Origin of the sequence: Paractinoplanes rishiriensis, from assembly GCF_016862375.1 — a bacterium.
GTDB classification, from domain to species: Bacteria; Actinomycetota; Actinomycetes; order Mycobacteriales; family Micromonosporaceae; genus Actinoplanes; species Actinoplanes rishiriensis.
In genome coordinates, this window is sequence record NZ_BOMV01000018.1 from 56,974 (window position 1) to 103,946 (window position 46,973).

Genomic DNA, 46,973 nt, shown 5'->3' on the forward strand with positions numbered 1-46,973 from the left:
CCCGGCCCTGGTTGGTCGGCGGTTTGGTGAAGCTGGTCGACGGCGGCGGGATGTGCGGCGGCTGCACCGAGATGCTGTCCACGGTGGCGGCCGGCAGGCTGTTGACCAGCACGTCCGGGGACAGCGCCAGCGCCAGCTGGCCCGCGTACGGCAAAGGTGTCGGGGTTGGCCCCGCGCCCGGAACCACGAGGATGTGCGTGTCGATCCCGGTGACCGGATCGTTCTGGCGTGCGGCCGGCTGCGGCATGGCGACCCGCCCTCCTCAGTTGAGCTTGATGGGTTTGCCGGACGCGGTGATCGGCCCGGACGCGGTGATCTCGATCTGCGCCGCGGAGAGCAGCAGCTTCTGGGTCGCCTTGATCTCGATCTGGGTCGCGGCGACCACCAGCTTCTGGTCGCCGGTCAGGTTGGACTCGGACTTCTCCAGCCGCACGGCGCACGGGGTGCCGCCCAGGGTCAGCTGGATCTCCGGCTTCTCGTCGTCGAAGACCAGCCGGGAGTCTTTGCGGCTGACCAGCATCCGCTGCTTCACCACGCCGCCGGACACCGACTCGGGCGAGGGCGGCACGTCCTGCCGGTTCCACAGCCCGCCCAGCACCACCGGCCGGGTGGTGTCGTCGAGCTCGAAGCCGACCAGCACCTCGTCGTCGACCTCGGGAATCCACTGCAGGCCGCGGGCCTTGCCGCCGCCCGGCGTGGCGATCCGGGCCCAGGCGCTCTCGTCGTCCTGGGACAGGGTGGGGAACTTGACCCGGACCCGGCCGAGGCGCTCGGCGTCGTCGTTGTTGGTGACGATCCCGACCACCAGGCCGCTCCAGCCGCGCTTCTCCAGGGTCGCGGTGCCGCCGGTCAGGTCGGCCAGCGCGCCGGGCTGCTTGCCGCCGCAGACGAATTTGGTCAGGTACGGCTTGGTGGCGCCGTATGTGTGCTCCACCCCGGTGACCCGATAGTCACCGGTCATCCGCGAGCCGATGCCCTCGATGCGCACCTTGGCGCCGGCCGCGATCAGCGGGTCGCCGGCCGCCTCGCCGCGCAGCACCACCTCCTCGCCGGACGCGCGCAGCAGCAGCGAGGCGGCCAGCGCGTCGGCTTCCGCCTGGTCGGTGACCGGGAACTGGCCGGCGTTGCGCTTGACCCGCCCGAACGCGCGCCGGGCGGCGTCGGTGAACTCCTGCGCGGCGGGCGCGTCGGTGCCCGGCTCGGCCTGGTCGGCGCGCCCGGTGATGGCGGTCTTGCCGAGCTGGTCCCAACCGCGGATCTCCACCTCGTCGCCGCGTTCGGCCGCCGAGAACCGGACCGTGAACCGGGACAGGTTCTTGCCGTAGGTGAGCTTCGGTGGCGTGATGGCCGCCTTGGGCGCCTTCTTGAAGAAGAACGTCTTCTCGTTGACCCACACGTCGAAGCCGATCCGGGCGGCCCGGCGGCGCAGGAACGCGTAGTCGGTCTCGCCGGCCTGCAGCACGTAGTCGTGCGCCGACCCGGTGGCGTCCACCTCGGCGTCCAGGCCGTACTCGCCGGCGATCCGGCTGGCGATGTCGGCGTCGGTGACCCGCTGGAAGCTGCGCGACTTGGCCACCCGGGCCATCCGGTGGGTCAGGTCGAAGCCGGCCAGCACCAGCTCGTGCCGTCCCGAGGCGCCCGGTTCGATGCTGATCGCGGTGATCTCGCCGGTGGTGACCACGACCGGGTCGCCCTCGGCCCGGAACGCGATCTCGACCCGGGTCCCGATCGAGAACGTGCCCTTGTCGAACAGCTCGAAGTGCGGGTCGTCGAAGTACAGCGCGAAGTAGTCCGGCAGCTGCACCGACTCCTCCACCCGCACCAGCGCGAGCTGCGGGTACAGCTCCGGCGCGAGCGGACCGCCGTCCACGGTCAGCACCACGCCGTCCAGCCGCCGGGTGTCAGCCACGGCGCCGCACCGGGAGCTCCGGGATGATCAGCATGGTGCCCGGCCGGAGCGCCAGCGGATCCATTATTTTGTTGGCGTCCGCAATCAGGCGCCACCGGGTGGCGTCCGCGTAGTGCCGCGCGGCCAGCCGGTCCAGCGTCTCGCCGGCCACCAGCCGGTGCACGGTCTGCAGCGACGGCGTGTGCGAGGTCGGATTCTGCAGTGGCTTGACCGCGTCGTCCTCGAACTGCTTGAGCGCCAGGTCGGCCTTGGCCCGCAACGGCATCCCGTCGGCCGCGAAATACGTGAACTTGATCTGGAGGCGTTCGACCACCGCTTTGAAGGAATGCAGCGGTCCCCAGTGGAACGTGACCCACGGCGGCCGCGCCTTGTTGCGGCTCTGATCGGCACCCGGCAGCTTGGGATCCACCTTGAGCAGGTCGAGCAGCAGGTCGGTGTGCGCGGTGACCGGCGTGCCCAGGTCGGTGGTGTCCAGTGTGATGCTCATCGTGAGCGTGCCCGGCTGCCCCGCCGAGAACCGCAGCTCCGGCGAGTTGCCGCCCTTCTGCTCGGCGGCGTTCCACGAGGCCGACTTCGTGATGGTCAGCTCCGCCGGGTTGAACAGGAACGGAATGACTTCCTTGTGCTCGGTACGCAGCTCCGCCTTCTCCGGCGCGCCCGGAATGCCCGGCATCAGCAACCACCCGCCCTCATCAGAACACTCCCGCCCATCGCCCGCCGCGCCGCTCGATCTCCCGCAGCAGCCGGCGCTCCACGATCTCCACCACCTGATCCGGGTCGAGCGCGCCCTTGGCCTCCCCCGAAGCCGCGCTCAGCACGTTGCCGGCCGCCTCCGAGATCCCGCCGATCGTGCCGGTCACGCCGCTCACCGCGTCGTTCACACTGTTCATCGCGCTGCCCACGCCGCCGGCCACCTGGCTCATCGCACCGTCGACCGCGCCACCCGGCCCGAAATTTCCGGCAAGTCCGCCGAGGCTGCCCAACCCGCCGCCCGACATAGCCGCACCGAGCGGACTCCCCGCCGCCTCGATGACCGCCTGCCGAGCCGCCCGGGTGGCCACCTCACCGACCGCGCCCATCCCCCCGCCGACCGGCAGCGAGTCCACAATGCCGGCCCCTTGCTGGAACCGGTCCCGTCCCGCCGCGAGCGCCTGCCGCTCATCGTCGTCGAGGAGACCGGACGCACCACTCAACAGGAACCGGGGCCGCCGCACCGGACTGCGCGTATGCGCCAGCTCATGCGCCAGCACCGCCGACACCGCAGGCGCCGACGTGGGCACGGCCGGCAGGTGCACAACCGTCCCGGTGGTGGCCCCCAGCGCCCCCGCGGCGGCCAGCGCCCGCGTGGTGTTCGGCCCCGCCGTGAACAGCGGCGCCCGGGCCCGTCCGGTGATCGCGCTGGCCATCGCATGAAACGCACCCGGCAACGCACGCGGCGCTTCCAGCGGCCGCGAGGCCACCGCGGCCTCCCAGCGTTCCCTCGGGCTTTTTAGAGGTACGGGTAAAGACGGGTCCCCGGAAACACGGCCACGCCGGGTGGGTGCTCCCGCTCCGCGCGCCGCTGCCGGGCTGTTCATGACGGCCCCGCGCGGGTCCGGCTCGCTGCCTGGCGGCAGCGTCACCGCCCCCATCACCCGAAGATCTCCCGCCCCCCGCGGATTACTGACAGTGGGCCCACTGACCGGCCGCCGCAGCAGCACGCGCTCCCCCGGCCCACCGCGCCCGGGGCCGCTACCGCTATCGACACTTAGGGGGGAAATATCCGAAATGCTCCGCGAGTGGGGGCCGGCCCCGCGGCCGCCGACCGACAGTCCATCCAGGACGGAGCCGCCGACCTCGGGCCCACGAGGCGGCACAGCGAAACCACGATCGCCACTGGGCGACCCGCCACCATCTCGCCCCCGGCCGACATGCAGGTGTCCCGCGTGCGCGGCGACGGAGTCGCCCCCAGCGGGACCACGACCCGGCAACCCGCCACCATCCCGCCCCCGGCCGACATGCAGGTGTCCCACGTGCGCGGCGACGGAGTCGGCTATTCCGGAAGTGTTCGGAACGCTCCGAGGGTGAGGACGGCCACCCCGCCCGAGAACCGACAGCCCGTCCAGGACGGAGCCGGCCACCTCCGGCCCACGAGGCGGCGACCCGAACCCGCGAGACACCAGCTCCGGACCGCGAGGCGCCGCCCCAAAACCGCGAGACGCCGACTCTGCACTGCGAGGCACCGCCCCAAAACCGCGAGACACCAGCTCCGAACCACGAGGCGCCGACCCGGAACTGCGAGGCGTCGCCCCGAAGCCGCGGAAAGCCGGCTCTGCACTGCGGCGAGTCCTCGCGGGACCGTGACGACGGTCGTCACCCGGTGCCCCGGCGCCGCTTACCCCGCGGGGTCCCCTCAATCCGGAAATATCGGGAATGCGTGCGGCAGACCCGGCATGATTGTGGGATTCGCTCTGCCCGCGAGGGGCCACGGGGTAGGGCGAATCGGCGGTCCTCCGCGAAAGGGAGCCGCGGCCACCGACCGGCAGTCCGTCCAGGACGGATCCACTCACCTCCGGACCGCGAGGCGCCACCGCGGAACGAGAGGCTGCCAGGGATCCGCGAAGCGCCGCCGTGCCACCAAGCGCCGCCGTGCCACCAAGCGCCGCCGTGGAACCGCCGAGCGCTGCCGAACCGTGAGACGGCGCCACGGAACCGTGAGCCTGCGTCCGGCCGGCGCGCTGCTCTCGGCCGGCATGCGCCTGCCCCGCACGCGACCCGCCGCCCGCCACCCCCAATCCGGAAATGCCGGAAATGTTTGGCGCGAGGGATCCGCTCGGGCCGCCCGGGGAACGGCCGGCCGGATCCGAGTGGCCGGCCGCCGAGAAGATTGTTCGCACGCGCAGGGTGTCGGCCAGGCCGGCGCCGACGGTCGGTGCCGGTTTGCCGGAGCCCGTACGGAGTCCGGGCGGGCCGCCGAGGAGACCCATTCGCAGATCGTGGCCCGGTCGCACGTCCGGTCCCGGCGGCGGCGTGGATGCCAGCGACGACCGCGTCCGACCCAGCGGCGGCCGCTGACCTACCAGCGACGCGTCGCCGATCAGCCGCGTGCCGCCACGCGCGTCGGGTGGCGGGGCGGCTGCGGTGGCCGGCTCGCGCCGGCGGGCTGAGCGGTACCAGCGCAGCAGTGCCCACGGGCGGCGCACCGGCAGGGCGTCCGCCAGGCCGGCCGACGCCGACGGGCCCGGACCTAGGCCCGGGGCCGGATGGGCCAGTGGGGTGCGGGCGGCACCGCCGAGCCCCGGTCGTAGTGACCGGGGCAGCAGGCGGGCTACGAAGCGGCGGAAGCGGCGGCCGCTAGCCGGTGGTGAAGCCACAGTGGCACACCTCCAGTTCCTCCACCGCCAGGTCGCGGGAGGACGCCGCCAGCCGCGGGCCGGTCCACTTCACCGGTTTCACGCCGAGGAGGCTCCAGGTGCGGAACGGCGTCTCGCCCTTCGGGTCCATCACGCTGATCGCGCCCGTCGTACCCTCTGCCTTGTTGCCGTTGGCGTTGAAGCCCTCGCCGGAGAACTGCAGCAGCCAGGTGAACAGGTCGTCCGAGTTGATCAGGCCGCGTTTGAAGACGATGTTCGGCCATTTCATCCGGCCCAGGAGCTTGTGGGTGTACGCGTTCTGCCCGCCTTCGGCCAGCTCCTCCACGTCGATCTGCACGGACAGGCCGCTCACCTCGGTGAACGCGCCGATCTCGAGCTTGCCGACGGTGAACTTGAACTTGCCGACGAACGGCGGGTCGATCGTGTACGCCCTAGCCACCCTGTACTCCTTGCCATGCGCGTTCGTTCAGGCCGCCCACCTCCTGCAGGAGGCGGATCCGGTCGCCGTGTTCCAGGTCGAGCAGCCGATCGAGGTCCCAGTGCAGGTGGTACGCCAGGAAGGCGATCTCCTGCCAGAGCTCGTCGTGCGCGTAGTGCCCTAACCCACCCCCACGGACGTCGGCGGGAAAGGGGCGCCCGGCTCCAGGGCCTCGAGGATGCTCGGATCCTGGAAGTTGACGATCCGGTAGAGGTCCTGCAGGTAGGAGAAGTCGCTCACGAACAGCGACTCGATGGTCTTGGTGGTCACCCGGGAGACCGTGCCGAGCTGGATGACGACCCGGGCCAGCACGATGACCGTGGCGTAGGCCTCGTTCTCCTTGACCCGGCCGTCGCGCAGCGGCTCGATCTCGTCGCGCGCGCAGGCCAGCCGCATGACCCCGGTCTTGTGCAGCGTCCCGTCGTCGTCCACGTACCCCTTCGGCAGCGTGAACGGGAACTCGGTCTGCAGTCCGCTCATGCCCGATGCAGGCCCTCGTGCGTGATGACCACCTTTTCGGTCGCCACCTCGTTGCTGCCGGCGTCGAGTTCGGCGCCGGTCCACTTGGAGACCCAGCCGCGCTCGAAGTTCCAGCGGGCCACCTCGGCCTTCATCGAGTCCTTGATGACGATCGAGCCGTCCCGGCGGGCCGCGTCGATGTCACCGTCCTCGACCTGCTTGCGCCACTCCCAGAGGGCCTTGGACTCGTCGATCCGGCGTTCCAGGGTGATGTCGCTCCACTTCATCGCCCCGGGGACCTTCCGGATGATCATCTTGCCGTCCTTGGTGGCCTCCTTGTACTCGATGGTCTCGGTCTCCGACTCCACCCCGGAGCACTTGCGGAAACTCGCCATCTCCACCCCGCCGATCTCCAGGATGAAGTTGAAACTGGTCATCAAATCGGGCATCGGAGCCCCTCCTCACTCAGGCCGGCCACGACCTATTCGCTTGCGGCTCCGCCGCCCTGCCACTGACTGATCCGGAAGATGACGAACTCGGCCGGCTTCACCGGTGCCAGGCCGACCTCGACGATGAGCTTGCCCTCGTCCACCGAGGACGCCGGGTTGTTGCTCTCGTCGCACATCACGTAGAACGCCTGCTCGGCGGTGGCGCCGACCAGGGCACCCTGGGTCCACAGCCCGCGCAGGAACGAGGTGATGTTGCGCTTGACCCGCTGCCACAGGTCGAAGTCGTTCGGCTCGAACACGGCCCACTGGGTGCCGCGCTGGATCGACTCCTCGACGTAGTTGAACAGCCGCCGGACGTTGATGTAGCGCCAGCTCGGGTCGGTCTTGGCGAGCGTACGGGCACCCCAGATCTTGGTCCCGTAGCTGCCGAACGACCGGATGCAGTTGACCCCCTCGGGGTTGAGCAGGTCCTGCTCGCCGCTGGTCACGTCGGTCTCCAGCCGGACGATGCCGCGCAGCGCCTCGTTGGCGGGCGCCTTCCACACGCCGCGGGCCGCGTCGGTGCGGGCCCAGACGCCGGCCACGTGACCCGAGGTGGGCACGGTCAGGTACAGCTCGCCGTTGGTCGCGCCGGGGCGGGCCAGCGGGTTGTTGACCACCACGTTCGGGTAGTAGAGCGCGCCGAACGCCGAGTCCCGGGCCAGCCGGGCCCGCCACTCCAGCGCGCGGGTCGCGTTCAGGCCGGGCGGCGTGTCCAGGATGGCCATCTTGTTGTGGCTGGACTCGCAGAAGTCGATCAGCTGCTTCTGGGCGCCGAGGAACATCTCCTCGTCGACCGAGCCGTCGTCGCGGCTGGCCACCGAGATCAGGTCCGGGATGGCGACCATGGTCACGCTGTCGGCGATGGCAAGGCCCTGATAGCCGGTACGGTCGGACTCGTTGCCGACCAGATCGGCGGGCGTCACCGACTTGGTGGAGACCGGCGGCGACTGGAGCGTGTAGCGGCCGGGAGCCGGCGTACGCTCGGCCAGCGACGCACCCTGCAACGGCTGCATCTCGATCCGGACGAACTTGGACCGGTCGTTGACGGTCCGCTCCACCGCGCGCGTGCTGCGGCCGCTGAACTGGATGCCGCCCAGTTCCTCGCGCAGCGCGCCGTCCTCGTACACCCGCAGGGTGTATTCGCCGGCACCGTTGTTGCCGGAGTTGCCCTCGCCGCCCTCGCCCTCGGCGGGCGGCTGCGCGGCCGGCGGGACCACCTCGACCTCGAGGTTGGCGCCGGTCCGCACGGCCGACAGCTGCAGGCTCGGCGTGCCCGGGTTGTTGCTGGTGGGCAGGGTCAGCGTGGGCTTGCCGGGCGCGGCGCCGCCGTCACCGTTGTCGGTGGTCGGGATCCGGCAGATGTACGCCTTGCCGCCGCCGTTCTCGAAGTAGCCGCGGACCGCGTGCGGCAGCATGGCGCCCTGCACGAACCCGCCGTAGATCCGCTCGAACTGCGGCCAGCTCGTCACCAGCTGCGGTTTGACGCCGGCCGGGTCGGTCGGGTCGCCGTTCTCGGCTTCGTACCGTTCGGTGAAGCCCACGAACGCGGCGACCGCGGTGCCCACCCCCTCGATCGGAATCGAGCCGCTCGGCTGTTCCTCGATGTAGACACCAGGTGCTCCGTACGACGCGGCCATGAAGTCTTCCCCCTGTCAGGCCTGCACCGCGCTGGTCAACAGCGCGGGGTCAAGGTCGGTTTCGTAGAACTCCCCGTAGTGCAGCGGCGGGTAGATGCGCATCATCGGCTGGCGCGACGAACAGGCCACCACCTTGACCCGCGGGAACCGGTGCACGATCACGTGCACGATGTCGCAGGTCTCGCTCTTGTCCAGGTCGAGGACGATCACGTCGGGCAGGGCCTCCAGCAGCCGGTCCAGCACGTCGGCGCCGCCGGTGTCGACCAGCTCGATGCCGTCGACGCGCAGGATCTGCTCGAGCCCGAGGCGGTGCAGGGCCTCGAAGTCCCCCATGAGGACCCGCGTCATCGCCTCACCCCGTCTCGTCGCAGCCGCATCTGCCGCCGATTCGAGCGTGCCTCGCGTACGCCCGGGCCAGAAGGTGCGGCGGTGCAGCCTTAGGTGCAGCGATCGGGCGACAACCTTGTGACCGGGCCCGCCGGCATCCCATGCTGTGTGCCGCGGGAGGCAGAATGGCGTACGGGCTCGGGGTGGATCTGGGTACGACCTGGACCGCGGCGGCGGTGCGCCGTGGCGACAAAGTGGAGACGCTTCTGCTGGGTGGCCGGCGCCCGGAGATCCCGTCGGTGCTCTACCTGCCCGCCGACGGCCCCGTGCTGGTCGGCGAGCCGGCCGTGCGCCGCGGTGAGCAGCACCCCGACCGGATGGCCCGCGAGTTCAAGCGCCGCCTCGGCGACCCGGTCCCGGTGCTGGTCGGCGGCGTCCCGCATCCGCCGCAGGCCCTGCTGTCCCGGCAGCTGTCGCACGTCCTCGAGGTGGCCGCGACCGCCGAGCAGGGCCCACCCGCCGCGGTGGTGCTGACCTGCCCCGCCAACTGGGGACCGTACAAACGGGAACTGCTCGAACAGGCGGCCCGGACGGCCGGCGCACCCGCGGTGGTCCTGCGCACCGAACCGGAGGCCGCCGCGGTCGAGTACGCGGCCGGCGAACACATGGCGGACGGCGACATCGTGGCGGTGTACGACCTGGGCGGCGGGACGTTCGATGCGGCGGTGCTCAGGCGTACGGCCAAAGGTTTTGATCTGCTCGGAAGCCCGGCGGGCCTGGAACAGCTGGGCGGCGCCGACTTCGACGAGGCGGTCTTCGAGCACGTGGTGGCCCAACTGCCCGCCGGCGCGCTGGACGACGACCACCCCGACCTGGTGACCGGCCTGGCCCGGCTGCGGCGCGACTGCGTGGAGGCGAAGGAGGCGCTGTCCTACGACACCGAGGTGATGATCCCGGTGGCGCTGCCCGGTCTGCACACGAGAGTCCGCCTGACCCGCCGCGAATTCGAGGCGATGATCGCGCCGACGTTGCAGTACACGGTGGCCGCGCTCCGCCGGGCCCTGCGCTCGGCCGGGGTGGTGCCGTCCGGCCTGCGCGCGATCCTGCTGGCCGGCGGGTCGTCCCGGATCCCACTGGTCAGCTCGCTGGTGTCGACGGCCTTCGAGCGGCCGGTCGCGGTGGATCCGCATCCGGAGCACAGTGTGGCGCTGGGCGCGGCCCGCCTGACGGCCGTGACCACCACGCCGACCGTGGTCCTGCCGCCGCACCAGCCCGCCGAACGGGCCGCCGACCCGGCGGCCCTCGCCGCGCGACCGCCAAGCCAGCCCGCCGAACCGGCCTTCAGACCCGAACCGGCGGCCCTCGCCGCGCGACCGCTCCACCCGCCTGCCGAACCGGCCATCGACCCCGAACCGACGAGGCTCGCCGCGCGGCCGGCCGACTGGCCCTCCGTGCCGCCGGGCGGAGGTGCACCGGTGGTGCCCGCTGCCGGGCCCGCCGAGAAACCTGCCACACCGGACCACGGGCGGCGCCGGCCGGTCCTGCTGGCGCTCGTCGCGGTCCTGCTGGTCGCCGTTGCCGTGCCGGTGATGCTGTGGCTGGCGCGGGAGCGCGCCGAACACGCCTCCGGCGACCAGGCGGCGGCGTGCGGTTACACCGACGAGTTCGACGGCGGCGCTCTGGGCGAGAGCTGGGAGCGGACCCGCGCCGACGCCGACGTGGCGATGCTCGACGGCGGCGTGGGCATGGTGGCGCCCGAGGGTGCCGACATCTTCGACGATCACCTGGCCGCGCCGATGCTGCTGCGCCCGGTCACCGGCGATTTCACCGTGGAGACCACGCTGGAGGCGGAACCGTCGATCTTCTATCAGGGCGCGGGGCTGGTGCTGTGGGGCAGCGCGACCAGCTACGTCCGGCTGGAGCGCGGCCACGGCGACAGCGGCGCGATCGTCTACGAATACAAAAACGGCGGCGAGCACCAGCGCGTCCACGGCCCCCGCACCGACCAGAACCCGGTGGTCACCGACGCCACCCACCTCGACCTGCGGCTGACCCGCACCGCCGGCACGGTCCGCGCGGCGTGGCGCCCGTCCGGCGACGGGTCCTACACCGACCTGGGCGAGGTGACCGTCGACCTGCCCCGGACGCTGCGGGTGGGCGTGGCCGTCCTGAACCGGGCCCAGCTGGGCGCCGACCCGGCCGAGTTCCACGCCCGCTTCGACCGGGTCGCCGTGACCTGCTGACGCCCGTCGTTCCGGACCGCACTCCCTGCCGGCGTCCGAAGCATGCGAGCGTGACCGGCCGGCGATCGTCCCACGGACCACCATCCCAGCCCTGGCGGCCCCGCGATGCGGCAGACCATGGTGACATATGCGATAAGTGCCGTTTTAGTCGTACGCCCGTGAGCGGCCGGGGCCAGACCAACCCGGCATCGGGCCGGTCACCGCCGCGATCGATCTCAACGCCGCCATCCACACCATCGCCATCTCCCGACGACGATGCCACCAACCCACCAAGGACTACATCAACCGCCGAAGGCCGCACACCCCGAGAAATCACCCGCAGCCTCAAACACGACATAACATGCCAAATTGATGCCGGGTGGTCAGAGTATGCGGCGTCCGACAGCGGGGTCGTTGTTCAGGTGCGGCCGGAGCGGCGCTGGGCTGCGGAACCGCGGCCGTTGCGGCCCGCCTTTCCGGAGCTTGCCGCCGGTGGGGTGCCGGTGGTGCGGACCGGCTGGACGGCTCCGTCGCCGGCCTTGACCACGACCTGCTGGGTCGGCGGGCCGGCCTTGGCGCGCAGGGCGGCGTCGACCGTCACCGTGACGACCAGATCGAGGCCCGGTTTCAGCTGGCCGCCGAGCGCGGACCAGAAGTCCGAGTTTTCCGAGCCGTCGCCGCTGCGCAGCCGGAGCGTGGGCAGCGGGCGCACCGTCGAGAAGACGCCGCGGAGGTGCTCGGCGTCGATCACCGGGTGCAGGAGCAGGGCGGTCAGGACGTCGCCCAGCAGGGAGTGTTCGTCGTGGACCTCGCTCGTCCACGCGGTCACCAGGTAGCGGCAGTCGACCCGCGGGAGTGGGTCCCGGCGGTAGCGGCGGCCGTCCTCCTCGACGACCACCTCGCCGAAGTCGCGTTCGGACAGGTTGGGGCGGATGTCCCAGAGGTAGAGGTCGACCGTGGGCCGGGTGGACAGGGCGGCCGACCACTCGCCGTCGGGGGCGTCGAAGGCGACGTCCACGTCCCGGGCCGGCAGCGGCACCACCTCGCGGAGGAAGGTCTCCAGCGTCTCATCGAGCAGGTGCAGCATCGGATTCTCTGTTCACTAGGTCGAAGTAGCGGTCGAATTCCTTCTCGGTGCGCAGCCGGCCCAGCTTCTGGAACTCCCGCTTCACGGACAGCACGGCGTGCCGCATGGTGATCGGGCTGTCCTCGGCGGCGGCCAGGAAGGCGGCACCCAGGGCGGCGTTGCTGATCACGCCGCCGGTGATCTTGAACTGCCGGGCCAGGAAGTCGAGGTCGAGGTCGGTCAGCGGGGCGGTAGGCGGGAAGGCGCGGGACCAGATCTGCAGGCGTTCGGGCTCCTCGGGCGGCACGAAGTCGATCGCCACCGAGATCCGCCGCAGGAATGCGGCGTCGATGTTGCGCTGCAGGTTGGTGGCCAGCACCACCAGTCCGTCGTACGTCTCCAGGCGCTGGAGCAGGTACGCCACCTCGATGTTCGCGTAGCGGTCGTGCGCGTCGCTGACCTCGGAGCGCTTGCCGAACAGGGCGTCCGCCTCGTCGAAGAACAGCACCAGGTCACCGGCGGCGGCCGCGCCGAAGATGCGCTCCAGGTTCTTCTCGGTCTCGCCGATGTACTTGCTGACCACCGAGGACAGGTCGACCTTGTAGAGGTCGAGCCCCAGTTCACCGGCGACCACCTCGGCGGCCAGCGTCTTGCCGGTGCCGGACGGCCCGGCGAACAGCGCCACCACCCCGGTCGACGGCAGCGGGCTGAACCGCCACCGGTCGTACACGGTGTCCTTCCAGCGGTGCCGGGCGGCCAGCTCGTGCAGCTGCGCGGCCTCCGGTGGCGGCAGGATGAGGTCGTCCCAGCCGCGCCGCGGCCGGATCCGCACCGCCACCCCGTCGAGGTGACCACCGGCCAGACGGCGTACGGCTGGAGCCACCTGACCACCGGCGGCCGCCGCGGCGGCCGCCACCAGACGCAATTGCTCGCGACTGAGCCGGTAGGCGGGATCGGGCTCCCGGCCGAGCGCGGCCTGCCAGTCGTCGGCGTCCGCGGCACCGTCGATCACGTGCAACTCGCGCCAGGCCCGGTCCGGCACCGTCTCGAGCGGCTGCTCACCCTGCGAGGACAGCACCCAGTCGACGTGCGCGGCCCGCCGGATCGCGTCGCGCCCGGCGGCCGGCAGCGGTTCGGCCAGGTCGAGCACCACGGTCAGATTTCCGACCGTCGCCTCGCGCACCACGGCCTGCCAGCCGGCCTCGTTGTCGGGTGGCGGTCCGTTGAGGAGCCCGCGCCCCGGCCGCCGTTCTTGCACGGCCCGGATGCGGCTTTCCCGGTCACCACCGTGCACCAGCAGAAGCCCACCGTCAGGCTGGTCACCCCGCCCGCCCGGCTCGGGCGGATCGGAGGCGGGCGGCAGGGAAGCGGCGAGGGCGGGGCGGATGGTGGTGCCGGCCGGTAGGGCCGGGTCTGGGGAGTCGTCGCCGCGCAGGTGCCAGGTCAGACGGGCGGCCGGCTCGGCGATCAGCGTGGCCCACGGGCCCTCCCCCGCCAGCCGGGCCAGGCCCGCGCGGAGCAGGCCGCCGTCGCGGGCCAGGGCGCGTTCGGCCGGGTGGTCCTGTTCGGCGAACATCGCGCTCAGGGTGGCCAAGGTCAGGCGGGGCAACTGCACAGAGTCTTGGATGTACGCGACCAGGCGCTGGCGGGCCGGCGAAAGCTCGACGGCCAGCAGCAATGCCAGCACCTCGGCCTCGCCCGGCCCGAGACGCGCCGAGCGGCACACCGCGGCGAACCGCGACGTGCCGGTCAGGAACTCGGCGAACGCGTCCCGGGCCGTGGCCAGCGCGCCGGCCGCACCCGCCCGGACCTCGGCCACCCGCTCGGGGCCCGGACCGTCCAGTCCGGGCAGCCCGAGGAGCAGCCGTGCCACCTCCTCGTCGGACACATACAGACCCGCGAAGTCGCGCGGCGGCCTGCCCTGCGCGAGGCGGCAGACCAGTGCCTCGCGGTGGAGCAGCACGTCGGCCAGGGTGGTCCAGGGTTCGGTTGCGGTCGGCATGGGCTCAGATCACGCCTTCGCGGGTGGCGACCGCGACCGCCTGGGCCCTGGTGCGGCAGTTCAGCTTGGTGAGCACGTCATGCACGACGTTTTTCACCGTGCGCTCGGAAAATCGCAGGTCCTCGGCGATGCCGCGGGTGTCCATCCCGTCGGCGAGCAGCCGGAGCACCGAGCGTTCCCGGGGGTTGAGCCCCTGCGGGCCCAGGTGCGACGTCTGGGTGACGTGCACCAGCAACTTGGCCAGCATGTCGCCGGGCAGGGCGACGTTGCCGGCCACGACCGCGCGCAGGCTGGTGATCAGCGAGTCGGCGGTCAGCGTGAGATGCGGAAGGATCGCACAGACCCCGGCGTCCACCATCTCGCGGACCGACTGCTCGGTCACGTCGCGGACGGTGGCCACCAGGCGGGTACCGCCCCCGGAGGACAGCCGGACGGCGCGGCGCAGGGTCGCGCCGCCGCCGTACTCGAAAACGAGGACGTCCAGGTCAGCCACCACGGGCTCGGGGTTGAGCACGGCGCTCTCGCCTCGCACGACGAAGTCGGCCTGCTGGAGGCAGGCGGCCATGCCGCGCCGGACGATGGCGTGGCTGTCGTCGATCCAGACGGTCGGCGGCCGCTGCCCAATCATGCGTTCCCCCTGGTCAGCGGCCGGTGAACGACAGGCCGCCCAGACATGATGGCCCTGGAAAGTCGATCAATACAATAGCTCGATCGGCTCTGTCGTAGATCCAACTCTGCTCCCCCTTTCGCTGCCCCGTATACAGAGTGGATTATGGTGTCTACCCTCGTGACCATGCCCAGGTTCTCCGCCGAACAGATCTACGGTTTTGCCCGTCAGGCCGGTTTTTCCCCGGACGAGGCGGCGACCATGACCGCGATCGCGTTGGCCGAGTCCAGTGGCAACAGCCGGGCGCGCAACCCGGTCGGCGAGGACTCCCGCGGGCTGTGGCAGATCAACGCGCAGGCGCACCCGGGGCTGGCGTCCCGGCTCAACCTGTTCGACCCGCTCGACAACGCGCGCGCCGCGTTCGAGGTGTCCCGCGAGGGCCGTGACATCTCGCCGTGGACGGTCACACACGGCGGCCTCAGCTCGCGTTACGTTCTGTTCAAAGAGGACGCTCAGGCCGCCGCGGTGGCGTTCGGCGACGGGCCCGGGCGGGGCGTCTTCACCGGCACCCGGGGGTATGGCGACCGGGTCGCGGCCGCCGACGGCGACGATCCGCCGGGCGTGCCGGTGGCCCAGTTCTCGATGATCCAGACGGCCCCGGCCACCGCCACGCCGGTCGCGGCCGCCGCCGACAACGCCGCCCTCGACACATTCCTGCAAGTGGCCAAGGCGCAAATCGGCGACCGTTACGTGTTCGGCGCCGAGGTCAAGCTGAGTGACCGAAATCCGGCAGTTTTCGACTGCTCCGAATTCACTCAATGGGCGGCATTCCAGGCCGGCGCCAAAATCCCCGACGGGGCAACCGCGCAATATCTGCACTTCAAGGAAAAAGGTCTGCTTATTGACCCGGAGAAGGCGAAGTCCACTCCGGGCGCGTTGCTGTTCTCGTTCGACCGCGAGCCCCGGCCCGGCGACGGCCGCACGCCGGGCGCGCATGTGGCGATCAGCCTGGGCGACGGCAAGGTGGTCGAGGCGGCCAACCCCCGGTCCGGCGTCCGCGAGTCCAACGCCGGCGAGCGGTTCGAGTTCGCGGCCATCATCCCGGGCATCTCCGACGGCACCGCCACGCCGATCGCCAACCCGGTGACCACGCCGCTGTCCCAACTCGTGCCGGCGGCCTCGTTCGCCCCGGTGGCCCCGCCGCTGCCCGAGCCGGTGCCGCTCGGCGGTCCGGATTCCGACAACGACGGCCTCAGCGACGCGTTGGAACGGCGTCAGGGCCTCGACCCGCTGCGCGCCGACACCGACGGCGACAATCTCTCCGACGCGCAGGAGATGGTCACGTTCCGCACCGACGCCCGCAAGGCGGACACCGACGGTGACGGGCTCAACGACGCGTTCGAGCTGGCACAGGGCCTCGACCCGCGCTCGCCGGACAGCGACGCCGACGGTCACCTGGACGGCGCCCTCACCCCGATCCAGCAGGTCGACACCGACCGGGACGGCCTCGACGACGCCCTCGAACAGGTGCTCGGCTTCAACGCCCAGCAGGCCGACTCCGATCAGGACGGCTTCAGCGACGCGCTGGAATACCGGGCCGGCTCGAACGCCATGAACCTCCAGGACAACCCGCTGCTGCGCGCCCCGTCGGAAACGGGCACCAACCCGCTGGGCGGCTCGGTGCTGAACACCGCCACCGTCCCGGGCTCCTCCGGCGCCATCGGCGTCGCCCAGGTGCCCGGCGCCAGTCAGCTGTCCGACGCTCCCGATCTTCAGTGATCGGGGCGATGCGACCATCGTGGACGTGGAACTGACCCTGCCGGCCGAGCCCGTGGCGCTCGCCCCCGGCGTGCCGACGCGCGTACCGGTGCAGGTGCGCAACCCGTACGCCCGGCAGCTCGACCTGCGCATCTATCTGGCTCGCGGCCGGGCCGCCGGCTGGGCCACGGTGGAGCCCGAGACGATCCGCCTGGTGCCCGGCCAGACCGCGGAGATCGGCGTCTTTCTCACCACGCCGCCCGAGCAGCCGCCGAGTTCCTCGCTGGTGCCGTTCACCGTGCACGCCGAGGAGGTGGCGACCGGCGAACCGGCCGGATTCGCCACCGCGCTGCTCACCGTCGCGCTGCCGGTCCCGGTCGCCGGTGACATGATCGCCCGTCCCGGCCAGCGTTACGCGTACGACCTCAGGCTTGTCAATGGGACCGGGCAACCGGCGTCGCTGCTGGTCACCGCCGAACTCGACCCGCCGGGCGGCGCGCTGCAGGTGCAACCGGACACGGTGCTGCTGCGGCCGGGCTCGGCGGTGGCGGTCGGGGTCAGAGCCAAACCCAAAAGGCATCTGATCGGTACGCCGCAGAAGTACTCGGTCGTGGTGAAGGTCCGCGACGGGTACGACACCGAGCGTCCCCCGTACCTGACCGAGGTGGCCACCGGCACCCGCAAGCCGCGGGTGTCGTCGCTGTTCGCGGGCATCGTCGCGGTGGTGCTGGCGCTCGGTGCGACCGTCGCGATCGTGTTGCAGGGCACCGGCATCCGGCTGCCGTTCCTCGACCGTGGCAAGGCCACCCCGGTGGCCCAGGTGACGGTCGGCCGCCCGTACGCCCTCATTGATGTCTTTCCGCATCGAGGCGCCGACGGCGGCCGGACCGCAGCGGACGCCGCGCTGGCCAGACTGGTCGGAGCCGGGATGCCGGTGCGCCTGGTCGACAGCCTCAGCTCCGATGTGCTCGCCGACGAGGGTGCCGGCTTCTGGGTGCTGCTCCAGGACGGTTTCGGTACGGCCGAGGCGGCGCAACAGTTCTGCGACCAGTGGCGTCCGGTCGCACCGAAATGCCAGGTCACGTCATAGGCTCGGGAGCGTGTTGATGCAGTACGGGTTGGGTGTGGACCTCGGCACCACCAAGACCGCGGCGGCGGTGCGGGTGGACGACCGGGTCGAGGTCGCGCGCCTGGGCGGCCGCCGGGCCGAGATCCCGTCGCTGGTCTACGTGAAACCCGACGGCGGCCTGCTGATCGGCGAGGCCGCCGAGCGCCGCGGCCAGGGCGAGCCGGCCCGCCTGGCCCGCGAGTTCAAGCGCCGGATGGGCGACCCGGTGCCGATCCTGGTGGGCGGCACCCCGTTCTCGGCGCACGCGCTCACCGGCAAGCTGCTGCGACACGTGCTCGACACGGTGTCCACCATGCAGGGCGGCCCGCCCGCCGCGCTCACCGTGACCTTCCCGGCCAACTGGGGCCCGTACAAGCGCGAACAACTCGACCAGGCCATCCGGCTTGCCGACGCCGGCCCGGTGCAACTGCGCAGCGAACCGGAGGCGGCCGCGCTCCAGCACGCCACCGCCCGCAAGATCGCCCCCGGCGAGACCGTCGCGGTCTACGACCTGGGCGGCGGCACCTTCGACGTGGCCGTGCTGCGCCGCGACGGCGACGGCTTCGTCCTGCTGGGCGAACCCGAGGGCATCGAACAACTGGGCGGCATAGATTTCGACGAGGCGGTCTTCGGCTACGTGCTCGGCGTGCTGGGCAGCAAGGCCGACGGCATGGACCCGGACGACCCCGAGGCGGTCGCCGCCCTGGCCCGCCTGCGCCGCGACTGCGTGGAGGCCAAGGAGGCACTCTCCTTCGACACCGAGACGATGATCCCGGTCGCGCTGCCCGGCCTGCACACCCGGGTCCGCCTCAACCGCTCCGAACTGGAATCGATGATCACCCCGTCGCTGGCCGACACGGTGACCGCGACCCAGCGTGCCCTGCGCGCCGCCGGGGTGACTCCCGACCAGCTCAGCGCGGTGCTGCTGGCCGGCGGCTCGTCCCGCATCCCGCTGGTGGCCCAGTTGCTGTCCACCGAGTTCCAGCGCCCGGTGGTGGCCGACCCGCAGCCCGAGCACAGCATCGCCCTGGGCGCCGCGGTGGCGACGGCGGCGGCGCTGGGCGGCCGGTCGCCGTTCTCGGCGGCGGTCCCGCCGCCCCGGCCGGTGCCGGTCGCGCGCGAGGAGACCCCGGCGGGCCACCTGCAGGAGGCGAACCTCCCCCGCCGCAGCGGTACGCCCGCGGCAGCGGCCGGGCCGGCAGGCGGAGCCGTGCCCGTCACGCCGGGAGCTCCCGGCACCCCCGTCTCCCCCGCGGCCGGCGTCTCGTTCTCGCGCGGCGCCGCCTCGGTGCCCGGCACCGCGCCGGCACCGACGATCCCGGCCGACCCGGCCCCGGTCTCCGGACCGCCCACCTCGAGCCCTCCTATTTCCGGCCCGCCCATCGCAAGTGCGCCTATTTCGGGTGCGGGAGCGGTTTACGGCAGCGGCGGCGGCTCCGGAGGTGTCCCGGCGTATGGCGGCGCGGCCGGTGGACCGGGCGGCGGCGGGCCCGGCGGCAACGGGGTGGCCAACGGCTATCCGGCGGTGCCGGTGTCCGGCGCCCCCGGGCCCTGGATGCCCGAGAAGAGTGACCGGCGCGGGCGGACGGTGTTCATCGTGGCAGCCGCCGCCCTCGCGGTGGCGGTCACGGCCGGCGGCACCACGGCGTACCTCTATCTCAACCGCGAGAAACCCACCGGCAGCGGGCAGACACCCCCGGCCAGCGCCCCGGCGTCGGCGCCGGCCAGTCCGGCGCAGGAGTTCCCGAGCGACCCGATGCTGATCCGCGGCGACACCGGTGGTGAGACGCCGCCGGACCGGGTGTCCAAGGTCTACAGCTTCCGGCCCGGCAGCCCGGAACGGACCCTGCTGTCCGGCACGATCGCCGGTGACGTGCTGCCGAAGTGGTCGCACAAGCGCGATCAGATCGCCCTCACGCACGCCACCGACGATCCCGCGGTCGACGGGCTCTATGTGATGAACAGCGACGGCAGCGGGCGGCGCAAGCTGGTCGCCAACGGTGGCGGGCGGGTGGCCTGGTCCAAGAACGACGACAAGATCGCGTTCATGCGCAAGGTGAACGACGTCGGGCAGATCTTCGTGGTCGAGGTCGCGACCGGCAAGACGCAGCAGCTCACCTGGTCCAAGACGCTCAAGGACGACGCCATGTGGTCGCCGGACGGCAAGACCATCCTCTACTGGCTGAACAAGGACAACATCAAGCAGGTGTACGAGCTTGAGGTGGCCGATCCGCAGGAGCCGGGGCGCCGGATCACCGGGCCGGAGGTGGGGCCGGCCGACGACCCGGTCTACTCGCCGGACGGGTCCAAGGTCCTGTTCACCCGGTGGCTCAACCGGGGCGCCACCGCGGACATCTGGGTGATCGACCGGGACGGTACGAACCCGCGGCGGGTGACCAGGAACCCGGCCCTGGAGATGGACCCGACCTGGTCACCGAACGGTGAGTGGTTCGCCTTCGTGCGCGGCGAGTTCAGCAAGCCGACCATCGTGATCCAGCGGCTGGACGGCACCGGCGAGACCCTTCTCACCGAGCCGGGCAAGCGCGAGGGTCACCCCGCCTGGTACTGAGTCGCCAGGATGCCCTCGCAGCTGCGGGCCGCGGCCCGGGCCGCGGTCTTGAGTTCGCGGGCCGAGAACGGGTGCTCGGCGATGCCCTGCCAGCGGGCCAGCGCCTCGGTCGCCTCCGCGATGATCCGGGCCCGCGGCGCGTCGGCGGGCAGGCCCAGCCGGGCCGGCACGGCCGCGCCGGCGCCGCCCAGCAGGCGGTCCATCTCGGCCAGCTGGCCGTCGGTGCCGGGCAGCCGGCCGGACCGCACCTGGTGCAGCAGCCGCAGCTCGACGAACTCGTGCGCGCTGGCCCGGATCCGTTCCGCCTCGGCGGCCAGCGGCGAACCGGGCCGGATGCACTCGTCCAGCACGGCCAGCGCGGACCGGGCCTTCAGCACCTCGCTGCGGCCCACGAACTGCGCCGTGAACACCTCCCGCAGCCGGTCGATGCCGCTGTGCCCGGTGAGCGAACGGGCCAGGCCGCTCGAGTCGGTCACCTCGCCCTCCCGGATCAGCCGCACCGCCAGCCGTACGCCGAAAAGCCCGAGCCTGGCCAGCACCCGCGCCCGCTGCTCGCCCGAGGCCGCCAACCGGTCGGCGGTCAGCAGCAGCTCCACCAGGTCGGCCATCGGCATCCCGGCGATCTCGGCGAGAATCCGGTATTCCTCCTCGCGCAGCGTCGCCCCGGCCGCACCGAGCAGCCCGGCCACCGGCACCACCACCGGGCAGAGCCGGCGCAGCCGCTCGTCGGATGCGTAGCGGGCCGCGACCCGGGCCGCCGACTCCATCGCGTCCAGCCGGCAGCCGCCGATCTCGTCGGCCCGGGACAGCACGCCCACCGCGTTCACCGGGGTGCCGTTGGACAGGCCGTCGCCGTGGAACGACTCGAGGAAGCGGACGTCCGCGCCGTGCATGTGCCGGAGCAGGTAGATCACCGCGTCGGTCTGCGCGGCCCGCTCCCCCTCGGCCTCCAGGAAGGCCATCGTGCGCAGCGACACGTCGGTGGACAGCGAGGCGATGCCGGGCGTGTCGATCAGGGTGTGCCGGCGCAGGCGGGCGCTGGGTACCCGGACCTCCAGATGGTCGACCTCCTCGGCCGGACGGCCGAGCGAGATCTGCACGGCGCCGTCGCGCCGGGTGAACGGCCGGGCCTCCGCGGTGCCGTCGTTGAGGTACGCGGTGACCGAGTACGTGTGCCCGTCGGCGTACCAGGTGACGATGCGGGTGCACTCGCCCGCGTCGGTCGGCGCCAGTTCCTCGCCGACCAGGGCGTTGAGCAGCGTGGACTTGCCGGCCTTGACCTTGCCGGCGATGGCCACCCGCAGCGGTTCGTCGAGCCGGCGGCGGGCGGCCGCGAGCCGCGGGTCCCGGGTCTCGGCGGCGGCCCGGTCGAGCAGCGGCCGCACGTGGTCCAACAGATTCACGCCGCCAGCCTGTCCAGTCGGCGCTGCTGTTCCGCCAGCGCGTTCGCCCTCTCCTTGCGCTGCTCGGGCGGCAGGTCGGCGATCTCCTGGACGGCCGCGGCGGTCGCGGCGGCGGACCGCTCGACGGCCTGGGCCCGGGTGCTGAACTCGTCGCGCAGGAACCGCTGGGTGCGCCGGATCGCCTCGCGGCAGTCCCGGCCCACGTGGAAGCCGACGTCGTCCACGTACCTGCGCAACTCGCCCTTGGCCTGAAGCCGGCGCTGCTGCACCTGGCGTTCCCGCTCGCTTTTGATCAGCCGGCGGCCGAGCGTCATGCCGGCCAGCAGGCCGAGCGGCGCGGCCAGCGCCACGCTGAACAGCGCGCCCACCGCGCCGAGCATGTAGAACCCGCCGTAGGTGACCCGGGCCGCGGTGAACGAGGCGAGGAACTGCTGCATACCGGATTTCTGGAAGCTCACGTCCAGCTCGTCCACCTTGCGCAGGGCCAGTTCGGGGGCGGGCAGGTCGACGTCGAGGCTGTCGTACTCCAGACCGAACCGCTCGGCCACGTCGTGCGCGAGCTGTTCGGTGCGGGTGACCAGCAGCATCAGGTTGTCGACCGCGGCCGCGGTGGCCTCGCGCGCGGCCCACGCCTGGAAGTCGCGCCAGGTGTCCTTGGGGTCGGACTCCTCGAGCAGGTCCTCGCCGCGGCGCACCATGAGGCGCAGCCGTTCGCGCAGGTCGTGCTCGACGTCGGCGGTGAGGTCCTGGATGCCGTCGCCCAGCACGGTCTGCCAGGAGCCGCCGGCCAGCCAGGCGCTGCGCCGGGACTTCTCGGCGTAGCGGCGGGCCACCTCGGGCGCGGCCGCGGGGGCGGCCGCCACCGCGTGCTCGGCCTCGACCCGTTCGCGCAGCTGGGCCACCACGAAGGACAGCTCCGACCGGGCGGCCGCGAGCCGGTTGCCGGCGGCCTGGCCCAGCACGTCGCGGCGCAGCAGGTCGACCAGGCGCGGGAAGCCGGATTCCTCGTTCAGCTCGGTGGAGTCGCGGGCCTGGGCCCGCATCCGCAGGAACGACGAGACCGCGACGATCGGCACGTCCAGGCCGGCCCGTTCGAGGTGGCCGCGGTTGAGGTCGGCGATCCGGCGCCACTCGCCGTACAGGTCGGTCTTGGTGATCACGCAGAACGCGCGCGGGCAGCGCTCCAGCAGCCGCCGCAGGAAGTCGACCTCGGGCTGGGTGAGCTCCTGCGCCGCGTCGGTGACGAACAGCGCGGCACCGGCCAGCGACAGCGTGGCCAGGGTGAGGTTGCCCTGGGCCGAGTCGAGCCCGCCCACGCCGGGGGTGTCGACGATCGACAGTCCGGCGCCGAGCAGCCGCCGGTCGAGCCGCACCTCGACGCCGCGCGGGGCCGGGTCGGTGCCGCCCTCGGTGATGTAGCGGCGCAACTGGCCGAAGTCGATCGGGGCGGCGACGAGCTCGCCGTCCGGTCCCGGGATCTGCAGGTACGCCGAGGGCGGCCGCCCGAACCGCAGAATGGTCGGCACCGCGGTCACGATGTCGGCGTCCACCGGGCAGATATCGGTCCGCAGCAGGGCGTTGACCAGGGTGCTCTTGCCCTGCTTGAACTCGCCCACCACGGCCACCGTGGCGTCGTCGGAGCGCAGCCGCTGCACCGCCCGGTCGAGCCGCTCGACCAGGTCGGGACGCTGCGCCGCGGCGGCCAGGGCACGGGCGTCGGCCAGTCCCGCGAGGAGGCCATCGGCCGTCACCGTGACCAACCCGTCCCCCTTCCTGGCCGAACCCCGGCGCTCGAAACCCTACGCGTCCTGGTCAACGACGTGCCACCGGCCACCGGTTCAGTGTCGATTCGGAGCGAACGGCCGCCCGGACAGGTCATTTCGCCGATAGGCGGGCCACGGATCGATGTGCGACGTTGTGGCTCATGCACCGTCGTCTCTGGACAGTGGCCCTGCTCATCGTTCCCTTTCTCTACGCCACGCCGGCCGCCGCGGCCGTGACCCCGGTTGCCCGGATCAACTTCCAGCCCGCGTCGTCGACCGTGCCGAGTGGATACACCGCGGACACCGGGGCGGCCTTCACCGCCGCCCGCGGCTCCGGCTGGGTGGTGTCCGGCAGCCAGACCCCGCTCGATCTGACCCGCAACACCCGCGACCGCGCCCGCTCCGGCGTGGACGCCCGGCTCAACACCCTCATCCACCTCCAGTACGGCGACGTCGGCGGCTCGAACGGCGTGCTCACCGCGGGCGCCTGGGAGTACGCGGTGCCGGCCGGGACGTATCAGGTGACGGTGTCGGCCGGTGACCAGGCGCCGTACGACAGCAGCCACACCGTGCGGGTCGAGGGCGCCGCCGCGATCACCGGGTTCGGGTCCGCGGCCGGTGCCGAGTTCCAGCAGGCCACCGTCACCGTTCCGGTCAGCGACGGCCGGCTCACCGTGGACGCCGTGGGCGGCCGCAACACCAAGCTCAACTACCTGACCATCGACCGGATCACCGCCGACCCGCCGCCGTTCGCACTGAAGGTCGACTTCTCCGACGCGGCGAGCGCGCCGGCCTCGGGATACGTCCGCGACTCCGGCGGGGCGTACACGGCCGGGAGCGGCTATGGCTGGGTCGACCTGGGCGAGGGCACGCCGGTCGACCTCACCGGCAACGGCCGCAACCGCAACCCGGCCGCCGGGCAGAGTGACCCGCGGCTGGCCACCTTCGTGCACGCGCAGCTGCCGGCCGGGTCGGCGGGCGTAGCCACGCCGGGTGCCTGGGAGGCGGCGGTCCCCAGCGGAACGTATGCGGTGACCGTCGCGGTCGGTGACGCCGGCACGGCCGTGAACAGCGTGCACTGGGTCAACGTGGAGGACCAGAACGCGATCGCCGAGTTCCGGCCCACGTCGGCGACGAAGTTCGCCACCGCCACGCGGGTGGTCCGGGTGACCGACGGCCGGCTCACGCTCAGCCCGGCCGGGGGCACCAACACCAAGTTCGCGTACGTGGACATCGCCAGCGTCGCGGATGCCGGCGGCCGGCCCGCCGTGCGGCTCAGTTCGCCGGCCAACCTGGCCACCGGGGTCGCCGTCACCACCAGCGTGGTGGAGGACCTGATCCTGCCGAACGGCGGTGTGGCGGCCGCGTCGCTCACCGCGGCGAGCGTGCGCCTGACCCGTCTGGCGGACGGCTCCGCGGTGCCGGCCACCACGATCACCAGCGGCGGCGGTGACGTGGTCAACCTGTCGCCGACCGCGCCGCTGGCCGCGAACACCGCCTACCGGTTCACCCTCACCGAGGCGGTCACCGACGTGACCGGCCGGCCGTTCCTGCCGTACTCAATCGTCTTCACCACCGGCAGCGACGGCGGCACCGGCGGGCCGGGCGGGTTCGACAAGACCGTGGGCGTGGCCACCGGCGCGTCGTTCACCACGGTCGTCGTCGGGCCGGACGGCCGTCTCTACGCCGGCACCCTGGACGGCTGGATCCACCGCTTCCCGATCAACCCGGACGGCACGCTCGGCGCGGCCACGGTGATCGGCACGGTGCGGGCGAACGCGCAGGCCCTCGGGCTGCCCGGCGCGCCGGCCCGCACGATCATCGGGATGGCGTTCGACCCGGCGTCCACCGCGGCCGCGCCGATCCTCTGGGTCACCGACAACTACGAGTACGTGGGGCCGCTGAACGTGCCGGACTGGTCCGGCCGGGTCGGCCGGCTGACCGGCGCCGGGCTGTCCACGTACACCTCGGTGATTGTGGGTCTGCCTCGCTCGGTCAAGGACCACGAGACCAACTCGCTGGCGTTCGGCCCGGACGGCGCCGTCTATCTGAGCCAGGGCGCCAACAACGCGATGGGCGCCGCCGACTCGACCTGGGGCAACCGCCCGGAACGCCTGCTCAGCGCCGCGATCCTGCGGCTCGACCCGGCCCGGCTGCCGGCCACCCTGCCGCTGAACGCGCAGACCGAGGCGGGCGGCGGCTACGACCCGTACGCGACCGGGGCGCCGCTGACCCTGTACGCGACCGGCGTGCGCAACGCGTACGACCTGGTCTGGCACCGCAACGGCCACCTGTACGCGCCGACCAACGGCTCGGCGGCCGGCGGCAACACCCCGGCCACCCCCGCCACGCTGCCCGCGGCGTGCGCCCGGCGCGGCTACACCGGGCCGTCGGTGCCGGCGCTGACCAGCGTGCCGACCGCCGAGACCGACTACGTGTTCGACGTCAAACCCGGCCGGTACTACGGGCACCCGAACCCGCTGCGCTGCGAGTGGGTGCTCGCCGGTGGCAACCCGACCGCCGGAACGGACCCGTTCGAGGTGCCCGCCTACCCGGTGGGCGTCGCGCCCGATCCGCACTACGATCTAGCCGGCACCTACGACGCGGGCCTGCACGCCTCCGCCAACGGCGCCATCGAATACTCCGGCGGCGCACTCGACGGCAAGCTGCTGGTGGTCCGCTACTCCAACGGCCAGGACATCGAGACCTTCGACGTGTCGCCGACCGGCGCACTGTCCAACCGCACCACCGGCCGCACCGGCCTGACCGGATTCAGCCAGCCCCTCGACGTGACCCAGGACCTGACCACCGGCAACCTGTACGTGACCGAACTGGGCGCCGGCCGGATCACGCTCCTGCGACCGCGGCCCTGAGACCCTCCGCACTCAACGGTTCGCGGCCAGCCACCGCACCGCGAAGTCGACCGCGTCGCGCTGCCGCATGAGCCGGGAGGTGGACGCGCCGACCGAGCCGATCGTCACCGCGCCGGTCTCCTCGAACGCGGCGCCCAGTTCCTCGAACCCGTCCGCGTCCGCGACCACCTCGGTCCAGGTGGTCCACTGCCCGCCGCCGCCCGGCCGGCGGACGGTCGAGCCGGTGGTGTGCGTCGGCGGGCTCGGCTGGCGGGACTCGGCGAGGTGCAGCGACGTGTTGCCGTCGTGGCCGCAGCCGAGCAACAGGATCTGCCCGTCCAGCCGGTAGACGGCGCCCAGCGGCGACCGCTCGCCCAGCCCGTCGGTCAGGTCCTGCTCGCCGGTGATCTCGGCGGCCAGTGGGCCCACCGCGGCGAACGACACCTGCGGATGGTTGCTGCGCAGCGCGCCCGGCCAGGTGCGCACGAGTTCGGCGAGGCGGCCCATCCAGCGGCTGGCCGGGGTGCGCGCCGGATCGAAGCCGGGCGAGTCGTGCCGGATCGGCTCCCACCACGACTGCGGCACCGGCGGGTTGGACCAGGCGGCCGGGTCGGAGACCTCCGGCGTGTGGGTCGGCACCACCACGGTGCCGGCCGCCTCGAGCAGGGCCTCGACCACCGCCTGCGGCCCGCCGAGCACGTCACCGAGGCTGCGGTACGACGCGTGCACCAGCAGCACCCCGCCCGGCGCGACGCCGAGCGCGCGCAGCTCGGCCGTCAGCGAGGCGACCGTCGCGTAGGTGCTCATCGGGCGAACGCCAGGCGGGCACCGAGGCCGAGCAGCGCGGCCCCGGTGACCGCGTGCACCGCACGGCGCGCCGCCGGCCGGGCGAACAGCCGGCGCATGGCGGCGATCAGGTTGGCCACCGTGCAGAACCAGAGCAGCGTGATGCCCACCGCGATCGAGGCCAGCACCAGCGTGTCCACCGCCCGCGGGTGCTGCGGCAGGAACTGCGGCAGCAGCGCCACGAAGAAGACGGCCGCCTTCGGGTTGAGCAGGTTGCACCACAGCCCGTCCCGGAACGCCTGCCAGGCCGTGCCGTGCTCGCCGAGGGCCACCTCCGCGGTCTCGTCGCGGTGCCGGGCGGCGAGCAGCGCCCGCACGCCCAGGTAGGCGAGGTACCCGGCGCCCGCGTACCGGATGACCGTGAGCAGACCGGGGACCGCCGTCATCGCGGCCACCAGCCCCACCGCGGCGGCCAGCGCCCACCCGAAGATGCCGGTGGCCACCCCGGCGGCCGCGGCCATGCCGGCCCGCCGGCCGGACACCGCGGCGCGGCGCACCACCACCGCGAAATCCGGGCCCGGCGAGAGCGCCCCGAGCAGCACGATCCCGGCCAGGCCCAGCATCTGCCCCGTTGTCATCGCTTGACACTAGTTGGCGACCATAAGTTACCGCGCGGTAAATTCTCCGGATGAGCAGTACGCACGAGGTCCTCAACCAGGCTCCGCCGCTGGTCGACCACGACGTGGCGGCCGATGCCGCGCTGCTGGCCGGCGCCGTCCGGGAGGGCGCCGGGTGGGCGGTGGGCGATCTGCACCGGCTCGGCAAGCTGGCCGGCACCGCCGAGCCGCAGCGCTGGGCCGACGAGGCCAACCGGTTCGAGCCGCGGCTGGTCACCCACGACCGGTACGGGCATCGGATCGACGAGGTGGAGTTCCACCCGTCCTGGCACCGGCTCATGACGGTGGCGGTGAGCGAGGGGCTGGCCGGGGCGGCGTGGGCCGGCGACCGGCCGGGCGCGCACGTGGCCCGGGCGGCCGGGCTCTACGTCTGGTCGCAGGTCGAAGCCGGTCACTCCTGCCCGATCTCGATGACGTACGCCGTGATCCCGGCCCTGCGCCACCATCCCGGCCTGTCCGCCGCGTACGAGCCGTTGCTCACCAGCCGGGAGTACGACCCGGGGCTGCGCACCCCGGCCACCAAGCGCGGTCTGCTCGCCGGCATGGGCATGACCGAGAAGCAGGGCGGCTCGGACGTCCGCGCCAACACCACCACGGCGACGGACGCCGGCGACGGCACCTGGCGGTTGCGCGGGCACAAGTGGTTCACCAGCGCGCCCATGTGTGACCTGTTCCTGGTGCTCGCCCAGGCGCCCGCGGGGCTGTCGTGCTTCCTGGTGCCACGAGTGCTGCCGGACGGCACCCGCAACCCGTTCCGGATCCAGCGCCTCAAGGACAAGCTGGGCAACCGCAGCAACGCCAGCAGTGAGCCCGAGTTCGACGACACCGTGGGCTGGCTGGTCGGCGGCGAGGGGCAGGGCGTCCGCACGATCATGGAGATGGTCGCGATGACCCGGCTGGACTGTGTGACCGGGTCGGCGTCCGGCATGCGGGCCGCCCTCGTCCAGGCCGTCCACCACTGCCGGCACCGCCGCGCGTTCGGCCGCCTGCTGGCCGACCAGCCGGCCATGCGCAACGTGCTCGCCGATCTGGCCCTGGAGTCCGAGGCGGCCACGGTGCTGGCGCTGCGGCTGGCCGGCGCGGCCGACCGGGGCGAGACAGCGTTCGCCCGGCTGGCCGTGGCGGCCGGCAAGTTCTGGGTGTGCAAGCGGCAGCCGGTCGTGGTCGGCGAGGCGCTCGAGTGCCTCGGCGGCAACGGCTACGTCGAGGAGTCCGGCCTGCCCCGGCTGTACCGGGACGCGCCGCTCAACTCGATCTGGGAGGGCGCCGGCAACGTGCAGGCCCTGGACGTGCTGCGTACCCTGAGCCGCGAGCCGGACAGCCTGGACGCGCTGCTGGCCGAGGCGGCCGCGGCGGCCGGCGCCGACCACCGGCTGGACACCGCGGTGGCCGGGCTCAAGGCCCAGCTCACCGCGACCGCCGACCCCGGGCAGGCCCGCCGGGTGGTGGAGCGGATGGCGCTGGTGGTGCAGGGCGCGCTGCTGGTGCGGCACGCGCCGCCCGAGGTGGCCGACGCGTTCTGCGCCAGCCGGCTGGCCGGCGACCACGGGCACACCTTCGGCACGCTCCCGGCCGGGGCCGACACCGCGGCGATCGTGGAGCGGGCCGCACCCGGTTAGCAACGAAGCGTTCCTCAGGCCGCCCCCACCGCGGACGATTCGCTGGACGTGCGGGCGTGGCTGTGGTGGATGACGGTGGGGACGCTGGTGAGCGTCGCCTACCTGTGCGTCCCCTCGGAGACCGTCGCCTCCACCGTGGTCTACAACGGCCTGGGCCTGGCCTCGTTCGTGGTCATCCTGCTCGCGGTCCGGCACAACCGGCCGGCGAACCCGCGCGCCTGGTACCTCTTCGCGGCCGGTGTGCTCACGTATGTGGCCGCCGACGTGGTCTACGAGGTGGCCGGCCTGGTCCTCGGTCATCACCCGTACCCGTATTGGGACGACGCGCTCTACTTCGCGGCGTACCCCCTGCTCTTTGTGGGTTTGCTCCGAGCCGCACGCGGCACCAAGCCCGCCCGCAGCGACCTGGCCGGCGTCATCGACGCCGCGGTGATCGCGGTCGCGGTCGGGCTGGTCTACTGGGTCTTCGTGATCGAGCCGACGCTCGGCGACGCGGGCACCCCGATGTTCGAGCGCCTGGTCACGATCGGCTACCCGACCTGTGACGTGCTGATGTGCGCGGTGGTCACCCGGATGCTGACGCGCGGCAACGCCGGGAACCCCGGCATGCTGCTGCTGATCGCCGGCACCGGCCTCAACCTGGTGTGCGACATCGTCTGGAGTCTCAGCATGTCGTTCAACAGCTACGGCGGCGGCGTCATCAACGCCCTGTTCCTGATGGTGTACGTGTGCTGGACCGGTGCGTCATTGCACCCGGCGATGCGGTCCGGCGGGATCCGCGAGCGCGCGGACGGCAGCGGGATATTCGGCCGGGGCCGGCTGGCGATGCTGGCGGCGAGCACGCTGCTGGTGCCCGGCGTGCTGATCGTCCAGGGCGTCCGCGACGACGACATCAACTGGGCCGCCATCGGTATCGGCGCGATCGCGCTGTTCCTGCTGGTCCTGGCCCGACTGGCCGGCTTCGTCGGCCGGGTGCAGGAACAGGCCGGACGGCTCGAGAACCTGGCCATGCGCGACGACCTGACCGGGTTGCCGAACCGGCGCCGGTTCGAGGAGCGGCTCGCCGCGGCGGTGGCGACCGGCTCGCCGCAGGTCTGCCTGCTCGACCTCAACGGCTTCAAGCTGGTCAACGACCGGCTCGGGCACACTCTCGGCGACCGGCTGCTGGTCGCGGTGGCCGAGCGCCTGTCCGCCGCCATGCGCGACGTCGACGTGGTGGCCCGGATGGGCGGCGACGAGTTCGCCGTGCTGGTGCCGGACGCCGCGCCGGCCGAGGGCGACGCGATCGTGAACCGGCTGGCCGCGGCGCTGCGCGAGCCGGTCGAGGTGGGCGGCCACGAGCTGCTGGTGGCCGCGAGCATCGGCATCGCGGACGCCACCGGCACCGGCGACCCGGTCGAGGTGCTGCGCCGCGCCGACGTGGCCATGTACGCGGCCAAGGCGAGCACCGGCCGGCACCACCGCCGCTACTCCCCCGAGCTCGACGACCAGGCCGGCGAGGAGGCCCGGCTCGGCGTGGAGATGCGGATGGGCCTGGACACCGGACAGTTCCGGATGGTCTACCAGCCGATCGTCGGCCTGCCCACCGGGCGGATGCTGTACGTGGAGTCGCTGGTCCGCTGGCAGCACCCGGAGCGTGGCTTCGTGAGCCCGGCCGACTTCATCCCGGTCGCCGAGCAGAACGGCCTCATCGTCGAGCTCGGCGAGTGGATCCTGCGGACCGCGTGCGCCCAGTTCGTCGCGTGGACCGCCGAACATGGCGCGGACGCACCGTTGCGGATCAGCGTGAACGTGTCGGCCCGGCAGCTGGCCGAGCCCGGCTTCGCCGAGGTGGTCGCGGACGCGCTGGCCGCCACCGGTATGCCCCCCGAGGACCTGATCGTCGAGGTCACCGAGACCGCGGTGTTCGGCGGCGGGGTGGCGGTCCAGGCGGTCCAGGACATCAAGGCATTGGGCGTTCGCATCGCGCTCGACGACTTCGGCACCGGGCACTCGTCGCTGGGGCTGTTGCAGACCGTGCCGGTGGACGTGCTCAAGGTGGACAAGTCGTTCGTCGACAACGTGACCATGGCGGGCCGGCATGCGGTCATCGCCACGGCGCTCATCCAGGTCAGCAACGGGCTGGGCCTGACCGCGGTGGCGGAGGGCGTGGAGACCGCGGAGCAGGCGGCCGAACTGCACCGGCTCGGCTACCAGCTGGCGCAGGGCTACCACTTCGGCAGGCCGGTGGCCGAGCCCGACTTCCGAGGGGCGGCGCTGACCGCACGGTAGGGTCTGCGGCCGTGGCACTCGGCTCCGACTTCCGGCGGCTCTGGGCCGCGTACGCGATCAGTGAGGCCGGCACCGGCCTGGCCTTCGGCGCGATCCCGCTGGTCGCGGTGCTGGTGCTGCGGGTACCCGAGTTCCAGGTCTCGTTGCTGGCGGCGCTCGGCGGCCTGGCCGCGGCCGCGCTGGCCCTGCCGGCCGGCCCGTGGATCGAGTTCCGCCGCAAGCGCCCGGTGCTGATCGGCGCCGATCTCCTGCGGGCGGCGGCGCTGCTCAGCGTTCCGATCGCGGCGGCCACCGGGATGTTGAGCTATGCCCAGCTGTGCGTGGTCGCGGTCGGCCAGGCGATCGGCGGCATCCTGTTCGCCAGTGCCGGCGGCGCCCACCTCAAGGCGCTGGTGTCGCCGGCCGACCGGGCCACCGCGACCGGCCGGTTCGAGGCGACGTTCTGGACCGCGTACAGCGTCGGCCCGCCGCTCGGCGGCGCGCTCACGTCCTGGCTGGGCGTGTGGTGGACGATCGCGGCCGACGCGACGACCTTCGTACTGTCCGCGCTCGGCGTCCGCAGCATCCGGCGCCCCGAGCCACCGCCGCCGGCCCGGGCCGCGGAATCCCGGCGGCTGGCCGACATCGCGGCAGGCTGGCGGTACATCGCGGCGCACCCCGGCCTGCGCGCGCTGTTCGTCAACTCGCAGATCTTCGGCGCCGCGATGATGGCCGCGTCGCCGCTGCTCACCGTCCTGATGCTGGGCGAACTGGGCTTTCCGGCGTGGCAGTACGGCCTGGCCTGGGGGCTGCCCTGCCTGGGCGGCGTGCTGGGCGCGCTGGCCCTGGCCCCGCTCAACCGCCGCTTCGGCGAGCGCCGGGTGCTGCTGGCCGCCGGCGTCGGGCGGGCGCTGTGGCTGCCGCTGCTCGCGGTGATGCCGGCCGGCGTTCCGGGCCTGCTGCTGGTGATCGCGGTCGAGTTCCTGGCCCTGTTCGGCTCCGGCGTGTTCAATCCCGCGTTCGCCACCTACCGGATGACCGCCACCGAGGACGGCGTGCTGGCCCGGGTGATCGCCTGCTGGCAGATCAGCTCCCGCACCTGCCAGCCGGTCGGCATCGCCCTGGGCGGCGCGCTGGCCGCCCTGACGAGCGTGCGCCTGGCGCTGCTGGTCTGCGGCCTGATCGTGCTGGCCAGCGCGCTGTTCCTGCCGTGGCGCCGCACCCAGGCGCCAGCCGCAACCACCACCTCCGGAGGACCGCCGTGTTCCGCCTCCTCGCCGGCACCGTCGACCCGTTCCAGGACGGCGACGAGCTGACCGGCCCGCCCCGCACGGTCGGCGCCTACCTGCGTCGCGAGCTGCACCCGTTCCGGTGGGTGGTGGCGGCGAGTCTCACGCTCGCTGCGATCGCCGCCGGCCTCGAGGTTTGGCTGATCTGGTACGCGGGACGCCTGGTCGACATCCTCGGCGCCGCCACGCCGTCGACGTTCTGGGCCGCGCACCGGTGGGAACTGCTCGGCGCCGCGGCCCTGGTGCTGATCGCCCGGCCGGTCGCGCACCTGCTGCGCGAGGCGCTCGACGACCTCGCGCTGCGGCCGAACTCGCTGACCATGGCGACCTGGCGCGCGCACCGGCACGTGTCCCGGCAGCCGGTCGGCTGGTTCCGCCGCGAGCTGACCGGCCGGGTCGCGACCTGGGTCCGCGAGGGCGGCTCGGCGGCGACGAACTGCCTCTACAACACCGTGCACGCGCTCGCCTTCATCGTCGCGTACGTGCTCGGATCGGCCTGGCTGATGGCCGCCACCGACCCCCGCCTGCTGCTGCCGCTGGGGGTCTGGCTGGCCTGCTACGCGGGCCTGATGTGGTACGTGATCCCGCGCTACCGGACGGCGTCGGCCGCCCAGCAGGAGGCCGGGTCCGACCTGACCGGCCTGCTGGTCGACGCGTACGCCAACGTGGACACCCTGGCGCTGCTGGCCGACCGCGCCGGCGAGACGAGCACCGCCCGCCGGGTCTTCGCCGCCGCGCGCGACGCCCACCTCCGCGTCCAGCGCCTCGAGGTCACCATGAACGCCGCGATGATGGCCCTGAGCGGCGTCCTGCTGGCCGGCCTGGTCGGCTTCGGCATCGTGCTGTGGCAGTCCGGCGCCGCCCCGCTCGGCCTGGTGGCGGCCGCGCTGGCGCTGAGCTTCCGGGTCACGTCCCTGGCCGAGTGGCTGATGGACGCGGTGTCGGCCCTGTTCGGCGCGGTCGGCACCCTCCGCCGCTCGCTGTCCACGATCGCCGAGCCGCTGACCGTGGCCGACCGTCCCGGTGCACCGGACCTGACGGTGACCGGCGGCGCGATCACCTTCACCGAGGTCAGCCACCACTACGGCGGCGCCGCCGGCGGCCTGGACCGGCTCACCCTGCGCATCGCCGCCGGCGAGCGGGTCGGCATCGTGGGCCGCTCCGGCGCCGGCAAGTCCACCCTGGTCAACCTGCTGCTGCGCGGCTACGACCCGGAGGACGGCACGATCGAGATCGACGGCCAGGACATCACCGCGGTCACCCAGGAAAGCCTGCACCGCCGGATCGCCATGGTCACCCAGGAGGCCACGCTGCTGCACCGCTCGGTCCGCGAAAACATCGGCCCCGGCAACGTGGAGCCCGCGGCCCGGGCCGCCGCGGCCGACGGCTTCATCGCCGGACTCCGCGACGCCGACGGCCGGACCGGCTACGAAGCCCGCGTCGGCGAGCGCGGCGTCCGCCTCTCCGGCGGCCAGCGCCAGCGGATAGCCCTGGCCCGCGCCCTGCACCGCGACGCACCCATCCTGATCCTGGACGAGGCCACGTCGGCGCTGGACTCCGAGGTGGAGGCGGTGATCCAGGAGTCCCTGGACCGGGTCATGGTGGGCCGCACCGTCCTGGCGATAGCCCACCGCCTGGCCACGATCGCCCGAATGGACCGCATCGTGGTGCTGGACCAGGGCCGGGTGGTAGCCGAGGGCACCCACCAGGAACTCCTCAACCAGCAGGGCCTCTACGCCACGCTGTGGGCCCACCAGTCCGGCGGCTTCCTCGGCGCCTAGCCAGCTCGCGGCGGCATTGCCGCGACCCGGACAGTCGCCGCGATCGACAACATCGCGTAGCTGGCTAAGCCATGGTCACGACTACCTTGCCGCGGGCTCGGCCCTCGCCCACATATGCCATTGCGGCCGGCACCTCGGCGAGCGGGAAGGTGCGGTCGATGTGGATCTGCAGGTCGCCGGTTGTGCACAGGTCGGCCACCGGGGTGAAGTGGGCCGGGCCCTGTTTGACCGCGAGCACGCCCAGCGAGCGTCCGGTGGCGCGGCCGGCCAGCGCGCCCACGGTCAGCACGCGCAGCAGGGAGCGCACGGTGCCGCCGACGCAGCGGTACCGGCCGCCGGGTGCCAGCGCCCTGCGGTAGGCGAACACGGAGCGGTGTGCGACCAGGTCAAGGACCAGATCATAGGGCCCGGTACGGGTGAAGTCCTGGCTCCGGTAATCGAGCACCCGGTCGGCGCCGACCGCGCGCATGAAGTCGAGTTTGCTCGCGTTGTCGACACCGGTCACGTGCGCGCCGGTGCGCTTGGCCAACTGGATCGCGAAGGAGCCCGAGCCGCCGCCCGCACCGTTGATCAGGATCCGCCGGCCGCCGGTGATGCCCTGGTGGGCGATCACGCCGGCCTGCGGGATCGTGGCGGCCTGGGCGAAGGTCAGCGCCTCGGGCTTGGCCGCCAGCACCGTCGCGGGCGCGGTCGCGTACTCGGCGAAGCCGCCCTTGATCTGGAGGTTGTCGCCATAGACCGGGTCGCCGGGGCGGAAACCGGTGACGCCCGGGCCGACCGCCTCGACGACGCCGGCGATGTCCGATCCGAGCACCCGGGCGGCCGGCCGGCGGAGCCCGCCGATCCGGGCATACAGCGGCGAGCCGGTCAGGCACTCCCAGTCACTCAGGTTGATCGAGGTGGCCGCGATCCGGACCAGCACCTGCCCGGGGCCGGGGGCGGGCCGGGGGACGTCCTCGATCCGCAGCACGTCCGGTGGCCCGTACCGGTCGTAGACGACTGCTCGCACGGCAGCCAGGGTAACGGTGCGCCGCCTCTTTGGAGTGGGTGACCGTGACGGGTGCCTGGTGATCCTGATGTCGTTGTCGGGTGACCAGCATCGCGGTGTCCCTGAGCGCCGGGGTCGCCGCGGTGATGTGGGGAGCGTCGGACTTCATCGCGGGCATCCTGGCCCGGCGGCTGCCGGCGACGGCCGTGCTGATCTGGTCGAAGGTCTTCGGCATGGCTCCGGCGGCCCTGGTGCTGGTGGCCTGCGGCGTGCCGTCGATGAGCGGGGGGCGCCTGGCGCTCGCGGCCGCCGCCGGCCTCGTCGGGCTGCCCGCGATGGGCCTGCTCTACCGCGCCATGCGGGACGGCTCGCTGACGGTCGTGGCGCCGGTCGCCGCGGCCGCCGCGCTGGTACCGGTCGGCTGGGGCCTGATCCAGGGCGAGCGGTTCGGGCCGGCCGGCGCGATCGGGGTCGCGGTGGCGCTGATCGGTGTCACGCTGGCCAGCTGGCCGGTCGGCGGGGGCGAGCACCGGCGGGCCCGGCCGGCGACGATGCTGTGCGCCCTCGGCGCGGCGCTCGGGCTCGGCGTCTACTTCGTGCTCCTGCACGAGGCGAGTCACACCGACCCGTACCAGGTAGCCGCGGTGGTGCGGCTCTTCGGCGGCGCCGGGGCGATGCTCCTCGCGGGTGGGCTCCGGCCGCGCCCGCTTCCCGCCACGGTCGGCCCGGCGCTCGCGATGTGCGGGGTCGGGGCCCTCGACGCCGCCGGGGACGGCGCCTTCGTGTTCGCCGCCCACGACGGACCGCTCGGGCCGGCGGCGCTGCTGGCCTCCATGTACCCGGCGGTCACCGTGCTGCTGAACCAGTCGGTGCTGCGCGAGCGGATGCACGCCGTGCACCTGTGCGGCGTGCTGGCGACCCTGCTCGCCGTGGCCTGTCTCGCGGGTTGAGGGAAGGTCCGTTGTTAACGATAACAATCTTGAAGCGCTGACGACCTGCTCCGCCCCGTTTTCGGGAGCTTGCAACCGCGCTGACACGCGCCCGAAACCTTGACAGGGCCGATGTTAACCTTCACAGTTGGCCACTAGCTGAACAGTGGCTGCCGGCCCCTGACGGACGGCACCGACGTTTCATTCGATGACGCCTCCCCGCGCCCCGGCCAGCAGTGACGGCCGCGTTACCAGGCCGGTGAAGACAGCGTCAGCACGTGCACGGGCCGGTCCCCGGCCGGCGGCGCCACACACCCCCCAAGGCGCAGTCCCCAAGAAAGGAACCCCGATGCTCGTGAACCACCGATGGAAGGCGGCGCGGCGGTTGCTCACCGCGGTCAGCGCGGTCGTGCTCGCGTCCACCCTGGGCGCGGCCGTACCCGCCTCGCCCGCGCTCGCGGCACCCGGGCCGTCGTTCACCAACCCGCTCGTCGGCACGCCCAACAGCGCCGACCCGTCGATCGTCTACACCAACGGCAACTGGTACTACCTCGCCACCACGTGGTCGTCGCGGATCATCATGCGGCAGTCGTCCACGCTGGCCGGACTGAAGACGGCGGCCGAGCGGACGATCTTCACCCTGGCCGCCGGGCCCGGCTGCTGCACGATGTGGGCACCGGACATCCAGTGGATCAACAATCGCTGGTACGTGTACTTCTCCGCGGACCCGTCGCCGGGTCAGGGCCAGCGCCGCACCGGCGTGCTGGAGAGCAACGGCACCGATCCGCTCGGGCCGTACACGTACCGCGGAATCTTGAACCTGGAGCCCAACGGCGGGTGGGCGATCGACGGCAGCGTGGTCCGGTTCAACGGCTGGCCCAACCACTTCGTCTACTCCGCGTTCCGGGGCGGCGAGCAGGGCCTGTTCATCGCCCCGATGTCCTCGCCGATCCAGGTGTCGCGCAACGGCAACCGCATCTCGTCGCCGACGCTGTCCTGGGAACGGCAGGGCGGTGCCGTCAACGAGGGCCCGTTCGCTGTCTACAACGGCGGCCGGACCTACCTGACCTACTCGGCGAGCCACTGCAACGGTCCCGACTACAAGCTCGGCACGCTGACCTGGACCGGCGGCGACCCGATGCTGGCCAGCTCGTGGACCAAGCGCTCGCAGCCCATCTTCCAGCGCAGTGACGCCAACGGCGTCTACGGCCCCGGCCACGCGTCGTTCAGCACCTCGCCGGACGGCTCCGAGACGTGGATCATCTACCACGCCAACTCGTCCGCCAGCCAGGGCTGCGGCACCACCCGCACCACCCGGGCGCAGAAGATCGGCTGGAACTCCGACGGCACGCCCAACCCGGGCGTACCGGTGCGCACCGGCACCTCGATCGCCGGCCCGTCCGGCGACTCGTAAGCCATCCTCACCGTCACGCTGGGACGCCTCCCCCCAAGGCGTCCCAGCGTGACCCGGCGGCGTCGCCCGGGTGGCTGATCACGGTGCGGTGACTTTCGTTGGCCGCGCCGCCGCTGTTTGCCGCTCTCGCCTCCGCCCGCCGCGTTCTGATCGCCGGTGCGGGTGGCGGATTCGACATCTACGCGGGGCTGCCGCTCGCCTTCGCGCTGCGGCAGAACGGCGTCGACATACACCTGGCCAGCTATCATTTTTGGATTCCCCGAATGCGCCGACGCGTCTGCGATGACCCGCATAGCCCTATTCGCCGCGGTACCCAGATCTACCGCCTGAACAGAAATCCGCAAGCAGGTGCGATCCCCGTGCTCGGCCGAGCGTTTCCCCACTCCAACCGTCTGCAACCCCGCGTTCTCCCCTTGCTTTTGTCAACTAGATCCTGTCAAGCCTTTCGGCGTTCTCGCTGCTTGCGGCGACGGTGTTTGACCCAGCCCGCTGCCAGCATCGAGGTAGTGGTGGCTGTGCCACGTAACACGGACGGACGTCGATCGTTGATCGGGGATGCGACTCTGGAACTGGGTCAAGGATCACCGCACGCAGAGCATCATCGGCCTGGTGGCGCTTCTGGTGGCGGTGCTTGCGCTGGCGCGGGACGTCATCGGATTTCAGATCATCGATCCTGTTCCGCATACGACCGCCGCCATCACTCAGGGGCCTTCGGCGGAAACGGTCCGGCGGGGGCCGGCGGAGCTGCGGATGATCGGTGGGGACCCGAACGTCGTCGAGACCGAGGTGGACCTTGACTCGGCGGCGGCCAACTGGGGGGTCAACGGCTGCGCCTTGAAGTGTGACCTCAACTTCCGCGGGAGTCCGAACGGGATCGAGGAGGCGTACGGGCAGATGGCCGAGGCGCCGGCCGACTGGGAATCGTGCCGGTCGACCACCGCGTACGGGTTCACGTTGTCGCCGCGGAAAGCCGCGGTGGGCGCGCAGATGTGCGTGCTGACCGACGAGGGCCGGCACGCGGGGCTGGTCGTCAAGGAGGTGCGCAAGAGCGACCGGGACCACGTCGAGTCGATCACTTTCGAGGTGACGGTCTGGGAGCGGTGAGGCGGATCTCCTGGTAGGCGCGCAGGACGAAGGTCGGGCGCTGCACCGGTTCCGTGGCCAGGGCCAGGTGCGGGGCGTAATCGAGCAGGGCGTCCAGGGCGGACTGGAGTTCCAGGCGGGCCAGCGGTGCGCCCAGGCAGAAGTGCAGGCCGGCGCCGAAGCCCAGGTGCGGGTTGGGGTGGCGGGCCACGTCGAAGGTGTCGGGAGCCGTGAACACGGCCGGGTCGCGGTTGGCGGCGCCCAGCAGGGCGGCTATCTCGGCCCCCGCGGGGATGGTCACGCCCGCTATCCGCACGGGAGCGGCGGCGGTCCGGGCGAACAGGTGCAGGGGCGGGTCGTAGCGGATCATCTCCTCGGCCGCGCTGGCGATCAGGGAACGGTCGGCGCGCAGGCGGGCCAGCTCCGCGGGGTGGCGCAGCAGCGCGACCACGCCGCCGCCCAGCGCGTTCACCGAAGCCTCGTGGCCGGCGTTCAGCAGCAGGATCGCCGAGGCGACCAGCTCGTCGGCGGACAGCCGGTCGGTGCCGTCGCGGACCGCGACCAGGTGGCTGATCAGGTCGTCCTCCGGTTCGGCGGTCCGGCGGGCGGCCAGCGCGCTCAGGTAGTCGGCGAATTCGCGGCAGGCGGACAGCGCCGACTCCTCGGCCGCGGGACTCGGCTGCACCTCGTACATCCGCACGATGGCTGCCGACCACGGCCGTAAGCGATGCCGGTCGGCCGGCGGCACGCCCAGCAGTTCGGCGATCACGGTCACGGCCAGCGGCTCCGCAAAATCCACGAGGAGGTCGAACGATGCGCCGGCCGCGGACAGCAGGCGGCGGCACTCGGCCGTGACGGCGGGGCGCAGGCGTTCGACGTGGCCGCGGGCGAAGGCGCGGGCCACCAGCGACCGCAGCCTGGTGTGCGCAGGCGGCTCGTTCTCCATCATCTGGTTGCGGTGCAGGAGGTTGAACGGCTGCCAGCGCTCGGCCGGCTCGCGGTCCTGCCAGAACCGGCCCAGGCCCCGGTCGCGGAGCACCGCACCGGCCGCGGCGTGACTGGCCGCCAGCCAGCGGCCGGTGGGTTCGTGCCAGCTCACCTCGGCTTTCGCGCGCAGGCCGGCGAGGGCGGGGTAGGGGTCACGGAGGAAGGACGGGTCGGTGAAATCCAGATCCACCGACCTAGTCTGAACGACCATGGGCGACCGGCGGGCATGGCTGGCGGTGGCCGATGGTCGGCGCGCAGTTTGCCGGGCGGGTGGTGGGGGACCGGCTGGTGGACCGGTTCGGGCAGCGGGCTGTTGCGCGCGCCGGTGGGCTGGTCGCGGCCGGTGGGATGGGGCTCGCGCTGGCATTTCCAGGTGCGCGCCGGGCTGCTGGGTGTTCCGGTCGCGGGGCTGCTGATCGTGCTGCTGTCAGGGGTCCTGCGGGGCCGGTGCGAAGCGCGGCCACCAGCCGGGCACCGCGCGGCGGTACTCCGCATACTCCGCGCCGAACCGGGCGGCCAGCCGCGGCTCCTCGTACAGCTTCACGAACGCGACCATCGCGGCGCCGGCCACCACGGCGTACCAGGTCAGCGCCCAGCTTCCCAGCAGCAGAGTCTGACCCACGATGGCCAGCACCACCGCCACGTACATGGGATTGCGCACGAAGCGGTAGGGACCGCCGACCACCAGGTGTTCCGTCTCGGCGACCGGCGCCGGTGTGCCCGCGCCCTCCGCCACGAAGCGCACGAAGGCAGGCACGATCACCAGCAGTCCAAGAACCACCAAAACCCCGCCGAGCAGGCGTACGGGCATCGGCAGCACCACGTCGGCCCGCCAGCCGGTCAGCGCCCACGGCAGCAGGCCCGCGACGGTGCCGGGAGCGAGCGCGAAGAACAGCCCGCTCCCCCACGCCGCCGCCGGCCTTCTCACGTCAGGACCCGCTCACATCAGGCCGCGGATCACGTCCATCGACCGGAGACGTTCGGCACTGGAGGATCCGAGCAGGTCGTCCGGGATGATCAGTTCGTCCAGGCCGATTTCGCGGTAGCGGGCGATGTCCTCGGCGAGGCGGGCCGGGGAGCCGCCGATCAGCGGGCGCGCGCCCTGGTCCGGGATGTCGTCGGTCAGGGTGGTCATGGCCTGGGCGGTGCGCTCGATCGACTTCGGGGAGCGGCCCAGGTCGGCGCAGTGCTGGTCGATCAGGGCGGACTTGCGGGCGATCAGGTCGGGGTCGCCCCAGGCGTTCCAGATGTCGGCGTACTCGGCCACCACCCGCAGCATGCGCTTCTCGCCCTTGGCCCCGATCAGGATGGGCAGCGGGTCCTGCACCGGCTTGGGTTCGCAGACCGCGTCCGTCACCCGGTAGTAGGAGCCGTGGAACGTCGTCCGCGGCGACCGCAGCAGGCCGTGCAGGACCTGCAGCGCCTCGATGAACCGGTCGACCCGGGTGCGCAGCGGGCCCAGCTCGAGCCCGTACTGCTCATGCTCGTTGATCTGCCAGCCGGCGCCGACGCCCAGCACGAAGCGGCCGTCGGTGATGTGGTCGACGGTGGCCGCCATGTTGGCCAGGACCGCCGGATGGCGGTAGGTGATGCCGTAGACCAGCGTGCCGATCCGCACCCGCGGGACCACCGCGCCGAGGGCGGCGATCACCGAGCCGCACTCGAGCAGCGGCTCGGTGTCGTCCTCGCCGGGGTCGACGTTGGGCATGAAGTGGTCGGCGAGGTAGACACCGTCCCAGCCGGTGTCGGCGGCGTGCCGGGACATGTCGAGGATCTCGCGGTAGGGACGCTCGATGCCGGGCCAGATCGAAAGGCGCATGGCCGCAGCCTACGGCCGGCGACGGGCGATCGGTGTCCGCGCGTGTCACTCTTGGCTTATGTCTGACGCGAGCTCCGCGCGACCGCGCGGCGAGAGTTTCGAGTACGCGGGCGCCACCGTGGAACTCGTCGACGCCGAGACGGTGCTGGCCGCGGCCCGGGTCAACCAGGTCGACCTGCTCCGCCGCACCACCTGGCCGGCCCCGGTGCAGCGGGTCGACCTGCGGGTGTCCAGCGCCGACCGGGCAGACGGGCCGGTGCACGTGTTCGCCGCCTCGATCAGCACCGCCGACGAGCCGCTGTCCAAGGAGCGGATCCGGCGGCTGGTCCTCGGCCACGACCCGGTCGGGCTGCTGCTGGCGAAACGGATCGAGGCGGGTGATCCGATCGCCACCCGGATAGTCGACGGCATGGGGGCCGCGGCCGTCGCCGCGTACCGCAAACTGGGTTTGGACCGGCCCACCCAGCCGGCGGCGGGCCGACCACCCGCCACCATCGCCGATGCCGTCGTCGGCCTGCAGGCCAGCGTGACCTACGACGAGACCGGGACCACCGTGCGGGTCGGCGCCGAGGTGCCGCGCGACGACGTGACCGCCGCGCACCTGCAGGCTTTCGTGGGCCTGACCCTGCAGGCCGTGCTCGAACTGACCGGGCCGGACGCGCTCACCGGGCGCCGCATCGTGGTGAGCCGCGACGCGCAGCCGCCGCGCACGCCGGCCACCACCCAGACGGTCACCCTCGACATGGTGGGCGGGCTGGCCGACGTGGTCGCCGAACTGCGGCAGATCGCGGTCTCGTTCCGGCATCCGGAGGCGATGGCGCGGTGGGGCGCGCGCCGGCCGCAGGGCATTTTGATGTACGGGCCGCCCGGCACCGGCAAGACCATGCTCTCCCGGGCGCTGGCCAACGAGATCGGCGCCGACTTCCGCGAGATCCGCACGCCGGAGATCCTCGACAAGTGGCTCGGCGGCTCCGAGCGCAACATCAAGCAGATCTTCCGGGACGCCCGCCGCTACCGCACGCCGACGCTCATGCTGTTCGACGAGTTCGACTCGATCATCAGCTACGCCGGTGCCGGCGGCGACGCGGCCAGCCAGGCGATCAACGCGGTGGCCGGCATCTTCAAGCAGGAGATGAACGACCTGATCGAGGCCAACCCGAACGTGCTGGTGGTGGCCACCACCAACTTCCCGCACCGGGTCGACGACTCGCTGATCCGCTCGGGCCGCTTCGACGTGAAGCTGAGCATCCCGAAACCGGACGACACGAGCCGCACCGCGATCTTCCGCAAGATGATCGCCGCCCTGATCGCGGCGCACGAGCAGCCCGGGTTCCGGATGTTCGCGGAGGACCTCGACCTGGGTGAGCTGGGCCGGGTCAGCGTGGGCATGACCGGGGCGGACATCAAGGAGGTGCTGCGGCGGGTGCAGCTGGCCAAGGCCATGCAGGAGGCCCGGACCGGCGGGGCGGTGGACCCGATCTCGCAGGCCGACCTGCTGGCCAGCGTGCGGGAGTTGTTGGGTCCCCGCCCCGCGGTCTAGGTCACGAGAGCGTGATCGCGTCCAGTTCGGCGTAACCGGTGCCGCCCGCGTAGCCTGGTGCGCCCTTGGCCAGCCGGATCATGTTCCAGCCGGCGTTCAGGTTGACCGAGACGTTCACCGACGCGCCGAATGCGCCCCAGGTGCCGGTGTTCGGGTAGGTCACGGTCGACCAGCCGCCGCCGTTGTAGGCGAGGCCGTGCGTGGCGTTCGCGCCGGTGGCGTTCGCGTAGCCGATGTTCATCGTGTAGGCGCGGGTCTGCGGCACGTTGACCAGGAAGTCGACGAACGCGTTGCTGCGCATGTCGCCGGTGCCGTCGATCTGGCCCACGAAGTGCCCGTTGGACGCCGACGACGAGGCGAACCGGTTGGCGTTCACGACCGTGGCGTTCTCCGCCTCGTACCGCTGCTGCCAGGTGGCCGCGCCGCTGGCCGGCGTGATGAGCAGCTGGTAGGCCGCCCACGCGTCCATGTTGTTGACCGGCACGCTGATGCTGCCGCCGGACACCGTGTAGGTGGCCGACGAGACCTGGACCGGCGCGCTCTGGTTGGTGTGCCGGCCGGTGGTGTTGGTCCGGGACAGGGTCACCCGCACCGAGGAGCCGAGAGCACCAAGACCATTGACCCGTACGGTGTTGTTGCCGCTGTCGCCGCCAAGCACGACGTTCACGAAACGCCGGGTGGAGTCGTACGACGCGACGCCCTCGAGCCAGGAGCCGGGAATGGTCTGCACGATGTTGCCGGACTGGTCGCCGTACCACTTGTAGGCCCAGTAGGACGCGGTCGGCTGGTTGTTGTGCAGCAGGCCGTTGAGCGTGCCCGCCTCGTACCAGTAGGCCCGCTCGGCGGACCGGATGCCGTGCCGCTCGAACACCGCCATGTAGTGCACCGCGACGCTCGGGATGTCGACCTGGCTCGGCGACGCGTACTCGTTGATCGAGATGGGCCGCGGCGAGATGCCCAGCGACTGCTCGATGGCGCGGTAGTCGGCCACGTGCGCCGCGACGTCGAGGTAGCGGTCGTTCTCCAGCTCGTGCCACACGATCATGTCCGGCACGGTGTTGGTGTTCTTGGCGTTGGTCAGGAACTCGACCATCCAGTTGTGGTTGTAGACGGAGTGGCTCGGGCCGACGATCGGGGTCACCGTGTCCAACGACCTGATCAATCGATGCGTACGGGTCCAGCCCGCGGTGAACGCTCCGGCCGCCGCGGTGTTCCAGGTCCAGTCCGGCTCGTTCCAGAGTTCCCAGCCGTCGACGTTGGTGGCCCCGGTGGCGTTCAGCCGGGCCTGCACCATGGTGCGCACCTTGGACTCCCAGTCCGCCCAGCTGACCCAGCGGTAGGGGAAGTTCGGGTAGATGTCCGGCATCCGGAAGAACTGCTGCGCGCCGCCGCTGGTCGCCTTGCCGGCCACCTGGAGGCCGTCGCAGCACGGCTGGGTGGCGCCGTTGCCGAGTTGCTGCCCGCCGGGCGGCGGCTGGGTCAGGTGGTTGAGCCGCAGCGGGTAGATCTGGGACAGCGGCGGGTTGTTGCCGGTGTTGATGGCGTAGAGGCCGCCGGACGCCACATGGGTGACCGGCCGGACCACGGTGCCGACGTTGACGGTGAGCGTGTTGCCGGCTGCCTCGGCCATCCGCGGGAGAACGGTGACCAGCACGGCGAGGACGGAGACGGTCGCCACGGAGGCGACGATTCTTCGGGTACGCACGGGGATCCTTCGGGGACGGGGAAGGAAAACGTTTGCCGAAGACGTTAGAAGTGGCACAGGCGGGTGTCAATCCGTCGATGGAAACAAAGAAGGCGACCGCCCCAGCGGTCGCCTTCTTTGCCTGCGAGGTGTCAGCAGCCGTTGCGGGAGGCGCTCACCTGCACGTCGTCGTACCAGAGGGTGTCCAGACCGCCGCCGTAGCTCTCCCAGCCCAGCTTCAGGTCGGCGAGCTTCGGCCGGTAGGTCTTGTTGAGCCACTGGCCGTCGATGTCGTGGGTCGGTACGCCGTCCTGGAGCAGGCCGGGCACCGAGGTGCCGTTCAGCCAGGTCTCCATGGTGCCGTTCCGGCCATCGATCTTGAACTCGACGCAGTTCCAGGAGTTCACCGGCAGCGGAGCCGACTGCGCCACGCCGTTCGGGCTCTGCTCCGGCAGGGTGGCGTCGTCCGAGGCCCGGTTGAACTGCAGGGCGCTGTTCTGGCCGCCGAACCGCAGGTCCTTGTTGCCGTCGTTGGTGTCCTGCATGGCCACCGTGGTGATGTGCGCGACCGGCAGCGCGGTGGTGTGCCGCACCCAGTAGCGGATGTACCAGACGTCGGTGGTGCCGGCGAACAGCGAGGTGTTCTTCACGAAGACGTGGTTGCAGTAGCCCTCGCCGCCGTTGACCCGCAGCGACGCGGTGCCGGAGTGCACGACCGAGCGGTCGATGGCCGCGGTGCCGGTGCCGGAGCAGTCCGGGAACGTGAGCGCCCAGTTGCCGGACGGGGCGTCACCGGCCTGGGTCTCGAAGCCGTCGCAGTTGGCGCCGGCGCCGCACGCGACCGGCTGCACGGTCGGGCCGGTGGTCGGCGGCGTGGTCGGGCCGGTGGTCGGCGGCGTCGTCGGGCCGGTGGTCGGCGGCGTGGTCGGGCCGGTGGTCGGCGGCGTCGTCGGGCCGGTGGTCGGGGGCGTGGTCGGGCCGGTGGTGGGTGGCGTGGTCGGGCTGGTGGTCGGCGGCGTGGTCGCGTCCGGGCTGCACGAGACCCCGTTGAACGCGAAGTCGGTGGGCTTCGCGTTGCTGCCGGAGTAGGTGCCCTGGAAGCCGAACGAGGCCGACGCGCCGGTGCCGAGGCTGCCGTTCCAGCCGATCGAGGCGGCGCTGACCGCGTTGCCGGCCTGGGTGACGGTGGCGTTCCAGGCGTTCGTGACGGCCTGGTTGCCGGCGTACGTCCAGGACAGCGTCCAGGAGGACACCGGTGCACCGTTGTTGGTGACCTTGACGTCGGCCGTGAACCCGGAAGACCACTGGTTGAGGGTGTAGTCCACGGTGCAGGCCGATGCCGCGGTCGCGGCCGGGGCGGTGGCCACCAGCAGGCCGGCACCGGCCACGACGGCCGCCGCAACCACGGCGAGATTTCGATGACGCATGTGAGCTCCAGTCGGGGACGGGGGATGGGAGCGCTCCCATACATCGATGACTGTAGTTACCTGAGCGCTCGCTGAAAAGCTAGGGGGCAGCTGAGAGTCCGGCAAAACTGGCCAGACGGTCAGTCCACACACGACCGAAGGACGCCGGACACCGGGATTCGCGGTCATGACTTGTCCGAATCGGCGGATGCGCAAGTGCCGATCCACACGATTAGGTGATTGTCGTCCGCGCCCGCTGAAGGGATGGTCCCGGTGACGAACGCTGTGATTTACGTGCAGGCGGACAGGTTCCACGCCAACGCCGCACGCTGCCTGGACTACTGTTCCACGATGCGCTACCAGGTGGCCGGCCTGGTCTGCGGCGACTGGGCCGCCGCCGTCCGAATGGTCGACAACGGCCTGGCGGCCGTCATCGTGGTCCCGTCACTGACCGACCAGGACCCGGCAACGCAGCCGCGCATCGAGGTCGCCCCAAAACGCACGAACCGCCGCCGCCCGACCCGCCGCCCCCGCAACGCGTCCCGCCTCGCGGCCCGCTGACCCAACCACGCCCGACGTCGCCCACACCCGGGTCGCCCACACCCGGGTCGCCCACACCCTGCGCCGCCGCCCGGCACCGCCGCACCCCGCACCGCCCGGCACCGCCGCACCCCGCACCGCCCGGCACCGCCGCACCCCGCACCGCCCGGCACCGCC

The 46,973-nt window shown here is 72.3% G+C and carries 36 protein-coding genes and 1 pseudogene (1 of these 37 running past the window's edge); 14 read left to right on the top strand and 23 right to left on the bottom strand.

From position 1 onward, the window contains the following. The 10 genes and pseudogenes from Ari01nite_RS11190 to Ari01nite_RS11230 form a co-directional block, all read right to left on the bottom strand. Window positions 1-247, bottom strand: the 5' portion of a protein-coding gene (locus Ari01nite_RS11190; protein WP_203781096.1) for a PAAR domain-containing protein. Its footprint begins 140 nt before the window's first position; only the first 247 of its 387 coding nucleotides appear in the window; it begins with the start codon at window positions 245-247; its stop codon lies beyond the left edge, outside the window. 15 nt (window positions 248-262) lie between these two features. After that, window positions 263-1,909 carry a VgrG-related protein gene (locus tag Ari01nite_RS11195; RefSeq protein WP_203781097.1) on the bottom strand — a complete coding sequence of 549 codons (1,647 nt, stop codon included), beginning with the start codon at window positions 1,907-1,909 and terminating at the stop codon, window positions 263-265. After that, a complete protein-coding gene (locus tag Ari01nite_RS11200) occupies window positions 1,902-2,582 on the bottom strand; it encodes a CIS tube protein (RefSeq protein WP_203781098.1) in 681 nt (226 codons plus the stop codon). Before Ari01nite_RS11200 ends, Ari01nite_RS11195 begins: the two co-directional genes overlap by 8 nt. Before the next feature lie 19 nt (window positions 2,583-2,601). Further along, window positions 2,602-3,315, bottom strand: coding sequence for an eCIS core domain-containing protein (locus tag Ari01nite_RS11205; protein WP_203781099.1), 714 nt, complete (start codon window positions 3,313-3,315; stop codon window positions 2,602-2,604). 1,927 nt (window positions 3,316-5,242) lie between these two features. Next, on the bottom strand, window positions 5,243-5,701 hold the full coding sequence (locus Ari01nite_RS11210) for a phage tail protein (protein WP_203781100.1): 459 nt from the start codon (window positions 5,699-5,701) through the stop codon (window positions 5,243-5,245). After that, window positions 5,694-5,843, bottom strand: a pseudogene (locus Ari01nite_RS51385) (DUF6760 family protein); the annotation flags it as partial. The gene Ari01nite_RS11210 and the pseudogene Ari01nite_RS51385, both read right to left, overlap by 8 nt. 17 nt (window positions 5,844-5,860) lie before the next feature. Then, complete coding sequence (locus Ari01nite_RS11215; protein ID WP_239162655.1) at window positions 5,861-6,220, bottom strand: hypothetical protein; 360 nt, start codon at window positions 6,218-6,220, stop codon at window positions 5,861-5,863. Then, on the bottom strand, window positions 6,217-6,648 hold the full coding sequence (locus tag Ari01nite_RS11220; protein ID WP_239162656.1) for a phage tail protein: 432 nt from the start codon (window positions 6,646-6,648) through the stop codon (window positions 6,217-6,219). Before Ari01nite_RS11220 ends, Ari01nite_RS11215 begins: the two co-directional genes overlap by 4 nt. Window positions 6,649-6,680: 32 nt before the next feature. Continuing rightward, on the bottom strand, window positions 6,681-8,327 hold the full coding sequence (locus tag Ari01nite_RS11225) for a phage tail sheath family protein (protein WP_203781101.1): 1,647 nt from the start codon (window positions 8,325-8,327) through the stop codon (window positions 6,681-6,683). A 15-nt stretch (window positions 8,328-8,342) separates the two neighbouring features. Then, window positions 8,343-8,675, bottom strand: coding sequence for a helix-turn-helix domain-containing protein (locus Ari01nite_RS11230; protein WP_203781102.1), 333 nt, complete (start codon window positions 8,673-8,675; stop codon window positions 8,343-8,345). Window positions 8,676-8,839: 164 nt separating this feature from the next. Here Ari01nite_RS11230 and Ari01nite_RS11235 point away from each other — a divergent pair, with 164 nt between their 5' ends. Further along, complete coding sequence (locus Ari01nite_RS11235) at window positions 8,840-10,897, top strand: Hsp70 family protein (RefSeq protein WP_203781103.1); 2,058 nt, start codon at window positions 8,840-8,842, stop codon at window positions 10,895-10,897. Between the two features lie 397 nt (window positions 10,898-11,294). On the opposite strand, the gene Ari01nite_RS11240 is transcribed toward Ari01nite_RS11235, so the two are convergent. From Ari01nite_RS11240 to Ari01nite_RS11250, 3 genes are read right to left on the bottom strand one after another with little or no spacing between them, the layout of a single operon-like run. After that, complete coding sequence (locus Ari01nite_RS11240) at window positions 11,295-11,963, bottom strand: Pvc16 family protein (protein WP_203781104.1); 669 nt, start codon at window positions 11,961-11,963, stop codon at window positions 11,295-11,297. Continuing rightward, entirely contained in the window at window positions 11,944-13,944 is a 2,001-nt protein-coding gene (locus Ari01nite_RS11245; RefSeq protein ID WP_203781105.1) for an ATP-binding protein, read from the bottom strand. The genes Ari01nite_RS11240 and Ari01nite_RS11245 overlap by 20 nt, the downstream gene beginning before the upstream one ends. Before the next feature lie 4 nt (window positions 13,945-13,948). After that, window positions 13,949-14,572, bottom strand: a complete 624-nt coding sequence (locus Ari01nite_RS11250; RefSeq protein WP_203781106.1) for a response regulator transcription factor — start codon at window positions 14,570-14,572, stop codon at window positions 13,949-13,951. 165 nt (window positions 14,573-14,737) lie between these two features. On the opposite strand from Ari01nite_RS11250, the gene Ari01nite_RS11255 reads away from it, so the two are divergent. Genes Ari01nite_RS11255 through Ari01nite_RS11265 form a run of 3 tightly spaced genes read left to right on the top strand, consistent with a single transcriptional unit; the run spans window position 14,738 to window position 19,986 of the window. Next, window positions 14,738-16,330 carry an NlpC/P60 family protein gene (locus tag Ari01nite_RS11255; protein WP_203781107.1) on the top strand — a complete coding sequence of 531 codons (1,593 nt, stop codon included), beginning with the start codon at window positions 14,738-14,740 and terminating at the stop codon, window positions 16,328-16,330. 25 nt (window positions 16,331-16,355) lie between these two features. Then, a complete protein-coding gene (locus Ari01nite_RS11260) occupies window positions 16,356-17,399 on the top strand; it encodes a hypothetical protein (RefSeq protein WP_203781108.1) in 1,044 nt (347 codons plus the stop codon). 16 nt (window positions 17,400-17,415) lie between these two features. Further along, the gene (locus Ari01nite_RS11265) at window positions 17,416-19,986 is read left to right on the top strand and encodes an Hsp70 family protein (RefSeq protein WP_239162660.1); all 2,571 of its coding nucleotides are present in this window, start codon (window positions 17,416-17,418) and stop codon (window positions 19,984-19,986) included. Here Ari01nite_RS11265 and Ari01nite_RS11270 read toward each other — a convergent pair. Both Ari01nite_RS11270 and Ari01nite_RS11275 read right to left on the bottom strand, forming a co-directional pair. Further along, window positions 19,968-21,389, bottom strand: coding sequence for a dynamin family protein (locus Ari01nite_RS11270; protein ID WP_203781110.1), 1,422 nt, complete (start codon window positions 21,387-21,389; stop codon window positions 19,968-19,970). The two genes, Ari01nite_RS11265 and Ari01nite_RS11270, sit on opposite strands and share 19 nt — an antisense overlap. After that, entirely contained in the window at window positions 21,386-23,140 is a 1,755-nt protein-coding gene (locus tag Ari01nite_RS11275) for a dynamin family protein (RefSeq protein WP_203781111.1), read from the bottom strand. Before Ari01nite_RS11275 ends, Ari01nite_RS11270 begins: the two co-directional genes overlap by 4 nt. A 173-nt stretch (window positions 23,141-23,313) precedes the next feature. Here Ari01nite_RS11275 and Ari01nite_RS11280 point away from each other — a divergent pair, with 173 nt between their 5' ends. Next, window positions 23,314-26,025: a PQQ-dependent sugar dehydrogenase gene (locus Ari01nite_RS11280; protein ID WP_203781112.1), complete on the top strand. Its 2,712-nt coding sequence runs from the start codon at window positions 23,314-23,316 to the stop codon at window positions 26,023-26,025. 12 nt (window positions 26,026-26,037) lie between these two features. Here the strand turns inward: Ari01nite_RS11280 and Ari01nite_RS11285 are convergent, their stop codons facing one another. Together Ari01nite_RS11285 and Ari01nite_RS11290 are read right to left on the bottom strand one after the other, a co-directional pair. Further along, window positions 26,038-26,811, bottom strand: a complete 774-nt coding sequence (locus Ari01nite_RS11285) for an AAC(3) family N-acetyltransferase (RefSeq protein WP_203781113.1) — start codon at window positions 26,809-26,811, stop codon at window positions 26,038-26,040. Further along, window positions 26,808-27,428 (bottom strand): LysE family translocator, encoded by a 621-nt coding sequence (locus tag Ari01nite_RS11290; RefSeq protein WP_203781114.1) that lies wholly within the window; start codon window positions 27,426-27,428, stop codon window positions 26,808-26,810. Before Ari01nite_RS11290 ends, Ari01nite_RS11285 begins: the two co-directional genes overlap by 4 nt. 50 nt (window positions 27,429-27,478) lie before the next feature. On the opposite strand from Ari01nite_RS11290, the gene Ari01nite_RS11295 reads away from it, so the two are divergent. The 4 genes from Ari01nite_RS11295 (at window position 27,479) to Ari01nite_RS11310 (ending at window position 34,406) form a co-directional block, all read left to right on the top strand. Continuing rightward, the gene (locus tag Ari01nite_RS11295) at window positions 27,479-29,086 is read left to right on the top strand and encodes an acyl-CoA dehydrogenase family protein (protein ID WP_203781115.1); all 1,608 of its coding nucleotides are present in this window, start codon (window positions 27,479-27,481) and stop codon (window positions 29,084-29,086) included. 69 nt (window positions 29,087-29,155) lie between these two features. Further along, complete coding sequence (locus tag Ari01nite_RS11300) at window positions 29,156-31,357, top strand: putative bifunctional diguanylate cyclase/phosphodiesterase (protein ID WP_203781116.1); 2,202 nt, start codon at window positions 29,156-29,158, stop codon at window positions 31,355-31,357. A gap of 11 nt (window positions 31,358-31,368) precedes the next feature. Continuing rightward, the gene (locus Ari01nite_RS11305) at window positions 31,369-32,652 is read left to right on the top strand and encodes an MFS transporter (RefSeq protein ID WP_203781117.1); all 1,284 of its coding nucleotides are present in this window, start codon (window positions 31,369-31,371) and stop codon (window positions 32,650-32,652) included. After that, window positions 32,598-34,406 (top strand): ABC transporter ATP-binding protein, encoded by a 1,809-nt coding sequence (locus tag Ari01nite_RS11310; RefSeq protein ID WP_239162657.1) that lies wholly within the window; start codon window positions 32,598-32,600, stop codon window positions 34,404-34,406. The genes Ari01nite_RS11305 and Ari01nite_RS11310 overlap by 55 nt, the downstream gene beginning before the upstream one ends. Window positions 34,407-34,470: 64 nt before the next feature. On the opposite strand, the gene Ari01nite_RS11315 is transcribed toward Ari01nite_RS11310, so the two are convergent. Beyond that, window positions 34,471-35,415 carry an NAD(P)-dependent alcohol dehydrogenase gene (locus Ari01nite_RS11315; RefSeq protein WP_203781118.1) on the bottom strand — a complete coding sequence of 315 codons (945 nt, stop codon included), beginning with the start codon at window positions 35,413-35,415 and terminating at the stop codon, window positions 34,471-34,473. Between the two features lie 80 nt (window positions 35,416-35,495). On the opposite strand from Ari01nite_RS11315, the gene Ari01nite_RS11320 reads away from it, so the two are divergent. The 3 genes from Ari01nite_RS11320 to Ari01nite_RS11330 all read left to right on the top strand — a co-directional run bounded on the left by Ari01nite_RS11320 (window position 35,496) and on the right by Ari01nite_RS11330 (window position 38,841). Further along, the gene (locus Ari01nite_RS11320) at window positions 35,496-36,344 is read left to right on the top strand and encodes an EamA family transporter (protein WP_239162658.1); all 849 of its coding nucleotides are present in this window, start codon (window positions 35,496-35,498) and stop codon (window positions 36,342-36,344) included. A gap of 328 nt (window positions 36,345-36,672) precedes the next feature. Beyond that, entirely contained in the window at window positions 36,673-37,737 is a 1,065-nt protein-coding gene (locus Ari01nite_RS11325) for a glycoside hydrolase family 43 protein (RefSeq protein WP_203781119.1), read from the top strand. A 555-nt stretch (window positions 37,738-38,292) separates the two neighbouring features. After that, a complete protein-coding gene (locus Ari01nite_RS11330; RefSeq protein WP_203781120.1) occupies window positions 38,293-38,841 on the top strand; it encodes a hypothetical protein in 549 nt (182 codons plus the stop codon). On the opposite strand, the gene Ari01nite_RS11335 is transcribed toward Ari01nite_RS11330, so the two are convergent. The 3 genes from Ari01nite_RS11335 to Ari01nite_RS11345 all read right to left on the bottom strand — a co-directional run bounded on the left by Ari01nite_RS11335 (window position 38,810) and on the right by Ari01nite_RS11345 (window position 41,626). Next, window positions 38,810-39,997 carry a cytochrome P450 gene (locus tag Ari01nite_RS11335; protein WP_203781121.1) on the bottom strand — a complete coding sequence of 396 codons (1,188 nt, stop codon included), beginning with the start codon at window positions 39,995-39,997 and terminating at the stop codon, window positions 38,810-38,812. The genes Ari01nite_RS11330 and Ari01nite_RS11335 overlap by 32 nt on opposite strands. A 237-nt stretch (window positions 39,998-40,234) precedes the next feature. Next, the gene (locus Ari01nite_RS11340) at window positions 40,235-40,735 is read right to left on the bottom strand and encodes a methyltransferase family protein (protein WP_203781122.1); all 501 of its coding nucleotides are present in this window, start codon (window positions 40,733-40,735) and stop codon (window positions 40,235-40,237) included. 12 nt (window positions 40,736-40,747) lie between these two features. After that, complete coding sequence (locus Ari01nite_RS11345) at window positions 40,748-41,626, bottom strand: LLM class flavin-dependent oxidoreductase (protein ID WP_203781123.1); 879 nt, start codon at window positions 41,624-41,626, stop codon at window positions 40,748-40,750. Between the two features lie 58 nt (window positions 41,627-41,684). Between Ari01nite_RS11345 and Ari01nite_RS11350 the strand changes: the two genes are divergently transcribed. Further along, window positions 41,685-43,166: an ATP-binding protein gene (locus Ari01nite_RS11350; RefSeq protein ID WP_203781124.1), complete on the top strand. Its 1,482-nt coding sequence runs from the start codon at window positions 41,685-41,687 to the stop codon at window positions 43,164-43,166. Window position 43,167: 1 nt separating this feature from the next. Here Ari01nite_RS11350 and Ari01nite_RS11355 read toward each other — a convergent pair whose 3' ends face one another. Further along, the gene (locus Ari01nite_RS11355; protein WP_239162659.1) at window positions 43,168-44,871 is read right to left on the bottom strand and encodes a carbohydrate-binding protein; all 1,704 of its coding nucleotides are present in this window, start codon (window positions 44,869-44,871) and stop codon (window positions 43,168-43,170) included. 131 nt (window positions 44,872-45,002) lie between these two features. Next, window positions 45,003-46,277 carry a cellulose-binding domain-containing protein gene (locus tag Ari01nite_RS11360; RefSeq protein ID WP_203781125.1) on the bottom strand — a complete coding sequence of 425 codons (1,275 nt, stop codon included), beginning with the start codon at window positions 46,275-46,277 and terminating at the stop codon, window positions 45,003-45,005. Window positions 46,278-46,529: 252 nt separating this feature from the next. On the opposite strand from Ari01nite_RS11360, the gene Ari01nite_RS11365 reads away from it, so the two are divergent. After that, the gene (locus Ari01nite_RS11365) at window positions 46,530-46,817 is read left to right on the top strand and encodes a hypothetical protein (RefSeq protein WP_203781126.1); all 288 of its coding nucleotides are present in this window, start codon (window positions 46,530-46,532) and stop codon (window positions 46,815-46,817) included. Window positions 46,818-46,973 lie beyond the last annotated feature (156 nt).

Coding starts and splice junctions, on each gene's coding strand:
- Ari01nite_RS11200 (WP_203781098.1), bottom strand. CDS start 2,582: ATGCCGGGCATTCCGGGCGCGCCGGAGAAGGCGGAGCTGCGTACCGAG.
- Ari01nite_RS11205 (WP_203781099.1), bottom strand. CDS start 3,315: ATGGCCAGCGCGATCACCGGACGGGCCCGGGCGCCGCTGTTCACGGCG.
- Ari01nite_RS11215 (WP_239162655.1), bottom strand. CDS start 6,220: ATGAGCGGACTGCAGACCGAGTTCCCGTTCACGCTGCCGAAGGGGTAC.
- Ari01nite_RS11220 (WP_239162656.1), bottom strand. CDS start 6,648: ATGCCCGATTTGATGACCAGTTTCAACTTCATCCTGGAGATCGGCGGG.
- Ari01nite_RS11225 (WP_203781101.1), bottom strand. CDS start 8,327: ATGGCCGCGTCGTACGGAGCACCTGGTGTCTACATCGAGGAACAGCCG.
- Ari01nite_RS11230 (WP_203781102.1), bottom strand. CDS start 8,675: ATGACGCGGGTCCTCATGGGGGACTTCGAGGCCCTGCACCGCCTCGGG.
- Ari01nite_RS11235 (WP_203781103.1), top strand. CDS start 8,840: ATGGCGTACGGGCTCGGGGTGGATCTGGGTACGACCTGGACCGCGGCG.
- Ari01nite_RS11240 (WP_203781104.1), bottom strand. CDS start 11,963: ATGCTGCACCTGCTCGATGAGACGCTGGAGACCTTCCTCCGCGAGGTG.
- Ari01nite_RS11245 (WP_203781105.1), bottom strand. CDS start 13,944: ATGCCGACCGCAACCGAACCCTGGACCACCCTGGCCGACGTGCTGCTC.
- Ari01nite_RS11250 (WP_203781106.1), bottom strand. CDS start 14,572: ATGATTGGGCAGCGGCCGCCGACCGTCTGGATCGACGACAGCCACGCC.
- Ari01nite_RS11255 (WP_203781107.1), top strand. CDS start 14,738: ATGCCCAGGTTCTCCGCCGAACAGATCTACGGTTTTGCCCGTCAGGCC.
- Ari01nite_RS11265 (WP_239162660.1), top strand. CDS start 17,416: ATGCAGTACGGGTTGGGTGTGGACCTCGGCACCACCAAGACCGCGGCG.
- Ari01nite_RS11280 (WP_203781112.1), top strand. CDS start 23,314: ATGCACCGTCGTCTCTGGACAGTGGCCCTGCTCATCGTTCCCTTTCTC.
- Ari01nite_RS11285 (WP_203781113.1), bottom strand. CDS start 26,811: ATGAGCACCTACGCGACGGTCGCCTCGCTGACGGCCGAGCTGCGCGCG.
- Ari01nite_RS11290 (WP_203781114.1), bottom strand. CDS start 27,428: ATGACAACGGGGCAGATGCTGGGCCTGGCCGGGATCGTGCTGCTCGGG.
- Ari01nite_RS11295 (WP_203781115.1), top strand. CDS start 27,479: ATGAGCAGTACGCACGAGGTCCTCAACCAGGCTCCGCCGCTGGTCGAC.
- Ari01nite_RS11300 (WP_203781116.1), top strand. CDS start 29,156: ATGACGGTGGGGACGCTGGTGAGCGTCGCCTACCTGTGCGTCCCCTCG.
- Ari01nite_RS11325 (WP_203781119.1), top strand. CDS start 36,673: ATGCTCGTGAACCACCGATGGAAGGCGGCGCGGCGGTTGCTCACCGCG.
- Ari01nite_RS11330 (WP_203781120.1), top strand. CDS start 38,293: ATGCGACTCTGGAACTGGGTCAAGGATCACCGCACGCAGAGCATCATC.
- Ari01nite_RS11345 (WP_203781123.1), bottom strand. CDS start 41,626: ATGCGCCTTTCGATCTGGCCCGGCATCGAGCGTCCCTACCGCGAGATC.
- Ari01nite_RS11350 (WP_203781124.1), top strand. CDS start 41,685: ATGTCTGACGCGAGCTCCGCGCGACCGCGCGGCGAGAGTTTCGAGTAC.
- Ari01nite_RS11360 (WP_203781125.1), bottom strand. CDS start 46,277: ATGCGTCATCGAAATCTCGCCGTGGTTGCGGCGGCCGTCGTGGCCGGT.